60 protein-coding genes and 2 tRNA genes (1 of these 62 running past the window's edge) are annotated in these 53,018 nt (G+C 69.7%); 20 read left to right on the forward strand and 42 right to left on the reverse strand.

Annotated features, from left to right (window positions below; all coding sequences use genetic code 11):
• Positions 1-133: 133 nt before the first annotated feature.
• From ACIRON_RS02325 to ACIRON_RS02335, 3 genes are all read right to left on the reverse strand, one after another.
• Complete coding sequence (locus ACIRON_RS02325; protein ID WP_402988421.1) at positions 134-1,351, reverse strand: acetyl-CoA C-acetyltransferase; 1,218 nt, start codon at positions 1,349-1,351, stop codon at positions 134-136.
• A 9-nt stretch (positions 1,352-1,360) separates the two neighbouring features.
• Positions 1,361-2,128 (reverse strand): SDR family oxidoreductase, encoded by a 768-nt coding sequence (locus ACIRON_RS02330; RefSeq protein WP_402988423.1) that lies wholly within the window; start codon positions 2,126-2,128, stop codon positions 1,361-1,363.
• A gap of 82 nt (positions 2,129-2,210) precedes the next feature.
• Positions 2,211-3,098 carry a hypothetical protein gene (locus ACIRON_RS02335; RefSeq protein WP_402988425.1) on the reverse strand — a complete coding sequence of 296 codons (888 nt, stop codon included), beginning with the start codon at positions 3,096-3,098 and terminating at the stop codon, positions 2,211-2,213.
• 215 nt (positions 3,099-3,313) lie between these two features.
• Here ACIRON_RS02335 and ACIRON_RS02340 point away from each other — a divergent pair, with 215 nt between their 5' ends.
• Positions 3,314-4,006 (forward strand): nitroreductase, encoded by a 693-nt coding sequence (locus tag ACIRON_RS02340; protein WP_402988428.1) that lies wholly within the window; start codon positions 3,314-3,316, stop codon positions 4,004-4,006.
• Positions 4,007-4,149: 143 nt separating this feature from the next.
• Here ACIRON_RS02340 and ACIRON_RS02345 read toward each other — a convergent pair whose 3' ends face one another.
• A complete protein-coding gene (locus ACIRON_RS02345; RefSeq protein WP_402988430.1) occupies positions 4,150-6,243 on the reverse strand; it encodes a YhgE/Pip family protein in 2,094 nt (697 codons plus the stop codon).
• Complete coding sequence (locus ACIRON_RS02350) at positions 6,240-8,936, reverse strand: MMPL family transporter (RefSeq protein WP_402988432.1); 2,697 nt, start codon at positions 8,934-8,936, stop codon at positions 6,240-6,242. The genes ACIRON_RS02345 and ACIRON_RS02350 overlap by 4 nt, the downstream gene beginning before the upstream one ends.
• A 61-nt stretch (positions 8,937-8,997) precedes the next feature.
• Here ACIRON_RS02350 and ACIRON_RS02355 point away from each other — a divergent pair, with 61 nt between their 5' ends.
• From ACIRON_RS02355 to ACIRON_RS02370, 4 genes are read left to right on the forward strand one after another with little or no spacing between them, the layout of a single operon-like run.
• Positions 8,998-9,618, forward strand: a complete 621-nt coding sequence (locus ACIRON_RS02355) for a TetR/AcrR family transcriptional regulator (protein WP_402988434.1) — start codon at positions 8,998-9,000, stop codon at positions 9,616-9,618.
• A 47-nt stretch (positions 9,619-9,665) separates the two neighbouring features.
• Positions 9,666-10,892, forward strand: coding sequence for a TerC family protein (locus ACIRON_RS02360; RefSeq protein ID WP_402988436.1), 1,227 nt, complete (start codon positions 9,666-9,668; stop codon positions 10,890-10,892).
• Between the two features lie 36 nt (positions 10,893-10,928).
• Positions 10,929-11,609 (forward strand): DUF433 domain-containing protein, encoded by a 681-nt coding sequence (locus ACIRON_RS02365; protein ID WP_402988439.1) that lies wholly within the window; start codon positions 10,929-10,931, stop codon positions 11,607-11,609.
• Positions 11,609-12,043, forward strand: a complete 435-nt coding sequence (locus tag ACIRON_RS02370) for a hypothetical protein (protein WP_402988440.1) — start codon at positions 11,609-11,611, stop codon at positions 12,041-12,043. Before ACIRON_RS02365 ends, ACIRON_RS02370 begins: the two co-directional genes overlap by 1 nt.
• Before the next feature lie 34 nt (positions 12,044-12,077).
• Here the strand turns inward: ACIRON_RS02370 and ACIRON_RS02375 are convergent, their stop codons facing one another.
• The 23 genes from ACIRON_RS02375 to ACIRON_RS02485 all read right to left on the reverse strand — a co-directional run bounded on the left by ACIRON_RS02375 (position 12,078) and on the right by ACIRON_RS02485 (position 31,470).
• Positions 12,078-12,728 (reverse strand): XRE family transcriptional regulator, encoded by a 651-nt coding sequence (locus ACIRON_RS02375; protein WP_091044586.1) that lies wholly within the window; start codon positions 12,726-12,728, stop codon positions 12,078-12,080.
• A gap of 9 nt (positions 12,729-12,737) precedes the next feature.
• Positions 12,738-13,955 (reverse strand): allantoate amidohydrolase, encoded by a 1,218-nt coding sequence (locus tag ACIRON_RS02380; RefSeq protein WP_402988443.1) that lies wholly within the window; start codon positions 13,953-13,955, stop codon positions 12,738-12,740.
• Entirely contained in the window at positions 13,952-15,130 is a 1,179-nt protein-coding gene (locus ACIRON_RS02385) for an NAD(P)/FAD-dependent oxidoreductase (RefSeq protein ID WP_402988445.1), read from the reverse strand. Before ACIRON_RS02385 ends, ACIRON_RS02380 begins: the two co-directional genes overlap by 4 nt.
• A complete protein-coding gene (locus ACIRON_RS02390; RefSeq protein ID WP_402988448.1) occupies positions 15,127-15,645 on the reverse strand; it encodes a HutD family protein in 519 nt (172 codons plus the stop codon). Before ACIRON_RS02390 ends, ACIRON_RS02385 begins: the two co-directional genes overlap by 4 nt.
• Positions 15,646-15,649: 4 nt before the next feature.
• Entirely contained in the window at positions 15,650-16,972 is a 1,323-nt protein-coding gene (locus tag ACIRON_RS02395) for an FMN-binding glutamate synthase family protein (RefSeq protein ID WP_091044575.1), read from the reverse strand.
• The gene (locus tag ACIRON_RS02400) at positions 16,972-17,655 is read right to left on the reverse strand and encodes a hypothetical protein (protein ID WP_402988451.1); all 684 of its coding nucleotides are present in this window, start codon (positions 17,653-17,655) and stop codon (positions 16,972-16,974) included. The genes ACIRON_RS02395 and ACIRON_RS02400 overlap by 1 nt, the downstream gene beginning before the upstream one ends.
• The gene (locus tag ACIRON_RS02405) at positions 17,643-18,539 is read right to left on the reverse strand and encodes a hypothetical protein (RefSeq protein WP_402988454.1); all 897 of its coding nucleotides are present in this window, start codon (positions 18,537-18,539) and stop codon (positions 17,643-17,645) included. Before ACIRON_RS02405 ends, ACIRON_RS02400 begins: the two co-directional genes overlap by 13 nt.
• A 40-nt stretch (positions 18,540-18,579) precedes the next feature.
• Complete coding sequence (glnT, locus tag ACIRON_RS02410; protein ID WP_402988457.1) at positions 18,580-19,878, reverse strand: type III glutamate--ammonia ligase; 1,299 nt, start codon at positions 19,876-19,878, stop codon at positions 18,580-18,582.
• Between the two features lie 61 nt (positions 19,879-19,939).
• On the reverse strand, positions 19,940-20,671 hold the full coding sequence (locus ACIRON_RS02415; protein WP_402988460.1) for a type 1 glutamine amidotransferase domain-containing protein: 732 nt from the start codon (positions 20,669-20,671) through the stop codon (positions 19,940-19,942).
• Between the two features lie 105 nt (positions 20,672-20,776).
• A complete protein-coding gene (locus tag ACIRON_RS02420; RefSeq protein WP_402988463.1) occupies positions 20,777-21,754 on the reverse strand; it encodes an AraC family transcriptional regulator N-terminal domain-containing protein in 978 nt (325 codons plus the stop codon).
• Positions 21,755-21,823: 69 nt separating this feature from the next.
• On the reverse strand, positions 21,824-22,228 hold the full coding sequence (locus tag ACIRON_RS02425; RefSeq protein WP_402988466.1) for a nuclear transport factor 2 family protein: 405 nt from the start codon (positions 22,226-22,228) through the stop codon (positions 21,824-21,826).
• A 25-nt stretch (positions 22,229-22,253) separates the two neighbouring features.
• Positions 22,254-23,006, reverse strand: a complete 753-nt coding sequence (locus ACIRON_RS02430) for an iron-sulfur cluster assembly protein (protein WP_402988469.1) — start codon at positions 23,004-23,006, stop codon at positions 22,254-22,256.
• Positions 23,003-24,265, reverse strand: coding sequence for an NAD(P)/FAD-dependent oxidoreductase (locus ACIRON_RS02435; protein WP_402988472.1), 1,263 nt, complete (start codon positions 24,263-24,265; stop codon positions 23,003-23,005). Before ACIRON_RS02435 ends, ACIRON_RS02430 begins: the two co-directional genes overlap by 4 nt.
• Positions 24,262-24,615, reverse strand: coding sequence for a Rieske 2Fe-2S domain-containing protein (locus ACIRON_RS02440; RefSeq protein WP_402988475.1), 354 nt, complete (start codon positions 24,613-24,615; stop codon positions 24,262-24,264). Before ACIRON_RS02440 ends, ACIRON_RS02435 begins: the two co-directional genes overlap by 4 nt.
• A gap of 15 nt (positions 24,616-24,630) precedes the next feature.
• Positions 24,631-25,644: a hypothetical protein gene (locus ACIRON_RS02445; RefSeq protein ID WP_402988478.1), complete on the reverse strand. Its 1,014-nt coding sequence runs from the start codon at positions 25,642-25,644 to the stop codon at positions 24,631-24,633.
• Positions 25,641-25,961, reverse strand: a complete 321-nt coding sequence (locus tag ACIRON_RS02450) for an MmoB/DmpM family protein (protein WP_402988481.1) — start codon at positions 25,959-25,961, stop codon at positions 25,641-25,643. The genes ACIRON_RS02445 and ACIRON_RS02450 overlap by 4 nt, the downstream gene beginning before the upstream one ends.
• The gene (locus ACIRON_RS02455) at positions 25,958-26,272 is read right to left on the reverse strand and encodes a toluene-4-monooxygenase system B family protein (protein ID WP_402988484.1); all 315 of its coding nucleotides are present in this window, start codon (positions 26,270-26,272) and stop codon (positions 25,958-25,960) included. Before ACIRON_RS02455 ends, ACIRON_RS02450 begins: the two co-directional genes overlap by 4 nt.
• Positions 26,272-27,795 carry a toluene monooxygenase gene (locus ACIRON_RS02460; RefSeq protein ID WP_402988487.1) on the reverse strand — a complete coding sequence of 508 codons (1,524 nt, stop codon included), beginning with the start codon at positions 27,793-27,795 and terminating at the stop codon, positions 26,272-26,274. Before ACIRON_RS02460 ends, ACIRON_RS02455 begins: the two co-directional genes overlap by 1 nt.
• A 33-nt stretch (positions 27,796-27,828) precedes the next feature.
• Entirely contained in the window at positions 27,829-28,317 is a 489-nt protein-coding gene (locus ACIRON_RS02465) for a nuclear transport factor 2 family protein (protein WP_402988489.1), read from the reverse strand.
• 24 nt (positions 28,318-28,341) lie between these two features.
• Positions 28,342-28,779 carry a nuclear transport factor 2 family protein gene (locus ACIRON_RS02470; RefSeq protein WP_402988491.1) on the reverse strand — a complete coding sequence of 146 codons (438 nt, stop codon included), beginning with the start codon at positions 28,777-28,779 and terminating at the stop codon, positions 28,342-28,344.
• A 29-nt stretch (positions 28,780-28,808) separates the two neighbouring features.
• Positions 28,809-29,807: a DJ-1/PfpI family protein gene (locus ACIRON_RS02475; protein WP_402988494.1), complete on the reverse strand. Its 999-nt coding sequence runs from the start codon at positions 29,805-29,807 to the stop codon at positions 28,809-28,811.
• 202 nt (positions 29,808-30,009) lie between these two features.
• Positions 30,010-30,408, reverse strand: a complete 399-nt coding sequence (locus tag ACIRON_RS02480) for an SRPBCC family protein (protein ID WP_402988496.1) — start codon at positions 30,406-30,408, stop codon at positions 30,010-30,012.
• Between the two features lie 87 nt (positions 30,409-30,495).
• Positions 30,496-31,470, reverse strand: coding sequence for a DJ-1/PfpI family protein (locus ACIRON_RS02485; protein WP_402988498.1), 975 nt, complete (start codon positions 31,468-31,470; stop codon positions 30,496-30,498).
• A gap of 77 nt (positions 31,471-31,547) precedes the next feature.
• Between ACIRON_RS02485 and ACIRON_RS02490 the strand changes: the two genes are divergently transcribed.
• The 5 genes from ACIRON_RS02490 (at position 31,548) to ACIRON_RS02510 (ending at position 37,228) form a co-directional block, all read left to right on the forward strand.
• On the forward strand, positions 31,548-32,219 hold the full coding sequence (locus ACIRON_RS02490) for a GntR family transcriptional regulator (protein WP_402988501.1): 672 nt from the start codon (positions 31,548-31,550) through the stop codon (positions 32,217-32,219).
• 157 nt (positions 32,220-32,376) lie between these two features.
• Positions 32,377-33,798 (forward strand): protoporphyrinogen/coproporphyrinogen oxidase, encoded by a 1,422-nt coding sequence (locus tag ACIRON_RS02495; protein ID WP_402988503.1) that lies wholly within the window; start codon positions 32,377-32,379, stop codon positions 33,796-33,798.
• Entirely contained in the window at positions 33,795-34,688 is an 894-nt protein-coding gene (locus tag ACIRON_RS02500; protein ID WP_402988506.1) for a dihydrodipicolinate synthase family protein, read from the forward strand. The genes ACIRON_RS02495 and ACIRON_RS02500 overlap by 4 nt, the downstream gene beginning before the upstream one ends.
• A 1-nt stretch (position 34,689) precedes the next feature.
• Complete coding sequence (locus ACIRON_RS02505) at positions 34,690-36,174, forward strand: alanine/glycine:cation symporter family protein (RefSeq protein WP_402988508.1); 1,485 nt, start codon at positions 34,690-34,692, stop codon at positions 36,172-36,174.
• A gap of 160 nt (positions 36,175-36,334) precedes the next feature.
• Positions 36,335-37,228, forward strand: a complete 894-nt coding sequence (locus ACIRON_RS02510) for an alpha/beta hydrolase (protein ID WP_402988511.1) — start codon at positions 36,335-36,337, stop codon at positions 37,226-37,228.
• A gap of 18 nt (positions 37,229-37,246) precedes the next feature.
• Here ACIRON_RS02510 and ACIRON_RS02515 read toward each other — a convergent pair whose 3' ends face one another.
• Positions 37,247-38,158, reverse strand: a complete 912-nt coding sequence (locus ACIRON_RS02515; protein ID WP_402988514.1) for an AraC family transcriptional regulator — start codon at positions 38,156-38,158, stop codon at positions 37,247-37,249.
• A 74-nt stretch (positions 38,159-38,232) separates the two neighbouring features.
• Between ACIRON_RS02515 and ACIRON_RS02520 the strand changes: the two genes are divergently transcribed.
• Complete coding sequence (locus ACIRON_RS02520) at positions 38,233-39,021, forward strand: NAD(P)H-binding protein (RefSeq protein WP_402988517.1); 789 nt, start codon at positions 38,233-38,235, stop codon at positions 39,019-39,021.
• On the forward strand, positions 39,018-39,455 hold the full coding sequence (locus ACIRON_RS02525; protein WP_402988519.1) for an anthrone oxygenase family protein: 438 nt from the start codon (positions 39,018-39,020) through the stop codon (positions 39,453-39,455). Before ACIRON_RS02520 ends, ACIRON_RS02525 begins: the two co-directional genes overlap by 4 nt.
• On the opposite strand, the gene ACIRON_RS02530 is transcribed toward ACIRON_RS02525, so the two are convergent.
• Both ACIRON_RS02530 and ACIRON_RS02535 read right to left on the reverse strand, forming a co-directional pair.
• The gene (locus tag ACIRON_RS02530; RefSeq protein WP_402988522.1) at positions 39,452-40,825 is read right to left on the reverse strand and encodes a serine/threonine-protein kinase; all 1,374 of its coding nucleotides are present in this window, start codon (positions 40,823-40,825) and stop codon (positions 39,452-39,454) included. The genes ACIRON_RS02525 and ACIRON_RS02530 overlap by 4 nt on opposite strands.
• An 85-nt stretch (positions 40,826-40,910) precedes the next feature.
• Positions 40,911-41,717, reverse strand: a complete 807-nt coding sequence (locus ACIRON_RS02535) for an SDR family NAD(P)-dependent oxidoreductase (protein ID WP_402988524.1) — start codon at positions 41,715-41,717, stop codon at positions 40,911-40,913.
• 100 nt (positions 41,718-41,817) lie between these two features.
• On the opposite strand from ACIRON_RS02535, the gene ACIRON_RS02540 reads away from it, so the two are divergent.
• Complete coding sequence (locus ACIRON_RS02540) at positions 41,818-42,327, forward strand: MarR family winged helix-turn-helix transcriptional regulator (protein WP_402988527.1); 510 nt, start codon at positions 41,818-41,820, stop codon at positions 42,325-42,327.
• A 9-nt stretch (positions 42,328-42,336) separates the two neighbouring features.
• Here ACIRON_RS02540 and ACIRON_RS02545 read toward each other — a convergent pair whose 3' ends face one another.
• Both ACIRON_RS02545 and ACIRON_RS02550 read right to left on the reverse strand, forming a co-directional pair.
• Positions 42,337-42,780 carry a nitroreductase/quinone reductase family protein gene (locus tag ACIRON_RS02545; RefSeq protein WP_402988528.1) on the reverse strand — a complete coding sequence of 148 codons (444 nt, stop codon included), beginning with the start codon at positions 42,778-42,780 and terminating at the stop codon, positions 42,337-42,339.
• Entirely contained in the window at positions 42,777-43,556 is a 780-nt protein-coding gene (locus tag ACIRON_RS02550) for an SDR family NAD(P)-dependent oxidoreductase (RefSeq protein WP_402988530.1), read from the reverse strand. The genes ACIRON_RS02545 and ACIRON_RS02550 overlap by 4 nt, the downstream gene beginning before the upstream one ends.
• Before the next feature lie 104 nt (positions 43,557-43,660).
• Between ACIRON_RS02550 and ACIRON_RS02555 the strand changes: the two genes are divergently transcribed.
• Positions 43,661-44,308 carry a TetR/AcrR family transcriptional regulator gene (locus tag ACIRON_RS02555; RefSeq protein WP_402988531.1) on the forward strand — a complete coding sequence of 216 codons (648 nt, stop codon included), beginning with the start codon at positions 43,661-43,663 and terminating at the stop codon, positions 44,306-44,308.
• Between the two features lie 590 nt (positions 44,309-44,898).
• Here ACIRON_RS02555 and ACIRON_RS02560 read toward each other — a convergent pair.
• Positions 44,899-45,330, reverse strand: a complete 432-nt coding sequence (locus ACIRON_RS02560) for a hypothetical protein (protein ID WP_402988533.1) — start codon at positions 45,328-45,330, stop codon at positions 44,899-44,901.
• 221 nt (positions 45,331-45,551) lie between these two features.
• On the opposite strand from ACIRON_RS02560, the gene ACIRON_RS02565 reads away from it, so the two are divergent.
• Positions 45,552-45,860, forward strand: a complete 309-nt coding sequence (locus ACIRON_RS02565; protein ID WP_402988535.1) for a hypothetical protein — start codon at positions 45,552-45,554, stop codon at positions 45,858-45,860.
• Positions 45,861-46,358: 498 nt separating this feature from the next.
• Here ACIRON_RS02565 and ACIRON_RS02570 read toward each other — a convergent pair.
• Positions 46,359-46,431, reverse strand: a tRNA-Arg gene (locus tag ACIRON_RS02570).
• A 108-nt stretch (positions 46,432-46,539) separates the two neighbouring features.
• On the opposite strand from ACIRON_RS02570, the gene ACIRON_RS02575 reads away from it, so the two are divergent.
• Positions 46,540-47,595: a LuxR family transcriptional regulator gene (locus tag ACIRON_RS02575; RefSeq protein WP_402988537.1), complete on the forward strand. Its 1,056-nt coding sequence runs from the start codon at positions 46,540-46,542 to the stop codon at positions 47,593-47,595.
• Between the two features lie 77 nt (positions 47,596-47,672).
• On the opposite strand, the gene ACIRON_RS02580 is transcribed toward ACIRON_RS02575, so the two are convergent.
• The 3 genes from ACIRON_RS02580 to ACIRON_RS02590 form a co-directional block, all read right to left on the reverse strand.
• The gene (locus tag ACIRON_RS02580) at positions 47,673-47,819 is read right to left on the reverse strand and encodes a hypothetical protein (protein ID WP_402988539.1); all 147 of its coding nucleotides are present in this window, start codon (positions 47,817-47,819) and stop codon (positions 47,673-47,675) included.
• A gap of 180 nt (positions 47,820-47,999) precedes the next feature.
• Positions 48,000-48,093 (reverse strand) — tRNA-Ser (locus ACIRON_RS02585).
• Between the two features lie 43 nt (positions 48,094-48,136).
• Positions 48,137-48,631: a hypothetical protein gene (locus ACIRON_RS02590; RefSeq protein ID WP_402988542.1), complete on the reverse strand. Its 495-nt coding sequence runs from the start codon at positions 48,629-48,631 to the stop codon at positions 48,137-48,139.
• Between the two features lie 171 nt (positions 48,632-48,802).
• Between ACIRON_RS02590 and ACIRON_RS02595 the strand changes: the two genes are divergently transcribed.
• Positions 48,803-49,027, forward strand: a complete 225-nt coding sequence (locus tag ACIRON_RS02595; protein ID WP_091044464.1) for a hypothetical protein — start codon at positions 48,803-48,805, stop codon at positions 49,025-49,027.
• 237 nt (positions 49,028-49,264) lie between these two features.
• On the opposite strand, the gene ACIRON_RS02600 is transcribed toward ACIRON_RS02595, so the two are convergent.
• Both ACIRON_RS02600 and ACIRON_RS02605 read right to left on the reverse strand, forming a co-directional pair.
• Positions 49,265-49,420 carry a hypothetical protein gene (locus tag ACIRON_RS02600; protein ID WP_402988544.1) on the reverse strand — a complete coding sequence of 52 codons (156 nt, stop codon included), beginning with the start codon at positions 49,418-49,420 and terminating at the stop codon, positions 49,265-49,267.
• 39 nt (positions 49,421-49,459) lie between these two features.
• Positions 49,460-49,666: a helix-turn-helix transcriptional regulator gene (locus ACIRON_RS02605; protein ID WP_402988547.1), complete on the reverse strand. Its 207-nt coding sequence runs from the start codon at positions 49,664-49,666 to the stop codon at positions 49,460-49,462.
• A 54-nt stretch (positions 49,667-49,720) separates the two neighbouring features.
• On the opposite strand from ACIRON_RS02605, the gene ACIRON_RS02610 reads away from it, so the two are divergent.
• The 3 genes from ACIRON_RS02610 (at position 49,721) to ACIRON_RS02620 (ending at position 50,447) form a co-directional block, all read left to right on the forward strand.
• The gene (locus ACIRON_RS02610) at positions 49,721-49,990 is read left to right on the forward strand and encodes a hypothetical protein (RefSeq protein WP_402988549.1); all 270 of its coding nucleotides are present in this window, start codon (positions 49,721-49,723) and stop codon (positions 49,988-49,990) included.
• Positions 49,987-50,136 (forward strand): hypothetical protein, encoded by a 150-nt coding sequence (locus tag ACIRON_RS02615; protein WP_402988552.1) that lies wholly within the window; start codon positions 49,987-49,989, stop codon positions 50,134-50,136. The genes ACIRON_RS02610 and ACIRON_RS02615 overlap by 4 nt, the downstream gene beginning before the upstream one ends.
• 98 nt (positions 50,137-50,234) lie before the next feature.
• Positions 50,235-50,447 (forward strand): hypothetical protein, encoded by a 213-nt coding sequence (locus ACIRON_RS02620; RefSeq protein WP_402988554.1) that lies wholly within the window; start codon positions 50,235-50,237, stop codon positions 50,445-50,447.
• On the opposite strand, the gene ACIRON_RS02625 is transcribed toward ACIRON_RS02620, so the two are convergent.
• Together ACIRON_RS02625 and ACIRON_RS02630 are read right to left on the reverse strand one after the other, a co-directional pair.
• Entirely contained in the window at positions 50,444-52,621 is a 2,178-nt protein-coding gene (locus ACIRON_RS02625; RefSeq protein WP_402988557.1) for a DUF4082 domain-containing protein, read from the reverse strand. The genes ACIRON_RS02620 and ACIRON_RS02625 overlap by 4 nt on opposite strands.
• Positions 52,621-53,018 carry the final stretch of a hypothetical protein gene (locus tag ACIRON_RS02630; protein WP_402988560.1) on the reverse strand. 739 nt of this gene lie beyond the right edge of the window, so 398 of the gene's 1,137 nt are visible here — the last part of the coding sequence; the start codon falls outside the window, past its right edge; its stop codon occupies positions 52,621-52,623. The genes ACIRON_RS02625 and ACIRON_RS02630 overlap by 1 nt, the downstream gene beginning before the upstream one ends.

The following is a 53,018-nucleotide window of genomic DNA, read 5'->3' on the forward strand; positions in this document are numbered from 1 at the left end:
GCCCGCCCCCCCCCCGCCCCCCCGCCGCCCCCCCGCCCCCCCCCCCCGCGGCCCGGCGCCCCCCCCCCCCCCCCCCCCCCCCCCCCCCACCCCCCCCCCCCCCCCCACGCCATTTCTGCCGATTCGGCGGGAGTCAGCTCAGCCGCTCGATGACCAGCGCCATCCCCTGGCCGCCGGCGGCACACATGGTCTCGAGGCCGTAGCGGCCGCCGGTCTCCTGCAGACCGTGGAGGAGCGTGGTCGTGAGGCGGGCGCCGGTGGAGCCGAAGGGGTGGCCGAGGGCGATCGCGCCGCCGTTGACGTTGACCCGCTCGGGGTCGAGGCCGATCTGCGCGATGCTGGGGACCACCTGGGCGGCGAAGGCCTCGTTCATCTCCACCAGGTCGATGTCGTCGGCGGTGAGCCCGGCGCGGGCGAGCGCCTGGCGGGACGCCTCGACCGGCCCGAGGCCCATGATCTCGGGCGAGAGCCCGGAGACGCCGGTCGACACGATCCGGGCCAGGGGCGTGATGCCGAGCTCGGCGGCGCGTACGTCGCTCATGATCACCAGCGCGGCCGCGCCGTCGTTGAGCGGGCAGCAGTTGCCGGCGGTGATGGTGCCGTTCTCGCGGAACACCGGCTTGAGCCCGGCGACCTTCTCCAGGGTGACCCCGGCGCGCGGCCCGTCGTCCGTGGCCACGATCTCACCCGACGGCAGCGTCACGGGCGTGATGTCCCGCTCCCAGAAGCCCCGGGCGGCGGCGGCCTCGGCGCGGTTCTGGGAACGTACGCCCCACTCGTCCTGTGCCTCGCGCGTGACGCCGTACATCTCGGCGACGTTCTCGGCGGTCTCGCCCATCGCGAGGTGGTAGTCGGGCAGATCGCCGGACTCGCGAGGGTCGGTCCAGGCCTCGCCCGCGGCCACCCGTGCGGCACCGCGCTCGCCCGCCTTGAGGAACTCCTCGGCCTTGGTGTCCGGCATCCCGTCGGCCTTGCCCCGCTCGTAGCGGGACACGCACTCGACCCCGGCGGAGACGAACGCATCCCCCTCCCCCGCGCGGATCGCATGGAAGGCCATCCGGGTGGTCTGCAGCGAGGATGCGCAGTAGCGGTGGACCGTGGTGCCGGGCACGGCGTCCAGACCCAGACGTACGCCGACGACCCGGCCGATGTTGTATCCCTGCTCCCCCGCGGGCTGGGCACAGCCCATCATCAGGTCGTCGATCCGCGTCGGGTCCAGCTCCGGAACCGACGCGAGGGCGCTGCGTACGATCTGCTCGGCCAGCTCGTCGGGCCGCAGATCCTTGAGCGATCCCTTGAAGGCGCGGCCGATCGGGGAACGGGCGGCGGAGACGATGACGGCTTCAGGCATGGGGGCTCCTCAGGAGTTGGGGGTGTGCTGGAGGAAGGCGGGCCACTCGCCGCCGCCGTCGACGGCGAGGACGGCGCCGGTGATGTGCGCGGCGAGCGGGGAGGCGAGCATGAGGCAGGCGTCGCCGACCTCTTCGGGGGTCGCGAAGACGCCGCGCGGGATGGTCGCGGCCACCGCGGCCCGCTGCTCCGGGCTGCCGTAGTGGTCCTCGGACCCCGGCGTGGCGACGAGGCCGCAGGAGATGGCGTTGACGCGTACGTCCGGAGCCCACTCGACCGCGAGCGACCCGGTCAGGCTCTCGACGGCCGCCTTGGCGGCCCCGTAGACCGCGGTCCCGGGACTGGGCCGCCGTGCCGAGATCGAGCTGATGTTGACGATGGATCCGCGCGAGGCCTTCAACGCCTCGTACGCCGCCTGGCTCACGTAGGCGGTGGCCAGGAAGTTGATCGCCGAGATCTTCTCGTGGAAGCGCGGCGACGCGGTCGCGAAGTCGGCGTAGGGCGCTCCCCCGGCGTTGTTGACGACCACGTCGAGCCGTCCGAGCCGGTCGGTGATGGCGCTGATCCAGGCCGCGACCTGCTCCGGGTCCCGCACGTCGACCTGGGAGAAGACCGGCTTGCGCCCGCCGACGACAACCAGCTCGTCGGGGACGTTCCGGCCGCAGATCTCGACCTCGGCGCCTGCCTCGAGGAACCGCGCGACGATCCCGGCGCCCACACCGCGGGCACCACCGGTCACCGCGACCACCTTGCCGCTGAAGTCGATCTCGACTGCCATGTGCGGCAGTCTAGAGCGCCTACCAAGCAAATGCTAGGTTGATGATCGCGGTGACCGGATCAGAGGGTTCGGAAACAGTGCCTCAGACGCAGTGCACGTCCACCCAGTAGGTGTGCTCTCCGCTCATGTGCTTCTTGACCTGCACCGAGACGGTGACCGAGCCGCCCGCGCCGGGGACGAAGGTCGCCCCGTCGAAGTGGACGTCGTCGATCTCGCAGCCGGGCTGGTCGCTCACGGTGATCTTGTGCAGACCCGCCTCAGCGGCCTCGACGTGCGCCTCGTGGAACGCGAGGACCGCCGGGTTGTACTCGGAGTACTTCACGTTGTGCGCACCCAGGGTGTCGGTCCAGTGGGCAGCCAGACCGTCGATGAACGGTCCACCGTGCCGCGAGAACCGGGTGTCGATCTCGACGATCGCCTTCGCCTTGACCTTGAAGTTGTCGGTCTTGCTGTCGGCGGGGACGAAACCGTGCCGGTTGCCCGGAGCGGTCGGGTCGAGCGCGTCGTACGGGGTCAGCCAGACCTTGTACTCGCCACCGTTGTTCGGGGTGTCGAGGTAGGGGAACAGCTGCACGGTGATGCCGCCGTCCTCGGCGTCGGTGCCGGTCGCGTGAGCGCAGGCGCCGCTCGGGGCGACGCTGACGAAGCGGCCGCTGGCATCGACCTCGACCCGGCGGCAGGCGACCGGATCGGTGGAGAGCAGCGTCTTGCCGGAGGGATCGGTCACCTGGAAGGCGTAGATCCCGGCAGGCAGGCCGGCAGCGTCGACGGGCGCGTTGATGCCGGGACCGCCGTTGAGATAGACGTCCTCCTTCGCGGCGTAGTGGTTGAGGTTGACGGGCGCACCGGTGACATCGGTGGTGAAGATCGCGCCGGAGAGCTGCAACAAGGGTGCAGGCGAGGCCGGCATCGACCAGAGCGCCGCCGCGGCGACCCCCGCCGCGACCGCGCAGACAAGCTTTCGGATCATGGGTTTCCCCCTCGGATAGGTCGGATCTCGAGTCTTCGCCGCACCCCGGTAAAGCCCTCTGTCCGATCCCCCGGTATCACCCGAACCGGGTAGCCCCCGGAATGTGTGTGATGAGCCACCTCGACACCAGTTCCAGGAATACCGGAGAGTCCCTCCGTCTTGGGTCAGGAGTGGATCGAGGCCGTCGGCCTCGGCAGACCTGAGAGGAACTCCTTGTGACCACGACCGCCGTCGACACCTTCACGGACGTGATCCGCTCGCGCCGCTCCGCGCGAGCCTTCCTGCCCGACCCCGTGCCCGCCGACGACATCCGCGGTGCGCTCGAGGACGCCCAGCGCGCCCCGTCGCACAGCAACACGCAGCCGTGGGAGGTCCACGTCTTCTCCGGTGAGGCCCGTGAGCGCCTCAGCGAGGCGATGCTCAAGGCGTTCGAGGCCGGCCAGATGAGCCCCGACTTCACCACGACGTACGGTGCCGACGACAGCGTCCACGTCCAGCGGTCTCAGCAGACCGGGGCCGACCTCTACGGCGCTCTGGGCATCGCCCGCGAGGACGCCGCCGGCCGCACCAGGGCCGTCGCCGAGAACCTCCGCTTCTACGGTGCGCCCCACGTGGCCCTGCTCTTCGTACCGGAGCTCGGCGATGTCGTGCGCGCCGCCAACGACGTCGGCATGTACGCCCAGAACTTCCTGCTCTCCCTCACCGCCCGCGGCTACCACGGCGTACCCCAGGGCATGCACGGCCTCTTCGCCGACACCGTCCGTGCCCACCTCGGCCTGCCCGCCGACCTCAAGCTGCTCTACGGCATCTCCTTCGGCACCGCCGACCCCGACGCCGCGGTGAACCGGCTCGACGTCGGCCGGGCCCCGCTCGACGAGCACATCGTGCTGCACGACACCTCGCTCTGAGCCGCCGCGACGAGCTCGATCGCTGGTCGAGCCGCCGGAGCCGCTAGGCGGAGGCGTGTCGAGACCAACACGGTCCTGTCGAGTGCCGACGGGACCCTGTTGGTCTCGACACGCTCGCTGGCGCTCACGGCTCGACCAGCGGTTCAGCCGGCCGCCACCACACCGCGGATCTCCGCCACAGACGTACGCTGCGCCCGACCGGCCGCGAAGAGGCTGACCGCCACCGCGAGCAGGAGCCAGAGGACCAGTCCCCCGACCGGCGCACCGACCGCGGCACCGCTCTGCGCGACGGCGGCCCCGCGGAGCGCCTCGGCGGCGAGCGGGACCGGCAGGATGCCCGCGAGCGCACCGAACGGCGCGGAGGCGGTGGCGACCGGCAGCAGCCCGCCGAGGGAGACGAGCTGCAGGGCGAGGAAGGCGAGCGAGATCAGCCAGCCACGACGCTGGCCGGCGAGCGCGACGACGGCCTGGTGGACGGCGACGAACACCGACGCGGAGAGCACCGCGATCCCGACCGTGGCGATCGGCTGCGCGAGGTCGGCACCGAGAAGGTCAGCGGCGACCACGAGGAGAACCGCCTGCGCCACCCCGACGAGAGCCGCCGGCCACAGACCGGCGAAGGTGAGCCGCCGCGCCGTGAGCGCGTCGCGCAGCCGCCCGGCGGGGAAGGCCGGACGGAGCAGGTAGATCGCGAGCGCACCGAGCCACAGCGCCAGCGCGATCACCGCCGGCGCCAGACGGGTCGCCCCTGAGGTGGAGGCGCCGGAAGCGACCGAGACCTGCACCGGGTCGGCGACGACCTCGGCCTGCTTCTCACCAGGAACCGTGATCTGCGAGGCACCGTCGTCGAGACCCGAGGCGAGCGAGTCGGCACCCTCGGTCAGCGAGGACGTACCGGAGGCCAGCGAGTCGGCACCGGTGGCGAGCTCCGCCGAACCGCTCTGGAGCTGCTTGGTCCCGGAGGCGAGCTGATCGGCCCCGGAGGCCAGCGCGGTGGCGCCCTCGTTGGCCTCCCCGAGACCGGACTCGAGCTCACGCGCCCCCTTGGCGAGGCGGGCGTTGGCGTCGGCGACCTGGGCTGCCCCGGACGCGACCGAGTCGGCACCGTCGGACGCCGAGGCGATCCCTCCGCTCAGCTTCGGCGCCGCCTGCGACAGCGCCGAAGCCCCCGAGGCGACCTGCGCCGCGCCTGCGGCGAGCTGGTCGGCCTGTGTACCACCGGAGCCGACCGCCGAGGCGGTGGCGCCGCACAGCTGCGGCTTGGAGGCCGCGAGCAGCGGGTCGCTCGCGCACGCCTGCGCCCAGCCCTTGGCGAGCTGGGTGTAGCCGGCCACTCCCTCCGACACCTGCGAGGCTCCGGTCGCGAGCGACGAGGCCTGCGACGGGAGCCCCGCGGTCGACCTCTCGACCTGGTCGAGCCCGCCGCTCAGCTCCTCGGCACCGGCGGCCAGCGAGGACGCGCCCTTCGACGCCTTGCCCGCGCCCCCGGCCAGCGACCCCGCCCCGGTCTCCAGCTGCGCGGTCCCCCCGGCGAGCGAGTCGAGCCCGCCCGCTACCTGCGAGGCGCCGTCGGCAGCCCCGGACGCACCGGAGCTGAGCGCGTTCGCCCCCGAGGCGACCTTCGCCGCACCCGAGTCGGCGGCCGCCGTACCGTCGGCGAGCCGGCCGGCACCGTCGGCGGCCGAGTCCAGGCTGGTCTTGAGCTTCCCGGACTGGTCCCGGACCCCGTCGAGGTAGGTCGTCGTGACCGTACGCCCCAGGGTCGAGGCCGACTGCCGCGCGACCTGCCGGGCGATCTCGGCGGTCACCTCGCTGGAGGCGTCGGACGCCTCCACGCTGACCCGGCCGGCGCTCGGGTCGCTCCCCTGCACCCCCGACAGCGTCTTGGACAGGTCCGCGGGGATCGTGATCACCGCCGCGTACGTCCCGTCCGCATAGCCCGAGCGCGCATCCTCCTCGTCGGTGAGCTCCCAGCCGAGCGTGGGGCTCGACGAGCCAGAACCCGAGGAGGAGACCAGGTCCGCGGCGAGCGCGCGGCCGGCGTAGACCGTCTGCTTGTCCTTCCCGCTCCCCGTCGTCACCGGCTCGTCGAGGTTGACCACCGCGGCGGGCACCTCGTCGAGGTTCTCGGTGCGGTCACTGAGCGCGACGAGCGCGAGCGCCGTCACGACGACCGGGAGCAGGATCGCGGCGGCCACCAGGCGGCGGCCCGACCACCATGATTTCGTACGTTTCATCGGACTGTCTCCAGGTCGGCGGCCGAAGCCGCAGGGTCGGTGAGCTCGGGATCTGGTGGGCGAAGGGCAGGCGCGGCATGAGCGAGCGCGTCCGCGACCTGCGGCACGGCGGGCAACGACGGCATCCCGAGCAGGACCGTCGTGCCTCGCGAGGTCAGCGCGGACAGCGCCGCGAGCTGCCCGCTGTCGAGCGAGGTGGGGCTGTCGATGGCGACAAGCGCCGGCACCCGCCGGGCACCGACGAGCCGGAGCGCCTCCGCGACGTCGCCGACGAGCGCGGCCCGGGCGCGTACCGCCCCCGCCTCCTCCGGCAGCAGCCGGTCGAGCACCACCAGCTGCCCGGCGAAGGCGAGCCGCCCGGTGAGCGCGGCGAGCGCAGCAGAGCGCGCGACCGGATCGGCGCCGTGGACGATCCCGAGCCCTCCCGGCCGCAGGTGAAGATCGAGCGGCGCGAGCGCACCCGGCACCTCGACCTGCCGCGCCCGGACCGCGACCTCACCGTTGGCGGCGACGTAGTCGACGTGCTCGAGGTGGTGGACGAGCGCCTCGCCCTCGATGTCGAGGACCGGCAGCCGCCGGTCCAGCCAGCCCGGCAGCCACCAGGCACCCCGCCCGAGCAGGGTCAGCACGGCCGGTACCAGCGTCATCCGCACCAGGAACGCGTCCACGAGCACCCCCACGGTGAGCCCCAGCGCCATGGGCTTCACGATCGGGTCGCCGTTGGGCACGAAGGCGGCGAAGACGCCGATCATGATGAGAGCCGCGGCGGTGACGACGCGGGCGCTGGCGGCGAAACCGCTGTCCACGGAAGCCCGCGCGTCGCCGGTGTGGACGTAGTCCTCCCGCATCCGGGAGACCAGGAAGACCTCGTAGTCCATCGCCAGCCCGAAGAGCACGCCCATCAGGATGATCGGGAAGAACGCGATCACCGGACCGACCTTCGCGACGTTGAGCAGATCGGCGCCCCAGCCCCACTCGAAGACCGCGGCGACCACCCCGAACGAGGCCGCCACCGACAGCACGTAGCCCAGCGTCGCCTTCAGCGGGACCGCGATCGAGCGGAACACGATCATCAGCAGGATCAGCGACAGCCCGACGACGACCGCACCGAACGGCAGGATCGCACCGGACAGACGGGCGCTGACATCGATGGCGACCGCGGTCTGCCCGGTGACCATGACGTCCTCGATCCCGAACCGCTCCTCGAGCTCGGCCGAGTCGGCGCGGATCTCCTCGACCAGCGCGGCGGTCGCCGGGTCGCTCTTCTCGGTGGTCGGGTAGATCACAACGAGCCCGAGGTCAGCAGTGCGGTTCGGCGTCGCCAGCGCGACCTTCTGCACCCCGTCATGAGCCCCCAGCGCCTTGCCCAGAGAGTCCATCACCCCGATCGGGTCGGTGGTGTCGATGATGTCCGCGGTCACGAACAGCGGCGCGTTGTAGCCGGGCCCGAAGTCACGGCTGATCAGGTCGTACGTCTCCCGCTGGCTGCTCCCCGGCTCGGCACTGCCGTTGTCGTTGAGCCCCAGCGCGAGGTCGCGCGCTGGGATCGCCAGGACGGCGATCACCAGCAGCGAGACCACGACAGTGAGGACCGGCACCCTGGTCACCAGCCGCACCCAGCGAGCCCCGAGGGTGGCGTGAGGCCGCCCCTCCGCGACAGCCTCACGCCGGTGGGCCCGAGACCCAGGCTTGGGCCGCAGCCGCTCACCCAGCAGCGCCAGGAGCGCCGGCACGGCGGTGAGCGCGACGAGCACGGCGACCAGGACGGCGGAGGCCGCTGCGTACCCCATCACCGCCAGGAACGGGATGCCCGCGACCACGAGGCCGCACAACGCGATGATGACCGTGACACCCGCGAAGATGACCGCGCTGCCGGCGGTGGCGAGCGCCCGCGCGATCGACTCCTCCACCCCGAGACCGGCGGCGAGCTGGCTGCGGTGCCTGGCGATCACGAAGAGCGCGTAGTCGATCCCGACCGCGAGCCCGATCATCAGCGCGAGGGTCGGGGTGGTGGCCGAGATCGTGGTGACCGCGGCGACCGAGAAGATCCCCGCCATCGCGATCGCCACCCCGAGCAGTGCGGTCAGGGTCGGCAGGCCGGCGGCCAGCAGCGACCCGAACGTGATCGCCAGGACCAGCAGGGCGATGAGGATCCCGATCGCCTCGGTCGCGCTGACGTGCACCCCGGTGACGGAGTACACATCCCCGCCGATGTGGAGCTCCAGCGCAGACCCCGCCGGTAGCTCGGCGGCATTCTCCAGATCCGAGGTCACGCCCTCGGGGAGCTCGTCGAGACCGAGGTCGAACTGCACCGTCGCGAGCGCGTCCCGGCCGTTGTCGCTGACCGTCCTGCTGTCCTTCGCGAGCGGGTCGGTGACCGTCGCGACGTGGTCCACCTTCTCGACCTCCGCGAGCACCTTCTCGACCTCCTGACGGTGGTCGGCGATCTTCTCCCCCTCGGGGGCGACGAAGACCAGCTGGGCGGAGGTCCCGGAGACCTCGGGGAAGCGCTGCATGAGCGCGTCCAGACCCTGCTGGGACTCGGTCCCGGGGATCGTGAAGTCGTTCTGCAGCTTGCCGCCGAGCGAGACGGTCAGCGCACCCAGGAGCACCGCGAGCAGGAGCCAGAGCGCCAGCACGGACTTGGCGTGGCGCGCGACCTGTCGGCCGAGGCGGTAGAGGTAGGAGGACACGTTCGATACATTAACGCATTCAATACGAAAATGTATCGTCGGCGTATGTGAGGATTACTACATGACCGAGGTGAAGGCCCCCAGGCGACGTACGAACACCCGCGCCCGGCTGCTGTCCGCGGCCGTCGACGTCTTCGTCGAGCGTGGGGCGCGCCGGGTCACCGTCGACGACCTGGTCAGCGCGGCCGGCTACACGCGCGGAGCGTTCTACTCCAACTTCGGCAGCGTCGAGGAGGTGCTGCTCGAGGCGTTCAAGGAGGAGTCGGAGCAGCTGATCGCGGCCGTACGCACCGCCGTCGGCGAGCACAGCGACGCCGACTCGAGCGGATCACTGATCGGCGCGGCCTTCGACGCGATCCGCCCGCTCCAGGACCGCTGGTTCGTCCTGCAGAGCGAGGTGGTGCTGCAGAGCCTGCGCGACGCCGATGCGCGAGAGATCAGCTCGGCGACGTTCACGGCGCTCAGCGAGCAGCTCGTCGAGGTCGTCGACCTCGCCCTGGACCGCCTCGACCGCACCTCCACGATGCCGAGCGACCTCCTCGCCCAGACGATGATGGGCGTGTTCCTGCACAGCGTCACGATGCGTACGATCCGCCCCGAGGACCCCCGTGCCGACCGGCTTCTCGAAGACGCGCTCCCGCAGATCATCGATGGGCTGTCGATCCCGAGGACCTCCGCCTAGGCTGAGGTCCGGTCCCATTCTCGGGTCGATTCTCAGGGGGTTGTCACATGGGCGCACCGACATGGGTGTGGCTGGTCACCGTGGTCGCGATCGTCGGTCTGCTCGCCTTCGACTACGTCTTCCACGTACGCAAGGCCCACACGCCCACGCTGAGGGAGTCCGCGACCTGGTCGGCGATCTACGTCGCGATCGCGCTCCTGTTCGGCGTCGGCGTGCTGGTCTTCGGCGGCGGCGCGATGGGCGGGGAGTACTTCGCCGGCTACATCACCGAGAAGGCCCTCTCGGTCGACAACCTGTTCGTCTTCCTGATCATCATGACCAGCTTCCGGGTTCCCCGCGAGGACCAGCAGAAGGTGCTGCTCTTCGGGATCACCTTCTCGCTGATCGCGCGCACCGGGTTCATCTTCGTGGGCGCCGCGCTGATCAACACCTTCGCCTGGGTGTTCTACCTGTTCGGCCTCATCCTGCTGATGACCGCCGGCAACATGCTCAAGCCCGACGACGACTCCCACGGGGAGAACTTCGTCGTCCGCCTGGCCCGGCGGCTGTTCCACGTCAGCGAGCACTACGACGGCGACAAGCTCTTCACGATGGAGGACGGCAAGCGCATCCTGACGCCGATGCTGCTGGTCATGGTCGCCATCGGCGGCACCGACATCCTCTTCGCCCTCGACTCGATCCCGGCGATCTTCGGCCTCACCCAGAACGTCTACATCGTCTTCACCGCGACCGCGTTCTCGCTGCTCGGCCTGCGCCAGCTCTACTTCCTGCTCGACGGCCTGCTCGACCGGCTCATCTACCTGTCCTACGGTCTGGCGGCGATCCTCGCCTTCATCGGCGTCAAGCTGATCCTGCACGCCCTCCACGAGAACAACATCCCGTTCATCAACGACGGCGACCCCGTGCACGTGGTCGAGATCAGCACCGGCCTCTCCCTGACCGTCATCCTCGGCGTCCTCGTCGTCACGATCGTCGCCTCGCTCTTCAGCAAGCGCGGTCGCACGAAGAACGCCATCAACAACGCCCGCCGCCACGCCGCCGCTTACCTCGACTCCGAATACACCGCCGACCCGGCCGAGCGCGAGCGCATCCACAACGCCCTCCTCGCCGAGCGCGACCTCATCGTCTCCCTCGGCCCGAAGTACCTGCAGATCGCCCGCGACGAGACCCCTCTCATGGAGCTCCTCGAGCGCGCCCTCGCCAGCCACAACGCCGCCGTCGAGCGCGGCGAGGCCACCCCCGCAGGCCCCCCGAAGATCCTCCGCGAGGAGTGAGCCGCCATGCCTCCCGTCATCTGCGATGATGGCCGCATGGCGGACACCTTGCTCGATCGGGCGATCTACTCCTACGCGGATGTCGATCGCCTCGTCGGTCTCCACTCCGGCACCGCCCGGCGATGGTTGGAGGGCTACGAGCGCGGTGGCCGCTTCTACGACCCGGTCCTGCGCGAGGAGCCTCAAGGAACCGATCTCGTCACCTGGGGTGAGATGGTCGAGGCGCGCCTACTCGCAGAGTTTCGCAGTCGAGACGTGCCCGTCCAGCGCCTGCGGCCGGCAGTCGTACTTCTACGCAAAGAGTTCGGTCGTTACCCGCTTGCCCACTCACGACCGTTCCTAGATGTCGAGGGCCGCGAACTCGTGCGAGTCGTCCAGGAACGCGTCGGCCTCGAGCGCCCACTTCAGCTCGTGGTCGTACGCAACGACCAACTCGTCCTTGCCGACCCGGCCGAACGGTTCCACGCAGCCGTCGAGTACGCCGACGAGGTCGCGGTCACTCTCCGACCGGACGCGCGAACCCCAGCCGTCGTGATGGACCCACACCGCTCCTTCGGCAGGCCGGCCATCCGGAGCGTACGAACCGAGTCGCTGGCCGAGGACTACCGCGCGGGCACCGATCGCAACCAGCTGGCCGATCTCTATGACCTGACTCCGGAGCAGGTCGACGAGGCGATCCGCTTCGAGCTCATCACCCATAGCGAGCGCGCTGCCTGATGTCGGCCGATCTCGGTCCGGTCTACTTCACCGACGAGAACACGCTTGGTCTGGGCCGGCTCCTGCAACGCAGCGGACGCACCGACATCGTCTACCCGGGTCACCGAGACCTCCCTGAAGTCCCACTCGGAACAGCAGACCTCGACTGGATGCCCATCGTCGGCGAGCGCCAATTCGTCGTGGTGACGCGAGACAAGCACATCCGGACTCGCCCTGCGGAGCTCGAGGCCTATCACGAGCATGGCATCCGATCTGTCTGGATCGGTTCGAAGCAGGATCTCGGCCCGTTTCAGCAACGAGACCTCTTCCTGCTCCACGAGGTCCGGCTCGGACGCGAGATCACCAAGCGTGGCCCTGGCCCCTGGGCTCTTGCGATGAGCCCATCAGGGATCCGCCCCCTGAACCTGCGCCCTCATCCCGGTGCCCGCCACTGACGACCGATCCACCGGTCTCGGGGGCGCGTCAGGATCAGGTGCCGTCGGGGAAGGCGATCACGGAGAGGAACCGGACCGGCAGCTGCACCAGGCCCGTCGGGCCGTGGGGTCCCTCGCCGTCCAGGGTGAGCGAGTCGCCCGGCTCCATCCGGTAGACGGAGCGGCCGTGGCCGTAGTCCATGACTCCCTCGAGCATGTGCAGGAACTCGGTCCCGGGGTGCTGGAAGAGGGGGTAGACCTCGCTGTCCTCGGAGAGCGTGACCATCAGGCACTCCAGCCGCTTGTGCTCTCCGCGCAGCGCACCGAGCAGCTCATAGGCGTGGCCCTGCTTGGTGCCCGTGCGGGTGATCTCGGCGCCCTGTCCGGCCTTCGTGTAGGAGGCCTCGCGCTCGCCGTCAGCGCCGCGGATCAGCGCGGAGACCGGGACGTCGAGACCGTGGGCGAGGCGGGCCAAGGTGCCGAGGCTGCACGAGGTCTGGGCGTTCTCGATCTTCGACAGCATCGCCTTGGAGATGCCGATGCGGTCGGCCAGCTCGGTCACGGAGAGCTCGTAGCGCAGCCGCAGCGCGCGTACGTTCGCACCGATCGCGTTCTCGAGCGCCAGCTCCTCCGCCACCGCCCCGGGGTCGCGGTCGCGCGCGATGCCGGCGGTGTTGCGGATCAGGTCTTCCTGCTCGGTGCCCACGCGGGAAGCCTAGGCGAGATGCTCGAGCGTACGCGCCAGGGCGAGCGCACCGTGCTCGGCGTCGGCGTCCTCGACCGCCTCGTCAGGAGCGTGCGAGACACCGGTGGGGTTGCGTACGAAGAGCATCGCGGTGGGCACGTGGGCCTTGAGCACCCCGGCGTCGTGGCCGGCGCCGGTCGCGAGCACCGGAGCGCCCGGCAGCACCTCGCAGAGCTCGTCGCGCAGCCCGGCGTCGAAGTCCACCGTGGCACTGAACGACTCCTCGACCATGACCGCCGAGCACCCCTCCTCCGCGGCCGCGAGCTCGGCCTCCTGCCGGATCCGCTCGACGAGGGCGAGCGTCGTGGCGTCGTCGTGATGGCGTACGTCGAGCCAGAGGTCCACACGTGAGGCGATGACGTTCGTGCCGCCGGGGGTCGGCACCAGCCGACCGACGGTCGCCCGCGCCTCGGGGACCTCGCGCGCCAGCCGCCGCACCCCGACGACGAGCGCACCGGCGGCGACCATCGGGTCACGACGGTCCGACATGAGCGTGGTGCCGGCGTGGTTGCCGGCGCCGGAGAGGGTCACCCGCCAGCGGCCGTGGCCGAGGATCGAGGAGCCGACGGCGACCGGCTGACCGAGGTCGATCAGCCCCCGGCCCTGCTCGACGTGGAGCTCGACGAAGGCACCGATCCGGCCCAGGGCCTCGGGGTCCGGACCCAGATGCTCCGGCGTCGCGCCCGCCGCCCGCAACGCCTCCGCGAACGTACGCCCGTCGGGGTCCGCCAGCGCCAGGGCGCGCGCGGGGTCGATGGCCCCGGTCAGCAGCCGGGAGCCCAGGCAGGCGACGCCGAACCGGGAGCCCTCCTCCTCGGGGAACACCGCGATCGCCCGCGGCCGGCCACCGACACCGGCCGCCGCCAGCCGGTCGAAGGCGACCAGCGCGGAGGCGACACCGAGCGGGCCGTCGTAGGCGCCGCCACCCGGGACGGAGTCGAGGTGGGACCCGGTGACGACGGCGTCGGCATAGCTGCCGTCCGGCGCGTGCCAGGCCCAGATGACGCCGTTGCGGTCGGTGGTCACCTCGAGGCCGCGCTTGTCGGCGTGGGCGACGAACCATTCGCGCAGGCTCAGCTCCGCTCCCGAGAGCACCGGCCTGGAGTAGCCACCTCGGACCGGGTCCCGGCCGATGTCGGCGATCTCGGCGAGCAGCCCGCTGACGGTGTCGGGGCGAGGGCCGCTCACCGCATCTCCCCCGCGCCGACGTACGGGTGCAGGCTGCGGAGCAGGTCGCCCTCGGCGAACCGCTCGAAGCGGAAGTCGCGGGCCGGTACGTCCGGGTCGGTGCTGTCGCCCTCGAGCACGAGATCGGCGACCAGGTCCCCGACCGCCGGGCTGATCTTGAAGCCGTGGCCGGCGAAGCCGGCGCAGAGCACGAGCCCGTCCGGGCCGACCGGCGCGATGACCGGGTTCCAGTCGGGCGGGACGTCGTAGACGCCGGCGTAGGTGTGGGTCACCGAGGGGTCCGGGAAGCCCGGGAAGCGGTGCATGACCTTCTCGGCGTACTTCTCGATGCCGGCCTCGCTGGCGACGTTGGAGTAGTCGTCGGGGTCGACGTAGCGGTTCTTGTGGTCGCCGTGGTCGCTGTTGCCGACGAGGAACTGGCCGGAGCCCTCGATCCGGCAGTACTGCAGGCTGACCAGGTCGGAGACCACGGGCACATCGACGAGCGGGACGCCGGCGTCGACGATGAGCAGCTCCGAGCGGTAGCCCTCGATCGGGAAGTCGAGGCCGAGGTCGGCGAGCAGCTTCGCCGACCACCAGCCGGCGGCGACGATCACGGTGTCGGCCTCGATCACCTCGCCGGACTCCAGCGCGACGCCGGTGACCTTGTCGCCCTGGGTCAGAACGCGCGCTACCGGGGTGTTCTGCCGGACCTTAGCGCCCTTCTCGCGGGCGACCTGGCCGAAGTGGAGCGCGAGCTGGGAGGCGTCGGCGTACCCGCCTCGTCGTTCGATCGCGGCGGCCGCGACGTCCTCGACGTTCATCATCGGCCACAGTGCGGCCAGCTCGTCGACGTCGAGCATCTCGGCCTCGATGCCCAGCGACTGGTGCATGGCGATGTTGGCGCGCAGCGGCTCCTCGTTCTCCTCGCCGACGATGACGGTGTAGCCGACCTGCCGGAAGCCGACGGCCTCACCGAGCTTCTCGATGACCGGCAGGCTGCGCCAGGCCATCGCGGCGATCGACGGGACGCCGTAGTGGGCACGGACGATGCCGCTGGACTTGCCGGTCCCGCCGCTGGCGAGGCTGTGCCGCTCGAGGACGAGTACCTCGCCGATGCCGCGTTCGGTCAGCGCGCGAGCGATCGAGAGGCCGATCAGCCCGCCGCCGACGATGACGACTCGATTGCCGGTCATGACTGGTGCTCCTTGGGTTCGAAGATATGGACCTCGGCGACGGGACCGCCGGTGAGGTGGAGGGTGAGCGGCTCGTCGCCGGCCACGACCAGCGGCGCGGGCCGATCGAGCAGCACCACCGCCCGGACGTACGCCGGCCAGGTGAGCGTGCCCTCGTGGCGGGCCACGACGAGCGCGCCCGTGCAGGTCGCCCGCTCGGTGATCAGGTTGAGCGCGGAGGTCGGCCGCGCCAGGTCCTGCAGCACCACCGGAGCCTCACCCGGGAAGCCCACCGACTGGAGGGCGCGGGCCTGGATCGGGTGGCCGTCGACCACCAGCGTGTAGCCGTCCTCGAGGGGCAGGTGCACCCGGTCGTTGCCGGGGAACGACGAGAACGGGCCGGGCGCGGTGAGGTCGGCGAGGCTGAGTCGCCACCCGGGACCCACGAGCAGCTCACGGGTGCGCCCGAGCCCGTTACGCCACGGCACCGGCGCCACGTCCCCGCTGTCGATGAGGACGTGCGCCGGCCCGGACATCGGCTCAGAACCCGCCCTGGCCGGGGATCCAGCTGGTGCCGGCCAGCGGGACCCGGGCCATCGCGGCGGCCTCGATCGAGATCGCCACCAGGTCCTCGGGCTCGAGGTGCTGCAGGTGTGCCTTCCCGCAGGCGCGCGCGATGGTCTGTGCCTCCATCGTCATGACCCGCAGGAAGTTGGCGAGGCGGTGCCCGCCGGCGACCGGGTCGAACCGGGCGGCCAGCTCCGGGTCCTGGGTGGTGATGCCCGCCGGGTCCCGACCGTCCTGGAAGTCGTCGTAGAAGCCGGCGGCGGAGCCGAGGGCCTCGTACTCGGCGGCGAGGCGCGGGTCGTTGTCGCCGAGCGCGATGAGTGCGGCCGACCCGATCGCGACCGCGTCCGCGCCGAGCGCCATCGCCTTCGCGACGTCGGCGCCGTTACGGATGCCGCCGGAGACGACCAGCTGGACCTTCCTGTGCAGGTCGAGCTCCTGCAGCGCCTGGACGGCCTGCGGGATCGCGGCGAGCGTCGGGATCCCGACGTGCTCGATGAAGACGTCCTGGGTGGCCGCGGTCCCGCCCTGCATGCCGTCGACGACGACCACGTCCGCGCCGGAGTGGCAGGCGAGCTTCACGTCGTAGTAGGTGCGGGTCGCGCCGACCTTGACATAGATCGGCTTCTCCCAGTCGGTGATCTCGCGCAGCTCGTTGATCTTGATCGCGAGGTCGTCGGGCCCGGTCCAGTCGGGATGCCGCGACGCCGAGCGCTGGTCGATGCCCTGCGGCAGGGTGCGCATGCCGGCCACCCGCTCGGAGATCTTCTGCCCGAGGAGCATGCCACCACCGCCGGGCTTCGCGCCCTGGCCGAGGACGACCTCGATCGCGTCGGCCTTGCGGAGGTCGTCGGGGTTCATCCCGTAGCGGCTCGGCAGGTACTGGTAGACGAGGTGCTTGGACTGGCCCCGCTCCTCGGGCGTCATGCCACCGTCGCCGGTGGTCGTCGACGTACCGACCTCCGACGCACCACGACCCAGCGCCTCCTTCGCGCGGCCGCTCAGCGCACCGAACGACATGCCCGCGATGGTCACCGGGGTGGCCAGGTGCAGCGGGAACTTCGCGAAGCGCGAGCCGAGGACGACGTCGGTGTCGCAGCGCTCGCGGTAGCCCTCGAGCGGGTAGCGCGACATCGAGGCGCCGAGGAAGAGCAGGTCGTCGAAGTGCGGGAGGGCCCGCTTGGCGCCCCCGCCGCGGATGTCGTAGATGCCGGTCTCGGCGGCGCGCTGGATGGCGGCGATGGTCTGCCGGTCGAAGGTGGCCGACTCGCGCAGCCCCCAGTTGCTGGTGCTCATCAGTAGGCCCCCGTGTTGTCGACGTGGAAGTGGTAGAGCGAGCGCGCCGACCCGTACCGCGTGTACGCCGAGAGGTCGTCGCCCTCGAAGCCGGCCGCCTTGAGCAGCCCGGCGAGCTCCTCGAGGTGCTCGGCCCTCATCTCCTTGGCCACGCAGTCGGCCCCGAGGGAGGCGACGGTGCCGCGTACGTAGATCCGGGTCTCGTAGATCGAGTCGCCCAGACCCTCGCCGGCGTCGCCGCGCACGACCAGCCGTCCGGCCTGCGCCATGAACGCGGAGCTGTGACCGACGTTGCCGCCGACGACGATGTCCACGCCCTTCATCGAGATGCCGCACCGGGCGGCGGCGTCCCCCTCGATGACGAGGAGGCCACCGTGGGCGGTGGCGCCCGCGGACTGCGAGGCGTTGCCGCGCACGACGACGGTGCCGCTCATCATGTTCTCGGCGACGCCGGTGCCGGCGTTGCCGGCGATGACGACCTCGGCCTGCTGGTTCATGCCGGCGGCGTAGTAGCCGACGTGGCCCTCGACGCTCACCTTCACCGGGGCGTCGAGGCCGACGGCGACGCTGTGCGCCCCCGCTGGCTGGTCGATGACGATCTCGCCGTCGAGATCGGCCGCGTGCAACGCGGCGTTGACCTCGCGCAACGGCGTGGTCGAGAGGTCGAAGATCAGCGGGTCCATGCGTACACCACCTCGGGCTCGGGCTCCCAGATACGGGCGTTCTCCACGCCGGGCAGCCCGGCGAGCGCGCGGTACTCGCTCGCCATCGCCACCCAGTCGTCGTTCTCGGCGATGACCGCCGGCTTGCAGGCGATCGCGTCACGGACGACCGCGAAGGAGTCGCGGTTCGACACCAGCAGCGTGTAGAAGCCGTCGAAGGTCGCGCACAGCTCCTTCAGCGCGACCTCGACGTCCTTGCCGTCGGCCAGCGCCTTCGCGACGAAGCGGGCGCCCACCTCGGTGTCGTTCTCGCTGTCGAACTCGACGCCCGCGGCACGCAGCTCGCGCCGGATGGTCGCGTGGTTCGAGAACGAGCCGTTGTGCACCAGGCACTGCTCCGGCCCGACCGCGTAGGGATGCGCGCCGCTGGGCGTCACCGCCGACTCGGTGGCCATCCGGGTGTGGCCGACCCCCTGCCACCCCTGGGCGCCGGCCAGGCCCCACTCGCGAGCCAGGTCGCGCGGCGCACCGACGCCCTTGAGCACGGCGAGATCGGCGCCGAACCCGGCGACGAGCGCGTCGGGGAAGGCGGTCCGGGCGGCGGCGAGCAGGTCCTCGGAGGTGACCGGAGCGGTCACCAGGAGGGTCCCTTCGAGCAGACGTACGTCGACCGGGCTGCCCAGCGACGTACCGATCGCGGTGGCGACCTCGTCGGCGGGCAGCTCGAGCTCGAGCAGCGAGACCGCGCCGTGGCCCGCGGGGGTCCAGGTCGGGTCTCCGTAGACGGCGACGCCGGCGGAGTCCGCGCCGCGGTCCTGCATCTCACCCAGCATGTCGGCGAGCAGCTCCCCCAGCCGGGGGTAGAGCTCAGGGTTGCGCAGGTGCAACCCGACGATTCCACACATCGTGGTCGGTTCCTCTCGTGTCAGCTCTTGTCAGCTCGCGTCAGAAGGCGGTGAGGTAGCGGTCGATCTCCCACGCGCTGACGGCCGCGTGGTACTCGCGGAACTCGGCCCGCTTCAGGTCGGCGAAGTAGTCGGCGACCCCGGGGCCGACCGCATCGAGCACCCCGCACACCACCGGGTCGGCGACCATCAGGTCGATGGCCTGCAGGAGCGTGTCGGGCAGCTCGCCGGCAGGGCCGCTGCCGATCGGTCCCGGGTGTACGCCGCGCTCGATCCCGTCGAGACCGGCACCGAGCGCTCCGGCGACGGCGAGATACGGGTTGGCCGCCGCGTCGCCGCCGCGCATCTCGATCCGCTGGTTGTCGGGCACCCGGATGTAGTGCGTACGGTCGTTGCCCCCGTACGTCGGGGTGCGCGGCGCCCACGAGGCGCCCGAGGCGGTGGCGACCGCGCCGGTGCGCTTGTAGGAGTTCACCGTCGGCGCGATCAGCCCCTGCAGCGCCTGGGCGTGCTCGAGGATCCCCCCGACGAAGGAGTACGCCGTCGGCGAGAGCCCGAGCTCCGACTCGTCCTCCCCGGGGAAGACCGCCGCGTCCTGGGAGGTCAGCGAGAGGTGGAGGTGCAGGCCGCTGCCGGTCCGGTCCCCGAAGGGCTTCGGCATGAAGGTCGCGACCATGCCGCGCTCGGCGGCCATGACGGAGAGCAGGTAGCGCAGGGTGACGACCCGGTCGGCCGTGGTCAGCGCGTCGGCGTACGCGAAGTTCTGCTCGAACTGCCCGTTGCCGTCCTCGTGGTCGTTGGCGTAGTTGCCCCACCCGAGGTCGTTCATCGCGGTGGAGATCGAGGTGAGGTGGTCATACATCCGGAAGACGCCGCGCGCGTCGTAGCACGGCTGGTCCGCGTCGTCGGCGGCATCGGCCGTGCGGAGCGAGCCGTCCTCGTTGCGCTGGACGAGGAAGTACTCCACCTCGGCGCCGACCCAGGGCTGGTAGCCCATGGCCGCGGCCTTGGCGATGATCGACTTCAGGATCACCCGCGGTGCGTACGGCCACGGCTTGCCGCCGACGTGGGGGTCGCAGTGGACGAGCGCGAGCCCCTCCTTGACGAACGGGATCGGCGTGAACGAGGTGATGTCGGGGATCGCGATCAGGTCGGGATCCTTGGGTTCCTGGCCGATCGCACCGACGGCGTATCCGGCGAAGCCGACACCGTCCTCGGCGAGCTCGTCCACGGCCTCGACCGGGACCAGCTTGGCGCACGGCTTGCCGCGCAGGTCGACGAACAGCGCGAGGATGAACCGGGTGCCGGCCTGCTCGGCCAGCTCCTTCAGTGTCTCCATCTCTCGTTCTCCGTTTCGTAGTATGAATCACTGTGTATTCACAGTGAACATCTTGGATGTTTCAGGAGCGTTTCGCAAGAGTGAGATCGAGGTTCCGGACGTCGTGGACCAGCCGCTCGGCCAGCGCCCGGGCGGAGGCGGGGTTCTGGCCGGTGTAGAGGTTGCCGTCGATCACGACGAACTCGGCCCAACCCTCCGGAGCGGAGCTGTAGAGGCCGCCCTCGGCCTTCAACCGGTCCTCGACCAGCCACTTCGCGAGCGGGGCGGTCCCGACGGCGTACTCCTCGACGTTGCTGAAACCGGTGACCTCCTTGCCGGAGAAGAGCCAGCCGCCGTCGTCGTCGCGGGCGGGCAGCAGAGCCGCCGGGCCGTGGCAGACCGCCGCGATCGGCTTGCCGGCGTCCGCGAAGCGGCGCAGCAGGGTGCCGAACGGGACCGACTCGGCGAGGTCCTCCATCGGCCCCCAGCCGCCGGGCACGAAGACGAGGTCGAAGTCGTCGACGTCGACGTCCTCGAGCGCGACGGGTGGATGCCGCTCGATGATCGACTCCAGATGGAGCCGGACCCGCAGGGCCTCCTCCTCGCTGTCGCCGTGGTAGACCGGGTCGAAGCCGGCCGGGTCGGCGGTCGGGACCACGCCACCGAGCGTGGCCAGAGCGATCTCGAGACCGGCTTCGGCGAAGACCTGGTAGGGCGTGCTCAGCTCCTCGGGCCAGTAGCCGCTCGGGTGCCGGGTGCCGTCGGCCAGCGTCCAGTAGTCGACGCCGGTGGCGGCGATGAGAACTCGAGTCATGGGAATGATTCCTCCTGTTTTCGGGTACGCGAAAGGACGCCGCGTCGGCTCGTGGCGAGCCGCGGCGCTACGAAAGGGTCGAGATCAGCTGGTCAGTCGGCCGGGTCAGTTGGCCTGGTTGAGGCGCCCGACCGGGGGCAGGTCGCCGCCGGCGAGAGCATCACCGAAAGCGCGCGGAGTCACGCCGAAACGGTCGCGGAACTCGTTGATGAAGTGCGAGGTGCTCCGGTAGCCGACGGCCTTGGAGATCTGGGTGACGTTGGACTCGTCCTCGACCAGGAGCTCGCGGGCCTTGTTGAGCCGCATCTCCTTGACGAACTGGTAGGGCGAGCGTCCGGTGACGTCACGGAAGAGGTGCGAGAACGCCGACGGGCTCATGAACGCCTGCTCCGCCATCTCGTTGACGCTCAGCGGCTCGGCGATGTGGTCGCGTACGTAGGAGATGATCGCGCTGACCGGGTTGTTGGCGCTCTCCCGCGCGGCCCGTTCGACCAGGCGGGAGTACTGCTCGGCCTGCAGCGCGCGGTAGACGATCTCCTTGAGGTACGTCGGCGCGAGCACCCGCCGGTCGGCACCGGTCGAGAGGGCGCGCAGGAAGCGCAGGATCGCGTCCATCATGTCCCGGTCCAGGGCGGAGACGAACGACGGCGGCGGCACCGTCATCGCCGGCTCCGGCGATCGGGTGAATGCCGTGGTCTGGCGCTCCATGATGATGTCGGAGGAGATCTCCCGGACCATGTCGTTGTCGAGCTGGAGCCCGAAGGACAGGAACGGCTTGTCGTGGCTGGCCTCGACGATCTCGGTCAGGAAGGGCTCGTTGCCGCTGATCGCCAGGTAGGTGAAGGGGTCGTAGTAGTGCGCGTCGCCGCCCTGGGTGACGCGCTTGCGACCCTGCGCGATCACGCACAGGTGGAGCTCACGGACCTCCTCCCACAGCGGGGCGGCCGGCTCGTCGAACCGGTAGATGGTGAGCCCGGGCCACAGCCCGTCGTTGGTGCCGACGTGGTCGGCGCGCGACTTGAGCTCGGCGACCAGGTCGCCCGAGCTGATCCGGAAGTCCAGCGGGTTCAGCAGCTGCGTCATGTCACGCCTCCATGTCTCGCGATGATCGTACGCCTGTGTGGCCGGGATCACATCCGGCCTGATCGCAGGTCAGGACGGGTCGACGGTCTTCCAGTAGGAGTCCTTGCGGACGATCAGCTCGCCGCGGAACTCCCACAGGTCGCAGCCCCGCGCCTTCACGGCGGCCCCGTCGACGGTGGTCCCGTGGACCAGCCACTCGGAGACGGCGAGGTCGCCGCTGACCCAGTGGCGGTCGGCGTCGTAGCGGACGTCGGGGATGCCGGCGAAGCGCGCCGCCAGGGCCTCCCGGACGGCCTCCTTCCCGACGATCCGCTGGCCCCACGGCTCCGGGCCGCGGGAGGTGTCGAAGGTGCAGTCGTCGGCGAAGAACGCCATGATCGCGTCGAGATCGTGGGAGTTGAACGCCTCCATGATGGCGTCCAGGAGCTCGACCGAGACGGTCTCGTCGGTGGTCGCTGCGGTCTCTACGGGCATTGCTGGGTCTCCTCGGGTCAGGGGGTCAGAAGGCGGAGAAGCCGATGGCCTGGAGCTGCTCGCGGCCGTCAGAGGTGATGTCGGCCGGCTTCCACGCCGGCAGCCACTCCCACTCCAGGACGAAGTCGGTGCCGTCCTCGGCCAGGACCGCGCGTACGTTGCGCGCCATCACCTCGGTGAGCGGGCAGGCCGCGGAGGTCAGCGTCATCACCAGGTGGGCGACGCCCGCGTCGTCGATGCTGACCTGGCGTACGAAGCCGAGGTCGACGACGTTGACCCCGAGGTCGGGGTCGATCACGTCGTAGAGGGCCTCGCGGACGGCGAGCTCGGCCTCGGTCTCGACGACGGGCTCACGCTCGGGCCGGTTCCTGGCCTCCGGCACGACAGGTGCCGGCGCCTCGGCGACCGCGGCCAGCCCGGCCGGACGGAGCACGACGGTCACATCGCTCGTCGGGCTGCTGATCCAGTCCGCGACGCCGTGGGCCTTGCGCCGGATCCGGACGATGTCCTCGGCCGCCACGGCGCTGCCGGCGGCCAGGACGAGCGCGGCCGGGTCGAGCCCACGCTCGCCCGCGACGACGAGGGCCCGGTCGAGGACCCGCGCCAACGGCTCGCACGTACGTCCCGGACCCAGCCGCAACCGGGCACGGGCCTCGATCGCGGAGCGGCCGATCACGCGGTGGAGCGCGGCCACCGCCTCCGCCTCGGCGACCCGGACCTGCTCCTCGTGGACGGTGACGTCGACTGCCTCGACGATCGCGGTCATGGTGGTGCTCATGAGGGTGCCTCCGTTCTACGGACCCGGGGCCGCTGCGGCAGCAGCCCCTTCAGGTCGAAGTCCTCGTCCGCGAGCTGGGCCGCCGTGGCCTGGTGCGGGACGGCGAGCAGCTTGCGGGTGGTCATCAGGTCGCGGGGCCGGTCCAGCGTGGCCACCGCGGTGATCCGGCCGTCCTCGAGGGAGAAGACCGAGAAGGAACGGTCCTCGACCGAGCCGCGGACCACCTTCGTCGCGGTCGGGCCGGCGTGGCCGACGGCCTTGAGGCTGTGGTCGTACTGGTCGGACCAGAAGTAGGGCTCGTCGGTGAACGGCACCGCCTGGCCGAGCAGGTTGCGGGCGACGTTGGCGCCGTGCCGCATCGCGGTGTCGTGGTGCTCGACCCGCACCGAGCGCCCATAGGTCGGGTGCAGCCGGGACGAGACGTCGCCGATCGCGTAGACCTTCGGAGCGCTCGTACGCCCCAGCTCGTCGGTGACGATGCCGCCGTCCGAGCCGTCGACGGCGATCCCGGCCTCGACCGCGAGCTCGGTGTTCGGGATCGACCCGACCCCGACCAGGAGCTCGTCGCACTCGACGACCTCGCCGTCGCTGGTCCGCAGCTCGATCCCGCGCGCGGTCTCGGTCATGCCGGTGACCAGGTGGCCGGAGCGGATGTCGACGCCGTGGTCGGCGTGGATGTCGACCATGGTGGTGCCGAACTCCTCGCCGAGGGCCCGGACCAGCGGCACCGGCGCGGGCTCGAACACGGTGACGCGTACGCCCCGGGCGGCCGCGATCGCGGCCACCTCGCAGCCGATGAAGCCGGCGCCGAGGATCGCCAGGTGCGTCCCCGGCGCGAGCCGAGCGCCGAGCCGCTCGGAGTCGGCGATCGCGCGGATCGAGTGGACCCGATCGCCCTCGAAGCCGGGCAGCGTCCGGGCCCTGACCCCGGTGGCGAGCACGAGTGAGTCGTAGCCGAGCGAGCCGCCGTCGGAGAGCACCACCCGCTGGCCGCCCGGGTCGACCGCGCTGACCCGGGTGCCGAGCAGCACCTCGACGTCGTTCTCGGCGTACCAGCCCTCGGGGTTGGCCTGGAACTCGCCGAGCCCGAACTTGCCCGAGAGGAACTCCTTGGACAGCGGCGGACGCTCGTAGGGCAGGTGCAGCTCGTCGGAGACGAGGACGATCCGGCCGTCGTAGCCCTGGTCCCGCAGGCCGGCGGCGGCGGCCGCCGAAGCGACCCCGCCACCGACCAGCACGAACCCACTCGATCCAGTCATGGGATCGACACCCAGATCGTGCCGTCGTCCTCGACCTTGGCGAAGTAGGCCAGCAGCGTGCTCGTCGACGGGTTGATGCCCTTCGCCGAGCACACGTCGAACTCCCACAGGTGCTGCGCGCAGGTGAGCTTGTTGCCGTCGAGGTCACCGTCGTCGAGCGCCCACTCCTGGTGGGGGCAGCGGTTCTTGTAGGCGAACACCTCACCGTCGATGTTGACCAGCAGCACCGAGGTTCCGTCGACCTCGACGGAGAGCATCTCGCCCTCCCAGAGGTCGTCGAGATGGGACACCTCGGTCCACTTCTTGTCGGTCAGCTCGTCGGTCAGCTCTTCGGTCACGGTCTCACTCATCTCCATCAGCTCCGATCAACTAGCGGCCGCGGCCACGTCGAAGATCCCGGCGTGCAGCTCCTCGCGGGCGGCACGTGCCCCGGCGACGACCTCGTCGGCGGGCCGTCCCAGCAGCGGGGCGAGCGCACCGACGGCGTCGTCGGCACGGGCACCCCAGCGCTCGAACCACTTGCGCAGCGGCTTCTCGTTGGAGGGGCGCTGCTCGAGGGCGTAGCGGCCGAGCGCCCCGCTCCACCGGTTGCGCCGCTGGCTGTCCTCGTCGAGCAGCCCGGAGAGCAGCCACGACTGCTCGTCGCCGGCAGCCCGGCTGACCTCACCGAGCTGATGGATCAGCAGGTGGTCGAGCGTCGGTGCGAGGACCAGGTTGAGCGACGCGAAGGCCTCGCCCCAGTCGTAGGCGATCAGGGCCTGCTCGATCGCCTTGCGGGCGGGCTGCCAGGCGGCGTCCTGCTCCCAGCGCTGCCGCTCGTTCTCGCCGATCCCCGAGCCGGGGTGGGCGAGCTGGAGCGAGCGGGTGCGGTAGGCGACCGTACTCACCCGGCGCAGGAAGTCGGCGTTGGCGTAGCCGGCCGCGCTGGTGACGTACGAGCTCGGGCCGATGAAGCCGACGTACGCCTCCGCCTGCTGGAAGCCGTGCACCAGGTAGCGCGAGGGCGTGTGCAGGGCGCCGAGCCGCTGGACCTGCTCCTCGGACAGCGAGGCGTCCGCGTCGGCGTACCGCTCCAGGACGCCGTCGAGCTTGGTCTGCTCGGTGGCCTGGAGGTTCACGTAGGAGCGGTAGGCGATCTTGTCGGGGTCGCGGAACCCCTCCCAGTCGTCCGCCTGGAACGGCGAGTGCTCGCGGTAGGTCAGGAACCAGAGGTTGCCCGGCGAGGACGGGTTCTGCTCGAACACGCTGGCCTTGCTGGCCCGGGTGTTCCAGTTCTGCGAGTGGGTGACGATCTCGTACTCGCTCGGCATGCGGCGGACGTCGCCGAACGCGCTGAACGTACGCATCTTCCGCTGCCGCGGTGCCTTCTGCTCGGTCATGAGCTCACTCCTGCCTTCTGTGCCTTGCGGGCCGCCACGGCTTCCGCCGTCTCCCACCGGATGCGGTCGCTCTCGGTCGACACCCGGCCCGAGAACGAGGACATCGAGACCTCGAGCGAACGGATGCGGTAGTCGGCGCCGAGGTAGGACTGCAGCGTCGCCTCGGTCAGCTCGAGGCTGTCCTCCGCCTGGATCCGGATGTAGGCACCGCGGTCGATGACCTCGATGTCGGCCTCCGGGTTGTCGTCCTCGATCGCAGCGATGATCTGGTCGATCTCGTCGCCGTGGCGCAGGACCGGGCCCACGGGGTTGTTCATGACTCTCCCTCCGGGATGTCATACTCGACCGCGACGTGGTCGAGCGGCTGGATGCCGGCCTCGGCGACCGTGATGTCGCCGGGCAGGCGGCGGCCGTTGTGGATGACGTACTTCGGGTAGGGCAGGGCGCGCACGCGCCGCCCCTCCGAGTGGTGGGCCACCGCGGCGGCCACCTCGTCGATCGTGTTGGCGGTGGTGACCGGCACGAGGATCGCGACGAAGTCCGTCGCGAAGATCGCGTGCAGCGGCACCAGCTCCGGGGCGCGGTCCTCGGGACCGAGCTCCACCTTCTCCTGCGTCTGCTCGCTCATCAGCCCTCAGCTCCTGCCACGATCAGTCCGCTGGCCTCGCGGCCGGCGTAGTCCTTGGTCCAGGCCGTGTAGTCCGGGTCGTCGCCCATGACGTCGGGCGTGATGCCCATGTAGTCGAGCAGCCCGGGCACGGTCATCGGCTGGATGTGGCCGGCCAGGAACCGGTCGACCAGCGTCAGGTGGTTGACGTTGTCGCGGTCCTTCCACCAGATCTGGCGGCAGCCGAGGCTGCAGAAGTGGTACTTCTTGCCGTTGTAGTCCAGCGAGTGGTCGCGGATCCGCCACTTACCGTCACGCGACTGCGACGGGTTGCAGGCGGGCAAGTGACACGTCGAGCACAGCCAGGGCAGCGTCTCGGGCAGCGTGGCCTCGACGTTGTTGGCGTTGATGTTGTCGATGATCGTGTCCCACTTGTCGCCGTACATGGCCTCCCAGTTGGGGTACTTCTCGTTCAGCCAGTCGCGCTCCTCGGCCGAGACGCCGGCCTTCGGCTTCCACCACAGGGTGGGGCGCCACCACCACAGGCCCATGTGGAGGCTGTGGTGCCAGCTGTCGAGCGAGCGCATGAACTCGTCCCAGAACCACGGCTTCTTGAGGCCGTAGTCCTCGATCGTCCGCACGAACTGGTCGACGATCCACTCCTCCATGAACTCCTTGTACGACTGCTTCCGGTGCTCCAGCGGCGTGTAGTAGTCCATCGCCGGACCGGTCAGCGCCGCGAAGGCACGGGCGTTGGCCCAGAAGCCCTTGTCGATGACCCACTGCGCTCGCGCCGGGTCGTGCTCGACCAGGATCTCGAGGGTCGCGACGCCCTGCTGGGAGTGGCGGGCCTCGTCGGTCTGGATGCTGGAGATCATCGAGGCGAAGTTGACGTCGCCGGCCTCGAGCGCGTCGGCCGAGAGGGCGACGAACTGCAGGTTGGTGAAGCCGGTCTCGAAGGTCAGCGGCAGCATCAGCGCGCAGTCGACGACGTTCGACGTCGTCATGAACCCGTCGAAGAGCGTACGCAGCGCGATCGGCACCCAGTCGTTGGTGCTGTACGTCTTCTGCGTCCAGTCGAACTGCGGGTCCTTCTGGACCAGCTCGTGGCCGAAGAAGGTGGTCAGGTTCTGGTGGCGCAGCTCGTCGAGCTGGCCGTAGACCGCCATGTTCCGCCAGGCGCCGTTGAGGCCGAAGCGGGCCATCTTCAGCTCCGCCAGCATCGCGGTGTACTCCACCTGCGCGACGCCGCCGAAGTGCATCTTCGTCGAGGACTTCCAGCCCTCGTCCAGGTGGTCGAAGGTGGCCGTGCGCTGCAGCGCCGCCTTGACGGCGTACGTGGCCGACTCCTTCTCCCGCTGGGTGTAGACGTACTCGGGGTAGCTGACCTTGTAGCCCTCCTCCCACTTCGCCCAGGCCTCGCGCGGCACCTTGCCGGTGCCGGTCAGCCAGTCGGGGTAGACCGCCTCGTCGTCGACGTAGGACAGGGTCCAGTCGACGTCGCGGACGAAGCCCTCCCATTCCTCACGCTTGAGCAGCGTCATGATTCTCGTGTCCTTTTCTCTCGGGGAGGCTTCTCAGTCGACTTCGAAGTGACCGAGCTGACGGTTGACGCCTGCGTTGTCCCAGTACGCCTTGATGGTGTCGATCAGGCCGTCCTCGTCGACGTGCAGGATGAAGAGGTGCGGCTCGGCGAAGTACTTGCCCTGCGGCGCGATGAAGCCCCACGCGGACTGCTGGGTGCCGGTGATGTCGCAGGCGACGACGACGTCACCGTTGTCGTTGCCGTCGATGTTGAAGATCGTGTTGCCGAGATCGGGGAAGGCGTTGATCAGCCCGCTCCAGATCACCCGGCCGATGGTGCGGACCTTGCCGTCGCCACGGACGACGCGCTGCTTGGCCCACACCTCGAACGGGGTGTAGGAGAAGTCGGCGTTGTCGGTGCACAGGTCGGTCATCGCGACGACGTCGCGCTCGCGGTAGCGGTCGAAGAAGTCGGTGACGACTGCGACCGCCCTCTCCGCGGTCATCGGTTCCGTGGCCGGTGCGGTGTCCAGCTGAGTCATGTTCCTGTCTCCTTCTTCTGACGATCAGACGATCGTCACGTGGTCCTGCCGCTTCACGGCGAGACGGCGGTGGAGCTGGTTCTGGCACCAGTAGGCGTCGAGGCCGACGATCTGGTCACCGGCGACGGTGAAGCGCCACGCGGTGTCCAGGTCGAGGTGCTTCTCCTGGTTGATGGCGTCGAGGAAGTCGGCGGACTGGGTGCCCTCGATCTTGAACTCGGCGACGACGACGTTGCCGACCTCGATCACGCTCTTGACCGTGATCAGCAGGTCGGGGAACGCCCGCACCACGTCGTCGAGGAACTGGCGGATGACCTGGGGGCCGCCGTCGCGGACCTTGAGCGGGAAGACGGTGACGTTGGCGTCGCCGGCGACGGTCGACATGGCCCCGTCGACGTCCTTGAGCGTGAACGCGTTCAGGAACGCCTCGACGGTCTTGCTGGGTGTTGCTGTGGTGGACATGGTCGGCTTCCTCAGGAGGTCTCGGAACTTCATAGGACGGCCAGCGACTTCAGGACGGCGTCGGCGGTGGCCTCGGTCGAGTAGGGGTTCTGGCCGGTGATGAGGTTGCGGTCGACGACGACGTGCGAGGCCCACGGGTAGGGCGCGTCGTCGAAGATGGCGCCGGCGTTCTGCAGCGCGGAGGCGAGCAGCCACGGCATGCCGAGCCGGCCGATCGCGTTCTGGTCCTCCTCCTCGTTGGTGTAGGAGGTGAGCCGGAACCCCTCGAACAGCCACTGCCCGTCGATCCGGTCCGGTGCCGCGAGCAGCAGGGCCGGCGCGTGGCACAGGGCCGAGATGGTCTTGCCCTGCGCGTGCAGGACCGAGAGCAGGCGGGCCACGTCGGGGTTCTCCGGCAGGTCGACCATCGGGCCGTGGCCACCGGGAGCGAACATCGCGTCGAACTCGCCGAGCTGCTCGTCGCTGAGGGTGGAGAGCGCGATCGGGGAACGGAAGCCCTCGATCGCGGCCAGCCGGGCGACGCGGTCGTCACGCACGGCGACGCTCGCGGCGTTCAGCTCCTCGACCGCCTCCCGCAGCGACGCCTCCGGCAGCCCGCCGTCGAGCCGCTCGGTGAGCATCACGTCGACGAGGTTCCGGCCCTGCTGCCAGGCGATCTTCGCCGCGCGGCTGACCAGGTCGTGGGCCTCGACGGTCGACTTGCCGGCGGCGAGCAGGCGCTGCGCGATCCGGCGGCCGGCGACGAGTTCGAGCGTCGTGGTGTGGTCCAGCGTGATCCGGATGTCGTCCGGGTCGTGGTGGAAGGTGCGGTAGACCGAGGCGTAGTAGTCACGGTCTTCGGCCGGGTAGTGGAAGATCGGCTCGAGTCCGTACGGGTCGGCGACCGGGGCGTTGCCGTCGGGCGTCAGCACCACGACATCGGCACCGGCTGCGACGAACCGCTCGTAGGAGAGCAGCGCCTCCTCCAACCAGAATCCGGTCGGATGCGCACTGCTCTCACGCAGGTCGATCTCTCGTGCGCTCGACACGAGGAAAGCAATTCGGGGCATCTTGTTCCTCCAGGTAACGGCCTGTTGAAGTGGACATAACGATGCCGCGATGTGACGTGGAATACATCGCAGAAAACCGCTGCCAAGTAGCGAATTCCTGCGGTCCGCGTCCCGTTGCTTCGCTCAGAGGACGACGAAGGGGCCCTCCGTGACGGAGGACCCCTGGGTGTGAACGGCGGATTCAGGCGCGGCCGTCGAGGTATCCGCCGAGCGCGGCGACCGCCTCGCTGATCGCGCCGTCGAAGGCCGCGGCGACCTCGACCGGCTCGACGTCGGACCCGTAGACCAGGACCGTACGTCCCTCGCCCAGGTCGACGACGTCGATCGTGCCGAGGTGGGACTCGGGCACCAGGTCACCGCCGGTGATCCGGTACTGGTAGCGGCGAAGCGCGTCATCCAGGGTGACGGTCTCCTCGATCAGCCGGGTGCCGTCGGCGAGGGTGACGTCGCGGCCGGCGTCGGTCGCCTCGGAGTGGGTGATGGCGGGGAACCAGTCGGAGACGGCACCCACCTCTCGGACGGTCGCCCACACGGTGGCGGCGTCGTGGTCGAGGACTGCGTGCGAGCGAATGGAAGGCATGCCGCCACGCTACGCCCGAGGGCATGCCGGATTCAGCGCGCTCGATGCCGCATTCCTGCACCCGGGTCTCCGGGATGCCAGGGGACGTCAGGCGAGGTCGAGCGCCTTGAGCACCGCACCGACGGTCGCCTCGGTCGAGTAGAGGTTCTGGCCGGTGATCAGGTGCTGGTCGACGACGACGTGGGACGTCCACGGTGCCGGTGCGTCATCGAGGATCGCGCCGGCGTTCTGCAGCGCGGCGGCGACGTACCAGGGCGGGGCCGGGGGATCCTGATCCTCCTCCTCGTCGGTGCTGGTGGTGACCCGGAACCCTTCGAAGAGCCACTGCCCGTCGATCCGGTCCGGTGCCGCGAGCAGCGCCGCGGCACCATGGCCGATGGTCGCGATCGGCGACCGCTTCGCGTCGAGCACGGTGAGCAGGCGCGCCACGTCGGGGCTGAACGGGAGGTCCTCCAGTGCCCCGCGCCCACCGGGCACGAGGAGCGCGTCGTACGCCTCCAGCTGCGCGTCCCTCTGTCCGGCGAGCGCCAGCGGAGAGTCGAGGTCGTCGATCTCGGCCAGGCTGGCCGCGCACTCCTCGGCCATCGCCGCGCTCACCAGCTCCAGCTCGGCGACCGCGGCCCGCATCGCGTCCTCCGACAGGCCGCCGTCGAGCCCCTCGGCCACCATCACGTCCACCAGCTTGCGGTCCTGACGCCAGGCGATCTTCGCGGCCCGGCAGACCAGGTCGTGCGCCTCGGCGCCGGCGTGCCCGGCGAGGACCAGGCGCCGCGCGATCCGTCGGGACGCGGCCAGCTCGAGCCCGACGATGTGGTGGAGCGTGATCCGGATGTGGTCCGGATCGCGGTGGAACGTACGGCACACCGCGGCGTGGTAGCCACGGTCCTCCGCCGGCAGATGGAAGGTCGGATCGAGGCTGTGCGGGTCGATCACCGGAGCGCTGCCGTCCGGCGTCATCACGACCACGTCGGCCCCGGCCGCCATGAACCGGTCGTACGCCGTCAACGCCTGCTCCGCCCAGTAGCCGGTCGCACCGGAGATGAGGAGGGCGATGCGGGGCACCTTCGGATTAAACCGCAGATCGCGGGCGTAGCCCAGGAGATCCGGCGCTGTGATCACATCCGGGATAGGCTCGGGCCATGCCTTTACCTCGCATCGAGCTGAGCGGACGCGTCGGCGACCAGGTGTTCGCGGCCATGCACTCCGCGATCCTCAGCGGCGAGCTCGCCGTCGGCGACCGGCTGCGCATCCGCGACCTCGCCGAGGAGCTCGGCACCAGCGTGATGCCGGTGCGCGAGGCGATCCGCCGGCTCGAGGAGATCGGGCTGGCCGAGTCGCTGCCCTACCGCGGCGCCGTGGTGCGTGGGTTCACCCACACCGAGCTCCTCGAGCTCTACTCGACCCGTCGCCTCCTGGAGATCGAGGCGACCCGGCTGGGCGCGACCCGGGTCTCCCCCGAGGACCTGGCGTCGATGCGGAAGGAGTACGCCGCGATGGAGACCGCCGTCGCCGACGGCGACTCCCTCGAATACCTCGACAGCGACGAGCGGTTCCTCGCGATCCTCTACCGAGCCGCCGACAACTCGGTCCTCGTCGAGCTCATCCAGGCACTCTGGAACCGCTGCCGGACCTACAAGATCCTCGGCGCCCGGCAGGCGTTCGACACCGCCCATCCGGCCGAGCTGCTGACCTGGCAGGAGCAGCTCCTGGAGGCGGCCTCCGAGCACGACGAGAAGCGGGCGACGACCATCACGGCCGCCTCCCTGGACGCGGCGATCGACCGCATCCGGGCATCGATGAACGACTCCTGACTCCCCCGCGCCCAGTCGGCGCATCCTGACCAAACCCCCCGCCGAGTCGGCGCGTCATGACGCGCCGACTCGGCGCTATTTACCATGTCACCTCTTGTGTGATCTGTGATCACAAGCGTATGGTCTTGGTCACACCACCACCGAAAGAGGAGTCACCATGAAGGACGCCGTTGTCGTCGGGGCCGGCCTCGCCGGCCTCTCCGCCGCCTGGCGGCTGCGCCACACCGACGTGCTCGTGCTCGAGGCCGACGACCGCGTCGGCGGCCGGATCCGCTCGGAGCGTCGGGGCACCTACTGGCTGAACTGGGGCGGTCACGTCTTCGCCGGACACGACTCCTCCACCGACGAGCTGCTGACCGAGGTCGGCGTCGAGGCGACCGACATCCCGGGTTCGCTGCAGGCGCTGTCGATGAACGGCAAGTTCCTGCGCAAGGGGCACATCGCGACGTACCCGTTCCGGATCCCGATGCCGCTGAAGGCCCGGGTGGCCACGATGACCGCCGGCTCGAAGGTCGTCGCCGGGGTCGCCCGCTACACCCAGGTCGTACGCAAGCGGGCCGGCGAGACCGGCGCCGAGCGGCAGCAGCGGATCTACGACTTCGCCAACGACCGTACGTTCGACGACCTCGTCGGCAACCTCCCCGAGGACGCCGCGGCACTCTTCAAGACCACCGTGACCCGCTCGGCCGGCAACATGGACCAGATCTCCGAGGGCGCGGGCATCGGCTACTTCAGCCTGGTGCTCGGCTTCGGCCAGGGGCTGAGCCGCGGCATCGTCGGCGGACCCTCCACGCTGACCGGCGCCCTCGCCGACGCGCTCGGCGACCGGCTTCAGCTCGGCGCCGCCGTCCACGAGGTCGTGCAGAAGAAGGACTCGGTCGTGGTGCGTTACCGCCAGGACGGGGTCGACCGGGAGGTCGAGGCCCGCACGGTCGTGCTGGCCACCACCGCCGACGTCTCCCACCGGGTCGCCGTCGACCTCGACACCGATGTGCGCGACGCGCTCGGCCAGATCAAGTACGGCCCCCACGTCAGCACCGCGTTCCTCACCGACGAGACCTCGGCCCGCCCCTGGGACGACATCTACGCGATCGCCGCCCCCAAGCGCTCCTTCGCCATCGCCCTCAACCAGGCGAGCATCGTCCGCGGGCGCGAGGGTGCCGGCGAGCGGAAGCCCGGCGGCAGCTTCATGACCTTCTCCCCCGCTGCCCTCGGCGCGGCCCTCCTCGACAAGTCCGACGAGGAGGTGGCTCAGATCCACCTCGCCGACCTCGAGCAGGTCCTCGACCACCCGGGCTTCTCCGACTCGGTCGTGGAGGCGCAGACCCAGCGCTGGCGGGTCGCCTCGCCGTACTGCTTCCCGGGGCGCGCGAAGCTCCAGCCCACCCTGCTGCGCGGCGGTGGTCGCGTGTTCCTCGCCGGCGACTACCTCGGGACCCTCTACACCGAGACCGCCATCACCTCGGGCTTCTCCGCAGCCCAGAACGCCTCCGACCTGCTGGCCAAGGACGGCCCGCGCCTCATCACCCCGATCTCCACCAAGACCACCATCCCCACCACCGAAGGAACCCTCGCATGACCACCGAGCTCCGCGGCGTACTGACCGCCCTCACCACCCCGTTCAACCCCGACGAGTCGATCGACGTGGCCACGCTGCGCAAGGTCGTCGACCGCTCGATCGATGCCGGCGTCAACGGCGTCGTCGCGGCCGGTTCCACCGGCGAGGTCGGCTCGCTCTCCTCCGACGAGCGGCTCCTGCTGGTCGACACCATCATCGAGCAGACCGCCGGCCGGGTGCCGGTGGTCGCCCAGACCGGTGCCACCACCACCGCCGAGGCGATCCGCCTCTCCCAGGCCGCCCAGCGGAGCGGCGCCGACGTACTCATGCTCCTGACGCCGTTCTACGAGCCGCTGTCGGAGGCCGAGACGGTCGCCTACATCAAGGACGTCGCGGGCTCGGTCGACATCCCGGTCATGCTCTACAACATCCCGCCGGTGACCGGCGTCAACCTCGCCCCCGACACCGTGCGCGCACTGGCGACCGAGGTCGACAACATCCGCTACATCAAGGACTCCAGCGCCAACTGGGAACAGGCCCTGACCCTGATCCACGACCACAGCGACGTCATCGGCACCATCGTCGGCTGGGACGTCTACACCTACAGCGCCCTCGCCGAGGGGGCCGTGGCGGTGATGGCCGGCGCCGCCAACGTCGTCCCGGACGAGATCGTCACCGTCACCCGGCTCATCGCCGAGGGCAACCTCACCGACGCCCTGGCCGAGTGGAAGCGGGTCTACCCCGTGATCTCGCACCTCTTCGCCACCGGCTTCATCCCCGGCATCAAGGCCGGCCTCGAGCTCCAGGGCATCCCGGTCGGCGTCCCCCGCCGTCCGCTCGCTCCGCTCGCCGCCGAGGACGTCGACGGCCTCCGCTCGCTGCTGAAGGCGCTCGGCAAGGAGGTCGGTTGACATGGACGCGGCGACCGAGTTCCTGGTGAGCGTTGCCGACCTCCTCTGGTCGGCCCCCATGGCGTACGTCGTCCTCGGGCTCGGCGCGGTCGGGACCATCGCGATGAAGGGCGTGCAGTTCCGGCGGATGCCGGACATGGTCCGCCAGCTGCGCGAGGGCAGCGACGTGACCGGCGGCCTCTCCTCGTACCAGGCCCTGGTGATGGCGCTCGCCAGCCGGGTCGGCGTCGGCAGCATCGCCGGCGTCGCCACCGCCATCGGCGCCGGTGGCCCGGGTGCTCTGCTGTGGATGGCCGCCACCGGGCTCGTCGGCTGCACCGTCGGGTACGCCGAGGCGACGCTGTCCCAGACGTTCAAGCGCCGGGTCACCGACGAGGACCGCCGCGAGGCCGGCGAGGACATCGGCGGCATGCCGTACTACATCCGGCACGGCCTCAACCTGCCGAAGGTCGCCGGGCTGATCGCGGTGCTCGGCCTCGTCGGGTACGGCTTCCTCTTCCCGGGCTTCCAGGTGAGCACGATCGCGGCCAGCTCCGAGCGCGCCTTCGGCATCCCGCCGATCGTCCCCGCACTGCTCATCACCGCCATGATCGGCGCGGTGATCTTCGGCGGCACCACCCGCATCGTGAAGGTCACCCAGGTGCTCGTGCCGTTCTTGGCCGTCGGCTACCTGATCCTGGCCTTCACCGTCATCGCCGTGAACATCGAGGCCGTCCCCGAGGCGATCTCGCTGATCGTCCACTCGGCGTTCGGCCAGGAGCCGATGCTCGCCGGCATGGCCGGTGCGGCCGTCGCCTGGGGTGTCCGTCGCGCCGTCTTCGCCTCCTCCAACGGCCTCGGCGAGGCGACCTTCGCGGCCGCCGCGGCGCGTACGTCACACCCGGGCAAGCAGGGCCTCGTGCAGACCTTCAGCATCTACATCGACGTGCTGCTCATCTGCATGGCCACCGGCCTGATGATCGTCGTGTCCGGCTCCTACAACGTCACCGACGCCTCGGGCGTGGTCCGGATCGACAACATGGGCGACATCCCCGTCGGCCCCAACTGGGTCCAGGCCTCCATCGACACGCTCGCCCATGGCTGGGGTGCCGGGTTCGTCGCAGTGGCGGTGCTGCTCTTCGGCTTCGCCTGCCTGCTGGCGTACTTCTACGTCGCCAGCTCCAACCTCCTCTACCTGCTCGACGGCAGGACCTCGCCGATCTGGTCGCGGGTGCTGAAGTTCGGGACTCTCGCCATCGTCTTCCTCGGCGGGATCGTGCCGACCGAGATGATCTGGGCCATCGGCGACATCGGCCTCGGCCTGATCACCTGGGTCAACCTCGCCTGCCTCGCCCTCCTCGCCCCGCTCGTCTACCGCATCTACCGCGACTACGAGCGCCAGCGCAGGCTCGGCCTCGACCCCGTCTTCGACCCCCAGGCCCTCGGCATCAAGGGCGCTGACTTCTGGGTGGAGTCCCACCCCGCTCGCAGCGAGACGCTGAACTGAACAGAGGACATCAACGGACGGCTACGGCCGTCTCACCGGGCCGACGCGACGAACCTCCACGCGCCGGCCCGGACCTCGTAGACGGCGTATTCGTCGTTGCAGGGGTCAATCGTGTGACCGGAACCGGCCAGGTGCGTGGCAGGCCCCTACGCTGAAGGGCGTGCTCGATCACCCCCGCCGACTCTCGCGCCGCGCCCTCCTGACGGGCGGCGGCGCGGTGGCCGGCATCGGGGTCGCAGGTGCCCTGACGGTTCAGACCGAGCTGCTGCCCGGACGCTCGTGGCTCTACGGCCGCCTCGGCCTCGACGGTGAGGACGGGAAGGCGCCGGACATCGCGGGCGGCCGGATCGAGCACGGCGAGTTCGTCTCGCAGGCCCGGCTCGGCAAGGCATGCAGGTGGGCGTTGGCGCTGCCGCCCGGATCAGCTCTCGACGACGGACTGCCCGTGGTCGTCACCCTGCACGGGCACGGCCACGACCACTCCGCGGCCTTCGCCCCCGACCGCCTCGCCCTCGACCGATTTCTCGCGGACGCCGTGGCGAGCGGCACCGCGCCGTACGCCATAGCGAGCGTGGACGGCGGCGACAGCTACTGGCACGCCCGGGACACCGGCGAGGATGCCGGCACGATGGTCGTGGACGAGTTCCTGCCGCTTCTCACCGAGCGCGGCCTCGACACCGAACGGGTCGCACTGCTCGGTTGGTCGATGGGCGGCTTCGGCGCCCTGCATCTGGCACCGCGGGTCCCCGGCCTCCGTGGCGTATCCGTGATGAGCCCGGCGCTCTGGCACGAGTTCGGCGACACCAGGCCCGGGGCGTACGACGACCAGGACGACTTCGCCGAGGTGACGATGTTCGGCAGGGAGGCGTCGCTGGCCGACATCCCGCTGCGCGTGGACTGCGGTGAGGGCGACCCGTTCTACGCCGCCACCCGCGACTTCGTCGACCTCCTCGATCCCCGGCCCGCCGGCGGCTTCACCCTCGGCGACCACGACCTCGGCTACTGGCGCCGCGTGGTCCCCGACCAGTTGGCCTTCCTCGCGGAGCGGTTCTGACCGGTCGCTGGCGAGGCGTCAGGCGACGTGACGGCTCCGGAAGGAGGTCGGCGAGGTGCCGTGGAGGCGCTTGAAGGCGGCGCTGAGGGCGAACGGGTTGGCGTAGCCGACGCGAGCGGCGATCGCCGACAGGGTCAGGTCCGTGCCGACCAGCAGGTCCGCGGCCAGGGCGAGCCGCCACCGGGTCAGGTACGCCAGTGGTGGCTCACCGACCTGCTCGGTGAAGCGCCGGGCCAGAGCGGCTCGCGAGAGACCGACCTGCTCACCGAGGCCTGCGACCGTCCAGGGCAGCTGCGGATGCTGCTCCATCGCCCGCAGCACCGCGGCCACCGCGTCATCAGCAGGAAGGGCCGGGGAGGCCGCGAGCACCTCGCGCACGGCTTTGACCACGAGTACGTCCAGGAGCCGGTCGAGCAGGGCCGCCTGGCCGGCCTCCTCGCGCACCAGCTCGGCCGCCAGGAGGTCGAGAACGGCCGTGTCGAAGCCGCGCAGCACCACGCTGGTCGGCAGCCGGGACAACAGCAGGGAGCCCACCGACGTCTCGCGCTCATAGGTCCCGATGAGCATCACTGTCGCTTCCGGCGAGCGACTGTTCCCCCAGGTGCGTACGCCCAGCGCCAGCTCCTCGGCCAGCAGCGCCCCGTTCGGGTCGACGCAGACCTGGCCGGGAAGGATCCGGATGTCGGCGGGGCGATCGGCCGAGTCGGCGATGACGTAGGTCGCCGGCCCGCGGCACACGATCACGTCGCCCGCCGCCACCTCCTGCGGCCCCTCGCAGCCGGTGAAGACCGCCTCGCCGCGCGCGATCGCGATGACCGTGAGCGGCACCTCGTCCTCGGCCGTGATCGACCACTCCCCGGCGAACACGGCCTTCAGCAGGAAGGCGGCCTGGGCCCGTGGACCGTCCATGAGCAGATCCAGCGACGACATGGGTGAGACGATAACGCATCCTGTCTGGAGTCACACGTATTCCATCGTCGCTCACGACCGGCCAGATTAGAGGCATGACAACTCTCATCACCGGCGCCACCGGCAAGACCGGCCAGCGCGTCACCCACCGCCTCCGGACCCTCGACCACGACGTACGTGCCGTCACCCGCCACTCCACGCCCCGCTTCGACTGGCACGACCGGACCACCTGGGCCGAGGCCGTCGACGACTGCGAGTCGGCCTACCTGACCTTCCAGCCCGACCTCGGCCTGCCGGGGGCCGACGAGATCATCGGCGCGTTCGCAGCCCAGGCGGTCGCCGCCGGCTGCACCCGGCTGGTGCTGCTCTCGGGCCGCGGCGAGGACGGTGCCCAGCGCGCCGAGCAGGCCATGACGGCCTCCGGCGCCGAGTGGACGATCCTGCGCTCGGCCTTCTTCATGCAGAACTTCACCGAAGGCGCGTTCGCGGACGAGCTCGCCGCCGGGTCGCTCACCATGGTCGAGCACACCGCCGCCGAGCCGTTCGTCGACGCCGACGACATCGCCGAGGTCGCCGTCGCCGCCCTCCTCGACAAGGGCTACGTAGGCCGCGTCCTGGAGCTCACCGGACCGCAGCTGCTCACCTTCGAGGAGGCCGCGTGCGCCGTCGGCGGGCCCGGCGTCGCGTACCGCTCGATGCCCACCGAGGACTACATCGCGGTCCTGACGGCGGCCGGGTTGCCGGCCGCGGACGCGGCCGGGCTGGCGTACCTCTTCGAGGAGGTGCTCGACGGCCGCAACGCGTACGTCACCCAGGACGTCGAAACGGTCCTGGGCCGCGCTGCTCGGAGCATCGACGGTCTCGCCGGCGGTGAGCAGTCATGAGCGAGGTCGTACTCACCGGCGCGAGGCTGCTCAACGGCGTCACCGCCGGCATCTACATCGCCTTCCTGGTCGCTTTCATGCCGGCGCTGCACGGCCAGCCCGACGAGGTCTACGCACGGGTCATGAACCGGCTCAACGTGGTCATCGTCAACCCGGTGTTCCTGGCCTTCTTCCTGGGCGCACCGCTCCTGGCACTGGTCCCCCTCGGCTGGCACCGGAGCCCGCTCGCCATCACCGCCGCCTGCCTGTCCGTCGCCGCCGTGGTCATCACCTTCGCGGCGAACCTGCCGCTGAACGACGCCCTGGCGAACGGCGGCTCCGTGTCCTCGTACGAGAAGCCGTGGCTGATCTTCCACACCTTCCGGACCCTCGCCGCGACCGGCGCCTTCGTCCTGCTCAGCCTGCCCGGGACGGTCACCCGGATCTCGGGCTAGCAGCAGACGACCTGCTGCACCGTGAACAGAGTGTCCTCCTGGCGCTGCATGTTGACGTAGCCCTGGTCGACCCAGACCACCCGGAAGAGCCCGTCCCCGAGGTCCTCGACCCGGCGCTCGCCGCCGGCGTCGAGGTCGTCGAGGATGTGGTAGTAGAAGCCGTCGCCTCCGTTGGCGTCATCGGTGCAGTCCCACGAGGCCGGGTCGTCGAGGTCGGGGATGTAGAGGCCCGCGGCCTCGCAGTCACCTGCCTGGAGCGCCTCGACGAACCGGACCGCCGCCGTCTCCGCGCCGCTCACCGGCTCGCCTGCCGCGGTCTCCTCGCCGCCGGCCGGATCCTCGGCCGAGCCGCCGCGCGTCACGAACCAGGTCGCGGCGCCGCCCAGCACCAGCGCGGCCGCGACGGCGGCGACGACGATGACGGCGGTACGTCGGCCCGGCGCCGGCAGCTGCTGCGTCGGGGACTGCGACGGGGGCTGCGTCGGGGGATGGGTCGGCGGCTGCGACGGCGAACGGAGCACGGTCTGCGCGGCATGAGGAGGCGGAGGAGGTACGGCGACCGCCCGTCCCTCGGCCGCTGCGGTGAGCGCCGCGGCGAAGCTCCCCGCATCCGGCCACCGGTCCTCAGCCCTCGGCTCGAGAGCGCGCATGATCACCGCGGACACCGTTGCCGGCACCGGCGCGACGGTGCCGAGGTCGGGAACCCGGGATGCGATCGTCAGCGCCGGCGCGGGCGAGCGCCCGGCGAACATCGCCCACGCGACCGCTCCCAGGCTGCGTACGTCAGCGCGATGGTCGATCGGCAGCGACTCGTCGAACTGCTCGGGCGCCATGTAGGCAGGCGTCCCGATCTGCCGGGTCACCTCCGAGTGCTGGTCGAGCGCGCGGGCCACCCCGAGGTCGGCGACCATCGCGCGCAGCCGCCCGTCGGAACCGCCGGTGAGCAGGATGTTGGCCGGCTTCACGTCGCGGTGGATGACCGAGCGCACGTGCAGTGCGTCGAGGCCGGACGCGGCCTGTGTCACCAGGTCGGCCACGAGCTGCGGCGGCATCCCCTGAGGGTGCTGGGTGATCAGCTCCGCGACGCTGCCCCCATCGGCGTACGCCATCACGAAGTAGGGCGCACCCGCCGGCGTCTCACCGATGTCGTGGACCGAGACGACGTGGGGCGAGTCGACCGACCGGAGGAACCGCGCCTCCTGCAGGAACCGCTCCCGGATGTCGGCCGCCTGCGTCCACTGGGCGCTGAGCACCTTCACAGCGACGGGCGAGTCGAGGTCCGGGTCGTGGTAGAGCCACACCTCGGCGAATCCGCCGGAACCGAGCGGCTTGACCTGGCGCAGGCGCCCGAGCATCTGGGGAAGAGTCACCGGCACATTATGGGGCCCGGCTTCCGCCTGAGTGTGCAGAAGCCGGGTCGTCGAGGTCGGGGAACGGAGATGCAGCCCACCGGCCTCACAGCATGCCCGTGAGAACGCCTCCGTCGGCGCGGAGCGCAGCGCCGTTGGTGGCGGACGAGAGCGGGCTCGCCACGTAGACGGCGAGGTGGGCGATCTCGTCGGGCTCGATGAAGCGCTGCAGCAGCGAAGTCGTGTTGCCCGAAGCGACAGCGCTCTTCAGCTGCTCTGCCGGCATTCCCTGGCCCTGGGCGATGTCCTCGATGGCCGCCGCGACGCCGTCGGAGTACGTCGGCCCGCCGAGGATCGTGTTGACGGTGACGCTCGTGCCACGCGTGAGCTTGGCCAGACCGTTGCCCAGCGCCAGCGCCCCGGCCTTGGTCACGCCGTAGTGCGTCATGTCGGCAGGGACGTTCACCCCGGACTCGCTGCTGACGAAGATGATCCTCCCCCAACCCGACGCCAGCATCGCGGGCAGCGCGTGCCGCGACAGGCGCACTGCGCTCATGAGGTTGACCTCGAGGTAGCGCTGCCAGTCGTCGTCGGAGATGTCATCGAACGCCTTGACCTCGAAGACGCCGACGTTGTTCACCAGGATGTCGACCTCACCGAGCCTGGCCATCAGGTCGCGCACCTGATCGGCACGAGCGAAGTCGGCGGCGATCCCCGACACGTCAGCGGTCGGGACGAAGGCGCGGAGCCTCTCGACCGCATCGTCCACCCGATCGGCGGTTCGTCCGTTCAGGATCACGGCTGCCCCCTCCGCAGCGAGCGCACGCGCGACGGCGAAGCCGATGCCCTGCGTCGACCCGCTCACGAAGGCCCTCTTGCCGTTCAGACCCATGTCCATCTCGTTCTCCTTCATCGGTCGACTCCGACCATTTGACTTGCTCAGGCAAGTCAAATGTAGACAGATTCACTTGCCTGAGCAAGTCCAACGAGCCGCACTGCCGTACGCTGCCGCCATGTCCGATCACAGCCGCGCCGCCTCGCCGGCGCCCCTCGCCGGCGAGGACCTGGAGGCATGGGCCGCCCTGGCGACCGTGCTGGAGTGGCTACCCCCGGCTCTGGACAGCCAACTCCAGCGCGACGCGGAGCTGACTCACTTCGAGTACGGCGTCCTGTACGCCCTCGCGGAGTCGCCCGAGAGCACCCTCCGCATGAGCGTGCTGGCCGGGTACGCCAACAGCACACTGTCGCGGCTCTCGCGAGCCGCCACGCGCTTGGAGTCGAGAGGGTGGCTGCACCGCACCCCCGACCCTGCCGACGGGCGCTACACCCTGGCCGTCCTCACCGATTCCGGCGCGGAGAAGGTCCGCCAGGCCTCACCCGGCCACGTACAGGTCGTCCGCAGGCTCGTGCTCGACCGACTGACGGCGTCGCAGACGCGACAGCTGCGCGAGATCGGCCACCGGATCATGCAGGGCATCCGCGAGGAGGAGGGGTGGGCGCCCGCGACCCACGCGGGACCGTGACGCCCGGCATCAGACAGGTCGGTCGAACTCCACGCGCATGATGCGACTGCCGAGCCAGTCCTCGAGCCTGGTCGGTGCGATGGTGCCTGGATCGTGGGGCTGGTTGAGGTCGTCGACGATCGCCTCGAGGATGGCGCGCCGTTCGCTCGGATCCGTGACAGGCGTGGCCCGGGCCGGCAGGTCGGCACGCACACCGTGCTTGAGGTGGAAGACGAACGTCGGATCCGCCAGGAGGTTGGCGTACCAGCTCGTGGCGCCGCCGCCCGCCCCGCTGCACAGATAGGTCCGACCGTGCGCCCGATAGAAGAAGATCTCGAGTCGCCGAGGCAGTCCGGTGCGACGCCCCGTGGTGGTGATGTCGATGATCCGCTCCCGAGTGCCCGCCGCCGGCGTGATCTCCACGGCCCGACGCACTTCGTCGGGCCACGGCGCGAGGGACGAGTCAGCGCTCACGCGGCCTGGTCCTTCAGCGCGGGGCCGAGCAGCAGCCCGCCGTCGACGACGTACTCACCACCGGTGATGAACGACGACTCCGGCGAGGCCACGAAGAGCAGTAGACGGGTCACGTCCCCCGGCTCACCGAGGCGCGGGACGGCAAAGGGCTCGGGCGAGTAGAAGTCGGAGATCGGGGCATCGCTGCCGGCGGCAGGCTCAGTGATGAACGGCGTGGCGATGACTCCCGGATGGATGGCATTGACCCGGATGTTGTCGCGGCCCAGCTCCAAGGCGGCGGTCTGGGTGAGTCCGCGGACCGCCCACTTGCTGGCGACGTAGGGCGCGTAGTGCGCAGTGCCGCCGATTCCCGAGGTGGAGGCGATGTTCACGATCGCACCGCCGCCCGCACGCCGCAGAGCGGGCGCAGCCGCCTTGATGCCCAGGAAGGTGCCGGTCAGGTTGATGTCGAGGATGCGGTCCCAGGTCCGCCGGTCGGTGCTCTCGATGAGAGCGGCCGGGTTCTGGACACCGGCGTTGTTGACCAGCACCGTGATGGCACCGAACGCCTCCTCGCCCGCAGCCACGGCTGCGTCCCACGACCTCTCGTCAGTGACGTCCAGACGGACGAAACGAGCCCGTTCGCCGAGCTCCTCGGCCAGCACGGCACCCCGAGTCGCGTCGATGTCGCCGATGACGACGTTCGCGCCGGCCGCATGGAACGCGCGCACATGACTGGCGCCCTGCCCGCCGGTGCCACCAGTGACGAGGACGGTGTGATTGTCGAAGGTCGACATGAGAACTCCTTGGAGAGAAGATGGTGAGTCGATCGACTCACCATCTAGGAGACTAGGTGACCCGCAGTGGTGAGTCAAGCCACTCACCTCGCTACACTGTGCTGGTGAGTTCCACTACGTCGCCGTATCACCAACGGGTTGCTGACGAGAAGCGCGCCCTGATCGTGCGGGCAGCGACCGGGCTGTTCCTCGAGCTCGGCTATGACCGGTCCTCGCTGGCACGGATCGCCGAGAGTGCCGGCGTCTCGAAGGCCACGCTGTTCAAGCAGTTCCCGACCAAGGCGGCATTGTTCGACGCGATCGTGACGGAGTCGTGGACAAGTGCCGACGCACTCGAGGTGCCGGAAGCCGGAGACCTCACCGCCGGACTGACCGCCATCAGCCGGAGCTACGCCGCACTGCTGACCCGCCCCGAGATGACCGACCTATTCCGGATCGTCATCGCCGAGCTGCCGCGCTTCCCCGAACTCGCCCGGGCGCAGTTCGCCCAGGGCAAGATGCCGTGGTTCGAGTCGGTGCGGGACTATCTCCTCGCCGAAGCCGAGGCCGGGACCGCAATCGTCGCGGACGCCGACCTGGCGACGACCCAGTTCCTCGGGATGATCTCGAACTACCTCTTCTGGCCCCGGCTCCTCGTCCCGGACTGGTCGGTGAGCAGCACCCGCACCACCGAGGTCATCGACGAGGCCGTGACCACGATGGTCACGCGGTACGCGGCGCACAGCGGGGTACAGGTCCGTTCGCGCACGTAGCGATCGCGTTAGGCCGCGACCGCCAGACGGCCACGCCGCTGAGTCCGTGACCCTGCCAGCAGAAGCGTAGGTAGGCGCCTCGGATTCGAGGCCCTTTGCAGACATGAAGAAGGCCCCCGACCCGGCTTCTGCCTAGTCAAGGGCCTTTCTCGTGCTGCGCGCCTGCAGGGATTCGAACCCCAACCTTCCGATCCATAGGCACTTGAGGACCATCCGCCAAGGCCCGTTCCACGCTCACCGCCCCCTCCCATGGCCACGAACTTCCGGAATTGTCCGGGGACCCTGTTAGCAGAAGCGTTAGCAACCTCCCTCGGATGCTGGGAGTCTTTATCGCGGGGGCGGAGCGTCACCCCGTCCGGCATCTGGCCCCCTTGGCGGGGGTCTGGGGGCTTGCCCCCACGCTGCCTAACCACGTCGATCCGGGAACCGTCGCAGGGAATGTCTCTGCCGATAGCGGCGCTCCCCTCCCCCTCGCCGCCAGCCTCCTGCCGTGCCTGGCGGCCGACGCGACGATGACCGCCGGTGGCACGGGATACGTAGGGCACGTTGGCGATGCTGGTTTCTGTGGCCGCCGGTGGTCGCATGTGAGCTCAGAGGAAGTCAGAGCCATCATTCCCAGACGGGTCGAGAGAGAGCAGGCTTTCATGCAGTCCATCGACGCTGCGGCCAGTGAGGTTGCCGTGTTCGTCCACCTCGACGAACCGTCCATGCGGCACGTCGTCGGGCTGGTCCCACAACTCCCAGAGCGTGCCGGCTACTGCCTCATACGCCACGGAGCACAGGGCCGCAGACAGGACCGCGGGGTCGACCCCGGCATCGAGGATCTTCTTGGTTGCGGGCACCCGGCGGAGTGTGTCGTGGTCGCGCCACGGCTGGATCAACTCGGGCCAGAGCCGTCGAAGTGCAACGTATCGGGCGGTCTGCGGGATGTCTTCGGCGAGCTCGGATTGGGCCCACGATTCGGGGTTGGGCGCTCCGAGGTCGCGGAGTCGGGAGGTCAACGAGGTTAGCCGATCGGTCATGCACGGACGCTAGCGTCTGGCGATGGCACTTGGTCTACGGACTGAGTGCCCTCTTCTTCATTTGCGCGGCACGTAGGGGGACCGGCCGCCAGGCCGCACGCCCCCGGAGGCCGCGCTGGGCGGCCGGAGGCCGCCTTGAGGCAGTAGAGAAGGCTCTCACGAAGCCAGGCCAGATGACCTTCTGACCCCGGGTCGCCCAAAAGAGGCGATACTCGACCCCCGTGAAGAACATGCGGTCAGACGTGATGCTGTCGATGATGCGCGCTCTCTGGGGGCAGGTCACTGCCGACCTCCGTGGCGTGGCCGTACAGCACCAAGGCTCGTCGGAACGAGGCTCGATCGAGGGCCGCTTCCTGTACGAGGGCGGCATTGGCGACGTGCAAGCGGAGTGCGTTTCCCTGGCGGAGACGTACTGCATCGCTGACTTCCCGCCCGAGGTGTCCGTCCAGTTCCAGGCAAGCCCTCACGCGACCCGCGATCTGCTGCCCGGCGAGCACTGGGTGTTCCTTCGCTGGGAGCCGGAACACTGACCGAGTCTGGATCACACGGTCTGGACGACTCGATCGATCTGGCGCGCTGCCTCATCGGGCTCTGTCTCGCTGGGGTCGATCCTAACGTCTGCGGAGGCGAGTCTCGGAGTCTCGCGCCAGGTGAGCGAGGCGTTCGTCTAGATCGTGGCTGCCGCGCGCTCGAAGTCGGTCTAGGGCGATGGGCTCCGGGCACGTGAGTCGTGGCTGCTCGCTTGCGCCACGCTGACCCGTCGGTCACTCTGCGTCTACGCCCACGTGATTTCGGAGAAGGCTGCCGAGGTTGCGGACCCGCTTCGCCGACCTGGTCGACCAGGACGACGAGGGCACCGATGGGCACGGCGACGACGACGAGACCGAAGAAGGCCGCTGAAGCCGTGACTTGTTAGCAGAAGCGATAGCAAGCGCCCTCACGTCGGAACTCCTTGCGGAAATGAAGAAGGCCCCCAACCTGGGCTTTATGCCTGGTCAGGGGCCAATCTCTCAGTTACCCATGTTCTGCGCGCCTGTAGGGATTCGAACCCCAAACCTTCTGATCCGTAGTCAGATGCTCTATCCGTTGAGCTACAGGCGCAGTGTTACCGAAGCAACGTGTAGAAGATTAGCGGAAGATGGTCCGTGACCAGAAATCGCGGCGTGTGAGAAGATCTGGCGCTAGCCCACAGCATCGGGGAGGTGGAGCGTGAGCAAGCGTCAACCCACGCCGTCCGGCGAGGAGAAGAACGTGACGAACGAGGGACGCACGCCCGGGACGCGTGCACTGCTGGAGGCCAAGGGCATCGAGCTCTTCGAACTGATCGCGGAGAAGGGGTCGCTGCCCTCGTCCGACGCGAGGATCGCAGACGGCGGTGAGTTCGCCGAGGCGCTGACAGCGCTGGTCGAGCTCGGGCTCGTACGACGGCCTGACGAGGACCCTACGACGTGGACCACGGTCGACCCGGCCACCGTCCAGGCGCAGGTCGTGACCCCCATGACCCAAGAAGGCATCCGCCTTCTGCAGGAGTCGGCGGAGTGGGCGAACGACTTCACCGCGCTACGCAGCGCGTGGCGTCGGTCTGCGCCGTCTGACGAGCTCGGACCGTTCGCCTACATGCACGGGCCTGCGATCCAGCGCTACATCGATTCCTTGGTCGCGGAGTGTGAGTTCGAGGCGCTCACGGCACAGCCGCAGGAAGGCCGGGACACCGGCACCATTCTCGCGAACGCCATCAAGAAGGACACCCAGCTCATCCAACGAGGGGTCAAGCTCCGCACGCTCTATCAGCACTCCGCCCGAAGAAACAGCGGAACTCGAGAGTACGTCGCCGCCGTCACCGCTGAAGGAGCAGAGGTGCGCACCCTGGACGAGTTCTTCAACCGCACGATGATCTTCGACAGGAACGTTGCGATCATCCCGGGCCCCGAGGGCCTCGGGGCCGCGGTAGCGATCCGCGAGCCCGCCATCGTCAACTACTTGGTCGACGTCTTCGAGCGGGCGTGGGAACGCGGCCGCCCGTTCTCGTCGGCAGACTCGACAACCCTCAAGGACATCGCCGGCGAGCAGCGCACGATGACCCTGCGCATGCTCATCGAGGGCCACTCCGACCCGGCGGCGTCGAAGCGGCTGGGCGTCAGCCCGCGGACCTACGCGGGATACGTTGCCGATCTCAAGGAAGAGTACGACGCGGATACGCGGTTCCAACTCGGCTACGAGATCGGACGAGCTGGCGCCGGGATCGAAGGAGGGGTTTCCGAGTGAGGTCGAGACCGATCCTCACTCGGAACCAGCGCTTCTAGCTACTGCCGGAAGCGTCTTGCCTCAGTGCGCTACCAGCCTCACGGCCAGGTAGTGTCGCTAGCAATCTTGATGGGTTTGATGGGCCACGTGGTGTCGGCCTGCGCAGATGCGGTGGCACCAAACAGACTGACCGCGATGGCGGCGGCCGAGGCCAACGCAAGAGCGGCAACGCGTGCGAACTTCATGCTCGTTCCTTCCTGATCGCGAGGCCGATGCTGGTGCCGAGAGGCCTACGGATTGATTATTGTGCACGTCACGGCGTTACGGATAGTTCACGTTCCGTCGTACGGTCTCGTGCAATGCATGAAATTGCAGGTCAGAATGCAGTTTGGCCCCCTCGAGAAGGGGGCCAAACACATTGAAACTGGCGGAGGCGGAGGGATTTGAACCCTCGATGGGGTTTAAGCCCCAAACTCGATTAGCAGTCGAGCGCCATAGACCGGACTAGGCGACGCCTCCATACCGCTCGAACAGGCTACAAGACCCGCACTCCTGGGACCAATCAGGGGGCGCCGGACGATCCCGAGGTGGTGTCGAGAGGCTTGATGGTGGCCTTCAGATAGACCTGGAGATCGCGTACGAACTGCTCGCGGTCGATGCTGAGGATGGTCACCGGGATCGTGGTGGCGCCACCCTTCTTGAGCCTCAGCTCCAGGCACGGCGTGCCGGCGGGCATGGTGGTCACCGCCTCCTGGATGTCGACCCAGCGGGCCTCGCGGACGCCGGCACCCCGCACGAACGCGACCCGGTAGCCCTGGGCGCTGGCGCGCAGGACGTACGCCTTGTTGCGAAGCCACCAGCCGAACCCGATCACGGCGGCGGCGCCGACGACGAGCGGGACGAAGAGCCACGCGAAGTCGATCCGGGCCGCGATGACGACGGCCGTGCCGGCGAAGACCAGGAGCGCCAGGCCGACCACGGCGGCACCGAGGAGGCGGGCCTGCACGGAGGGGGCGAGGCGGTAGTAGGTGAGGTCAGCAGATGACACGCTCTCCATTGTGGCCGACACGGGAGCCGAGAGCCGCATCGGCTTGCTCCTTTACGTGACCTAGGTCACAATCTGGTCATGACAGGTGTGCTTCCCAATATGTCGGATGCTCTTCGGGCCCTGGATACCGCAATCGCCGCTCCCCGTCCGGGGGCCAATGTCGGCCTATGGCGCTGGTCGGTGCGCCAGCGCCTTGCAGGCGTACGTGATGCGTTGCTGGTCCTCGACACCGGCCAGGAGTGGCACGCCCTCAGCGACGTCGGCGCGCTCCGCGACCGCGGCACGCTGCTGAGCAGGCTCGCCGTCCTCGCCGACGACGTGCTCGACCGCACCGACCTCGAGGATCTGCTCCTCGAGCTGCGGCGGCTGATGATCGACGTGGATCGGCACCTGCAGGAGGTCTAGCGTCTCGTCTGGCGTGACGCTAAATCTGGCAGAGGGGGCGGGATTCGAACGCAGGCATATTCCCGCTCAGCCGCTCCATTCACGCTCAGTCGCACCCTCTCATGCTCGCTCGTACCCCCTCGTAATCGCGAAACGTGTTGATGCATCAACATAGCCCGTTCGGACTAGTCATGGGGGTATACGCGAAAAGCCGCCCGCCTCCGAAGAGACGGGCGGCCATGGCGTGACGGCGTTGGACTACTTCTTGATGAGGCGCCAGACTCCGCGGACGAGCTTCCACTCGCCATCGCCAGTCCCCTGGCCCTTGCGGCGCGACGCGAACTTCTCGCGGTCGGTCACCTTCTTGATCGTGGCGCCGGCCTTGCGGCCTTGCGGGTTCTTCTTGGTGGTCACGACGCCTCCTGGGGCGCTCGAGCCGCCAGGAGTAGGCGGCTACGTCTCGGTACGACCGGGCATCGCCCGGCCGGTGCTCTCGGCCCACGCCTCGACGTCGTCGGCGAGCCAGATGGCGCCGATGCCGAGCACCTGGGCAGGGTCGGGGAAGCCCTTGGACTTCGTCAGGACGTGCGCTCGTTGCCGCGAGACACCGAAGAGCGCGGCGATCTCGGGACCACTCATTAGGCGGGGCAGCTGCGGCACGACATCAACTTTAGTTGTTGACATTGGTCATTGATTCACGTCAACATGTGTTGTGTGAACACTCCCGCTGCCTCGAAGGTCCCCGAGGCAACCTGGCTCCGGCTGACCGAGTTCGCAACCGCGGTGGTCGAGTCCCCGACGATGGCCGAGCAGCTGACCGCCTCTCAGGGGCTGCTCGAGCAGGCCACACTGGTCCGCCAGCAGCTCGTGGTCGCCGCGTCCGACAAGGGCATGCCGCTGGCCGAGATTGGCCGAGAGCTGAGCATGTCCCCTGAGGGCGCCCGCAAGCTGCGTCTCGCCGCACTCAAGGAGCTCGACCGATGACCGCGAAGTTCACCCCCGAGGAAGCCGACGCGATCCTGCGTCGACTGGAAGCCGGCGAGCTGACCCACGAGATCGCCGCGAGCATCCCCGGGTGCAGCCCCGCGGACATCTTCTGGCTGTGGGACGAGCGGAACCGGGCTCGCTGACCGCCATAGATATGCATACCTATGGCGGTCCCCAGGATTGGGCATTGGTCCGTACGGGCTATTGCGAATAGGGACCCCGCAGGCGGACCATCCAAGGTATGACCCAGCAGCAGGTGCAGACCTACCTGATGCGGAAGCTGACCAACACCTTCCGCATCATGGGCCCGCGCGACCTCGCCGCCACCATCGCTGTCCTGTTCGTCGTCGCTGTCGCCCTGCTCTGGCTGGTCTTCGTCTACCCGAGCGACGGCGACTCGGCGACGGTCGTCTGTGAAGGCGACGCCACCTCGGCGACCTGCACGCGCTACTAGTTCGTCAGCACCGTCCAGCCCTTGGCGATGAGGTTGTTCTTCGCCGTGATGCCAGCGCCTGTCGGTGCCGCTGGCACGCCCGAGGACGCGATACCCGTGCTCAGGTCGACCAGCCCGATCGCGGGCCCGTCGTCGTCGAGCTTGATGAGGATGCCGTTGACCGTCGCCTCGTCCCAGGGGTTGCCGTAGGACTGGAAGGAGTCCACCGTCGCCGGCATGTTGGCGAAGTCGATGGTCGACTCGTTGGTGTTCCAGTCCCACCGCTCCTCGAGCACCGGCTGCTTGGACAGCGGGATGTGGTTCACGATGACCTGGTCCCTCACGCAGTAGTGGTACTCCTGCGCCATCGTGCCGGTGATGGGCTCGAGGGTAAGTGTTCCGCTGGGGTGGCGGGTGGCGGCGCAGCGGACGTCCTTGACGGTGTCGCTGATGGGGTTCATGTCGAGGTAGTCGAGCTGGCACGACTCCAGGCAGAGACGGATGATGCTGTTGCAGCCGGTCAGGTCGACGGTCTCGATCTCGGCATGGAAGCACTCGATGAACTCGAGGTCAGCCATACCGCTGAAGTCGACGGTCTTCAGCACCGAGTTGGCCGCCATGAACGACGTCAGTCCGGTGAGCAGGCCGAGGTTGGTGATGCCGACGACGGGCTGGGGGGCCCAGTCGTAGGTCGGGCCCGGGCCGTAGGTGCCGGGGTCGTCGAGGTGGGAGAATCCGAGGTTGAGGACGCTGACCTGGTCGAAGGCGGGCTCGCCGCCGTCGAGGACGTAGAGGCGCATCTCGCGCTCGGCGTAGACCCCGAAGTCGATGGTCGGCTTGTCGCCGGTCGCAAAGACCTTGTTGTCCTCGAGCGTCCACATGCACTGGGCGGTCGAGCCGGGGAGGAGCTCGACCCAGGGCCGGAATGAGGGTGCCTCGAGCTGGAGACCGACGTACGAGCCGGTCAGGGTCGGCTGATAGATCCACTCGCCGTTGAGGTAGCCGGCGGTGACCACCTGGCCCCCGATGCGCAGGTTCGCGATCTCGCCGGCCTTGATGAGGGTGCCGCTCGCGAGCGGGGGTGGGAGCGGGTCAGTGCCGACGGTGACCGAGGCGATGGTGAAGGTGCCGGTGGTGGCGCCGGAGCCGTAGAAGAAGAACTGCTCGGGCTCGAAGATCATGTCGGTCTCGGCGACCTTGAGCCACGAGCGGCCGTTCTCGTCCTCGGAGAACATGAGCACGAGCCGGTCGTCGTCGGTGCGGTCGATGCGCATGTAGCGCGGCGCGGTGATGGTGTCGAGGTTGATGTCCTTGTTGGACTCGGGCCGGATGACCACGTCGGAGAGCGGGTCCGCGGGGGCCCAGGTCTCCCAGCAGGGGAACCCGCCGTAGTTGAACGCGACCTGCGTCCACTCGGTGTCGCCGCGAGTGACGCCGAGGCGCGCGGTGCGGAACGTGACGCCGCCGGGAGTCCACTTGCACTCGATCTCGACAGAGCGCCAGCCGTCGGGCAGGTCGCGCCAGATGACGTTCTGGTCGGGCAGCTGCGCCGTACTGGTGACGGCGAGCCCCACGCCGGCCGAGGAGTAGGTGTTGGTCCCTGTGGAGGTGCCGCCCATGTCCCAGCCGTCAGCCTCCAGTTCGGTCTGGTTGCCGTACATCGCCATGTCCCAGGTGCCCGCCGACCCAGTCAGGGTCGGCGGGGTCACGGTGACGGTGCATTCGACATCGACACCGAAGTTCCTGGCGTCCGAGTTCGTCGGCGCGGTGAGCGTGGTTGCCACGTTGAAGGCGCCCGCGTTCGCGGGGAACGTCAGGCCGTTGGAGGTGCGCTCACTGGAGTGCATCCCGGTGGCCAGTGAGAACCAGGTGCCGTCGGGGATCTTGACCACGGCCATGTAGGCCTGCCCGATGGTCAGCGCGACAGGCGACGACAGCTCCACGCGGTTCCATCCGCGGGTCACGGTGACGCCGGTCGTGGATCCCAGGATGGTGCCGCCCGAGTTGGCGATGCCGACGTCCACGTCGCTCATCGGGATGCCGGACCCTGGCGTGCTCCGCGAGCCCCAGTGGAACCAGACCGCGACGGCCGAGGCTGCCACGGTAGGAGAGAAGCGGGTGCCGAAGTTGTAGGGCTGCCCGGGGTCGCCGGAGACGGCGAGGATGGACGTCTCGGAGAAGAGTCTTGCCCTCATCAGCCGAGCACCAGGAACGTGACGTCAGGGTAGGTGGTCTCCGGGTCGGTCAGTGCGGCGTAGTCCGTCGCGCTGATGCCGACGACGTTCGGGAGCACGAAGGCGCCAGGGATGCCGGTCACGTCCGAGACGATGCCGCCGAGGTCGACCGCGGTCTTGTTGCCGGCCATGGCGGTGGTGCTCGTGGTGCCGATCGTGAGGTTGGAAGTGCCGGCGCCGATCGCCGAGCGCGCGGTGGCAGCATCTGCGCCGGCGGCGATGACGGCGGGCTTGGATGTGACATCGGACCAGGCCGGGACGTAGGTATCCGGCCGGGCTCCGACGTCGGCGGCGTCGAGCACGACGACGCCGGTCTGTCCGTTGACCGAGTCGACTGCGCCGCCCCCGCCGCCGCCTG

It is taken from the genome of Nocardioides sp. NPDC101246, assembly GCF_044767415.1.
Taxonomy (GTDB): Bacteria; Actinomycetota; Actinomycetes; order Propionibacteriales; family Nocardioidaceae; genus Nocardioides.

Excerpts from the sequence above, each read along its gene's own strand:
- ACIRON_RS02325 (WP_402988421.1), bottom strand. The coding sequence starts at position 1,351 with ATGCCTGAAGCCGTCATCGTCTCCGCCGCCCGTTCCCCGATCGGCCGC.
- ACIRON_RS02330 (WP_402988423.1), bottom strand. The coding sequence starts at position 2,128 with ATGGCAGTCGAGATCGACTTCAGCGGCAAGGTGGTCGCGGTGACCGGT.
- ACIRON_RS02335 (WP_402988425.1), bottom strand. The coding sequence starts at position 3,098 with ATGATCCGAAAGCTTGTCTGCGCGGTCGCGGCGGGGGTCGCCGCGGCG.
- ACIRON_RS02345 (WP_402988430.1), bottom strand. The coding sequence starts at position 6,243 with ATGAAACGTACGAAATCATGGTGGTCGGGCCGCCGCCTGGTGGCCGCC.
- ACIRON_RS02355 (WP_402988434.1), top strand. The coding sequence starts at position 8,998 with ATGACCGAGGTGAAGGCCCCCAGGCGACGTACGAACACCCGCGCCCGG.
- ACIRON_RS02360 (WP_402988436.1), top strand. The coding sequence starts at position 9,666 with ATGGGCGCACCGACATGGGTGTGGCTGGTCACCGTGGTCGCGATCGTC.
- ACIRON_RS02365 (WP_402988439.1), top strand. The coding sequence starts at position 10,929 with ATGGCGGACACCTTGCTCGATCGGGCGATCTACTCCTACGCGGATGTC.
- ACIRON_RS02370 (WP_402988440.1), top strand. The coding sequence starts at position 11,609 with ATGTCGGCCGATCTCGGTCCGGTCTACTTCACCGACGAGAACACGCTT.
- ACIRON_RS02385 (WP_402988445.1), bottom strand. The coding sequence starts at position 15,130 with ATGACCGGCAATCGAGTCGTCATCGTCGGCGGCGGGCTGATCGGCCTC.
- ACIRON_RS02390 (WP_402988448.1), bottom strand. The coding sequence starts at position 15,645 with ATGTCCGGGCCGGCGCACGTCCTCATCGACAGCGGGGACGTGGCGCCG.
- ACIRON_RS02395 (WP_091044575.1), bottom strand. The coding sequence starts at position 16,972 with ATGAGCACCAGCAACTGGGGGCTGCGCGAGTCGGCCACCTTCGACCGG.
- ACIRON_RS02400 (WP_402988451.1), bottom strand. The coding sequence starts at position 17,655 with ATGGACCCGCTGATCTTCGACCTCTCGACCACGCCGTTGCGCGAGGTC.
- ACIRON_RS02405 (WP_402988454.1), bottom strand. The coding sequence starts at position 18,539 with ATGTGTGGAATCGTCGGGTTGCACCTGCGCAACCCTGAGCTCTACCCC.
- glnT (WP_402988457.1), bottom strand. The coding sequence starts at position 19,878 with ATGGAGACACTGAAGGAGCTGGCCGAGCAGGCCGGCACCCGGTTCATC.
- ACIRON_RS02415 (WP_402988460.1), bottom strand. The coding sequence starts at position 20,671 with ATGACTCGAGTTCTCATCGCCGCCACCGGCGTCGACTACTGGACGCTG.
- ACIRON_RS02420 (WP_402988463.1), bottom strand. The coding sequence starts at position 21,754 with ATGACGCAGCTGCTGAACCCGCTGGACTTCCGGATCAGCTCGGGCGAC.
- ACIRON_RS02425 (WP_402988466.1), bottom strand. The coding sequence starts at position 22,228 with ATGCCCGTAGAGACCGCAGCGACCACCGACGAGACCGTCTCGGTCGAG.
- ACIRON_RS02430 (WP_402988469.1), bottom strand. The coding sequence starts at position 23,006 with ATGAGCACCACCATGACCGCGATCGTCGAGGCAGTCGACGTCACCGTC.
- ACIRON_RS02435 (WP_402988472.1), bottom strand. The coding sequence starts at position 24,265 with ATGACTGGATCGAGTGGGTTCGTGCTGGTCGGTGGCGGGGTCGCTTCG.
- ACIRON_RS02440 (WP_402988475.1), bottom strand. The coding sequence starts at position 24,615 with ATGAGTGAGACCGTGACCGAAGAGCTGACCGACGAGCTGACCGACAAG.
- ACIRON_RS02445 (WP_402988478.1), bottom strand. The coding sequence starts at position 25,644 with ATGACCGAGCAGAAGGCACCGCGGCAGCGGAAGATGCGTACGTTCAGC.
- ACIRON_RS02450 (WP_402988481.1), bottom strand. The coding sequence starts at position 25,961 with ATGAACAACCCCGTGGGCCCGGTCCTGCGCCACGGCGACGAGATCGAC.
- ACIRON_RS02455 (WP_402988484.1), bottom strand. The coding sequence starts at position 26,272 with ATGAGCGAGCAGACGCAGGAGAAGGTGGAGCTCGGTCCCGAGGACCGC.
- ACIRON_RS02460 (WP_402988487.1), bottom strand. The coding sequence starts at position 27,795 with ATGACGCTGCTCAAGCGTGAGGAATGGGAGGGCTTCGTCCGCGACGTC.
- ACIRON_RS02465 (WP_402988489.1), bottom strand. The coding sequence starts at position 28,317 with ATGACTCAGCTGGACACCGCACCGGCCACGGAACCGATGACCGCGGAG.
- ACIRON_RS02470 (WP_402988491.1), bottom strand. The coding sequence starts at position 28,779 with ATGTCCACCACAGCAACACCCAGCAAGACCGTCGAGGCGTTCCTGAAC.
- ACIRON_RS02480 (WP_402988496.1), bottom strand. The coding sequence starts at position 30,408 with ATGCCTTCCATTCGCTCGCACGCAGTCCTCGACCACGACGCCGCCACC.
- ACIRON_RS02490 (WP_402988501.1), top strand. The coding sequence starts at position 31,548 with ATGCCTTTACCTCGCATCGAGCTGAGCGGACGCGTCGGCGACCAGGTG.
- ACIRON_RS02495 (WP_402988503.1), top strand. The coding sequence starts at position 32,377 with ATGAAGGACGCCGTTGTCGTCGGGGCCGGCCTCGCCGGCCTCTCCGCC.
- ACIRON_RS02500 (WP_402988506.1), top strand. The coding sequence starts at position 33,795 with ATGACCACCGAGCTCCGCGGCGTACTGACCGCCCTCACCACCCCGTTC.
- ACIRON_RS02505 (WP_402988508.1), top strand. The coding sequence starts at position 34,690 with ATGGACGCGGCGACCGAGTTCCTGGTGAGCGTTGCCGACCTCCTCTGG.
- ACIRON_RS02515 (WP_402988514.1), bottom strand. The coding sequence starts at position 38,158 with ATGTCGTCGCTGGATCTGCTCATGGACGGTCCACGGGCCCAGGCCGCC.
- ACIRON_RS02520 (WP_402988517.1), top strand. The coding sequence starts at position 38,233 with ATGACAACTCTCATCACCGGCGCCACCGGCAAGACCGGCCAGCGCGTC.
- ACIRON_RS02525 (WP_402988519.1), top strand. The coding sequence starts at position 39,018 with ATGAGCGAGGTCGTACTCACCGGCGCGAGGCTGCTCAACGGCGTCACC.
- ACIRON_RS02535 (WP_402988524.1), bottom strand. The coding sequence starts at position 41,717 with ATGAAGGAGAACGAGATGGACATGGGTCTGAACGGCAAGAGGGCCTTC.
- ACIRON_RS02540 (WP_402988527.1), top strand. The coding sequence starts at position 41,818 with ATGTCCGATCACAGCCGCGCCGCCTCGCCGGCGCCCCTCGCCGGCGAG.
- ACIRON_RS02550 (WP_402988530.1), bottom strand. The coding sequence starts at position 43,556 with ATGTCGACCTTCGACAATCACACCGTCCTCGTCACTGGTGGCACCGGC.
- ACIRON_RS02560 (WP_402988533.1), bottom strand. The coding sequence starts at position 45,330 with ATGACCGATCGGCTAACCTCGTTGACCTCCCGACTCCGCGACCTCGGA.
- ACIRON_RS02580 (WP_402988539.1), bottom strand. The coding sequence starts at position 47,819 with ATGAAGTTCGCACGCGTTGCCGCTCTTGCGTTGGCCTCGGCCGCCGCC.
- ACIRON_RS02590 (WP_402988542.1), bottom strand. The coding sequence starts at position 48,631 with ATGGAGAGCGTGTCATCTGCTGACCTCACCTACTACCGCCTCGCCCCC.
- ACIRON_RS02615 (WP_402988552.1), top strand. The coding sequence starts at position 49,987 with ATGACCGCGAAGTTCACCCCCGAGGAAGCCGACGCGATCCTGCGTCGA.
- ACIRON_RS02620 (WP_402988554.1), top strand. The coding sequence starts at position 50,235 with ATGACCCAGCAGCAGGTGCAGACCTACCTGATGCGGAAGCTGACCAAC.
- ACIRON_RS02625 (WP_402988557.1), bottom strand. The coding sequence starts at position 52,621 with ATGAGGGCAAGACTCTTCTCCGAGACGTCCATCCTCGCCGTCTCCGGC.